Origin of the sequence: Novosphingobium sp. ST904, assembly GCF_001298105.1 — a bacterium.
Lineage (GTDB): Bacteria > Pseudomonadota > Alphaproteobacteria > Sphingomonadales > Sphingomonadaceae > Novosphingobium.
The window spans coordinates 55,564-113,234 of record NZ_LGJH01000154.1 but is presented as its reverse complement, the minus strand read 5'-3'; the positions used below and the strand labels follow the sequence as shown (position 1 = coordinate 113,234).

The 57,671-nt window shown below is 64.7% G+C and carries 42 protein-coding genes and 2 pseudogenes (2 of these 44 only partly in view); 13 read left to right on the top strand and 31 right to left on the bottom strand.

Annotated features, from left to right (window positions below; genetic code table 11):
• From ADT71_RS18370 to ADT71_RS18360, 4 genes and pseudogenes are all read right to left on the bottom strand, one after another.
• A pseudogene (locus tag ADT71_RS18370) lies at positions 1-1,010 on the bottom strand (MFS transporter) (it extends 198 nt beyond the left edge of the window).
• A gap of 273 nt (positions 1,011-1,283) precedes the next feature.
• Positions 1,284-2,594, bottom strand: a complete 1,311-nt coding sequence (locus ADT71_RS18365; RefSeq protein ID WP_054439079.1) for a methyl-accepting chemotaxis protein — start codon at positions 2,592-2,594, stop codon at positions 1,284-1,286.
• Between the two features lie 289 nt (positions 2,595-2,883).
• Entirely contained in the window at positions 2,884-3,696 is an 813-nt protein-coding gene (locus ADT71_RS32300) for a beta-galactosidase small subunit (protein WP_197283078.1), read from the bottom strand.
• On the bottom strand, positions 3,630-6,011 hold the full coding sequence (locus tag ADT71_RS18360) for a glycoside hydrolase family 2 TIM barrel-domain containing protein (protein ID WP_197283077.1): 2,382 nt from the start codon (positions 6,009-6,011) through the stop codon (positions 3,630-3,632). Before ADT71_RS18360 ends, ADT71_RS32300 begins: the two co-directional genes overlap by 67 nt.
• Positions 6,012-6,220: 209 nt before the next feature.
• On the opposite strand from ADT71_RS18360, the gene ADT71_RS18355 reads away from it, so the two are divergent.
• Complete coding sequence (locus tag ADT71_RS18355; RefSeq protein WP_231636021.1) at positions 6,221-9,178, top strand: TonB-dependent receptor domain-containing protein; 2,958 nt, start codon at positions 6,221-6,223, stop codon at positions 9,176-9,178.
• 57 nt (positions 9,179-9,235) lie between these two features.
• Here the strand turns inward: ADT71_RS18355 and ADT71_RS18350 are convergent, their stop codons facing one another.
• The gene (locus ADT71_RS18350; RefSeq protein ID WP_054439077.1) at positions 9,236-10,033 is read right to left on the bottom strand and encodes an anti-sigma factor; all 798 of its coding nucleotides are present in this window, start codon (positions 10,031-10,033) and stop codon (positions 9,236-9,238) included.
• Positions 10,030-10,527 carry an RNA polymerase sigma factor gene (locus ADT71_RS18345; protein WP_054439074.1) on the bottom strand — a complete coding sequence of 166 codons (498 nt, stop codon included), beginning with the start codon at positions 10,525-10,527 and terminating at the stop codon, positions 10,030-10,032. The genes ADT71_RS18350 and ADT71_RS18345 overlap by 4 nt, the downstream gene beginning before the upstream one ends.
• Before the next feature lie 384 nt (positions 10,528-10,911).
• Between ADT71_RS18345 and ADT71_RS18340 the strand changes: the two genes are divergently transcribed.
• On the top strand, positions 10,912-11,856 hold the full coding sequence (locus tag ADT71_RS18340; RefSeq protein WP_231636020.1) for a S8 family serine peptidase: 945 nt from the start codon (positions 10,912-10,914) through the stop codon (positions 11,854-11,856).
• A gap of 136 nt (positions 11,857-11,992) precedes the next feature.
• Positions 11,993-12,721, top strand: coding sequence for a hypothetical protein (locus ADT71_RS18335; protein WP_054439072.1), 729 nt, complete (start codon positions 11,993-11,995; stop codon positions 12,719-12,721).
• Between the two features lie 95 nt (positions 12,722-12,816).
• On the opposite strand, the gene ADT71_RS18330 is transcribed toward ADT71_RS18335, so the two are convergent.
• The 5 genes from ADT71_RS18330 to ADT71_RS18315 form a co-directional block, all read right to left on the bottom strand.
• A complete protein-coding gene (locus tag ADT71_RS18330; protein WP_054439071.1) occupies positions 12,817-13,989 on the bottom strand; it encodes an alpha-hydroxy acid oxidase in 1,173 nt (390 codons plus the stop codon).
• Positions 13,989-14,714 carry an LLM class flavin-dependent oxidoreductase gene (locus tag ADT71_RS35105; RefSeq protein ID WP_255351670.1) on the bottom strand — a complete coding sequence of 242 codons (726 nt, stop codon included), beginning with the start codon at positions 14,712-14,714 and terminating at the stop codon, positions 13,989-13,991. Before ADT71_RS35105 ends, ADT71_RS18330 begins: the two co-directional genes overlap by 1 nt.
• Positions 14,711-15,298 carry an LLM class flavin-dependent oxidoreductase gene (locus ADT71_RS35100; protein WP_255351669.1) on the bottom strand — a complete coding sequence of 196 codons (588 nt, stop codon included), beginning with the start codon at positions 15,296-15,298 and terminating at the stop codon, positions 14,711-14,713. Before ADT71_RS35100 ends, ADT71_RS35105 begins: the two co-directional genes overlap by 4 nt.
• A gap of 162 nt (positions 15,299-15,460) precedes the next feature.
• The gene (locus ADT71_RS18320) at positions 15,461-16,183 is read right to left on the bottom strand and encodes a 4-carboxy-4-hydroxy-2-oxoadipate aldolase/oxaloacetate decarboxylase (RefSeq protein WP_054439070.1); all 723 of its coding nucleotides are present in this window, start codon (positions 16,181-16,183) and stop codon (positions 15,461-15,463) included.
• Positions 16,180-17,136 carry a hydroxyacid dehydrogenase gene (locus tag ADT71_RS18315; protein WP_054439069.1) on the bottom strand — a complete coding sequence of 319 codons (957 nt, stop codon included), beginning with the start codon at positions 17,134-17,136 and terminating at the stop codon, positions 16,180-16,182. The genes ADT71_RS18320 and ADT71_RS18315 overlap by 4 nt, the downstream gene beginning before the upstream one ends.
• A 160-nt stretch (positions 17,137-17,296) precedes the next feature.
• On the opposite strand from ADT71_RS18315, the gene ADT71_RS18310 reads away from it, so the two are divergent.
• Entirely contained in the window at positions 17,297-18,220 is a 924-nt protein-coding gene (locus ADT71_RS18310; protein WP_054439068.1) for an SMP-30/gluconolactonase/LRE family protein, read from the top strand.
• 58 nt (positions 18,221-18,278) lie between these two features.
• Here the strand turns inward: ADT71_RS18310 and ADT71_RS18305 are convergent, their stop codons facing one another.
• The 4 genes from ADT71_RS18305 to ADT71_RS18290 form a co-directional block, all read right to left on the bottom strand.
• Entirely contained in the window at positions 18,279-19,130 is an 852-nt protein-coding gene (locus ADT71_RS18305) for a GntR family transcriptional regulator (protein ID WP_231636019.1), read from the bottom strand.
• Positions 19,037-20,335, bottom strand: coding sequence for a dicarboxylate/amino acid:cation symporter (locus ADT71_RS18300; protein ID WP_082370440.1), 1,299 nt, complete (start codon positions 20,333-20,335; stop codon positions 19,037-19,039). Before ADT71_RS18300 ends, ADT71_RS18305 begins: the two co-directional genes overlap by 94 nt.
• Before the next feature lie 87 nt (positions 20,336-20,422).
• Positions 20,423-21,883 carry an amidohydrolase gene (locus ADT71_RS18295; RefSeq protein WP_054439067.1) on the bottom strand — a complete coding sequence of 487 codons (1,461 nt, stop codon included), beginning with the start codon at positions 21,881-21,883 and terminating at the stop codon, positions 20,423-20,425.
• A gap of 74 nt (positions 21,884-21,957) precedes the next feature.
• Entirely contained in the window at positions 21,958-24,291 is a 2,334-nt protein-coding gene (locus ADT71_RS18290) for a TonB-dependent receptor (protein ID WP_082370439.1), read from the bottom strand.
• Positions 24,292-24,493: 202 nt separating this feature from the next.
• On the opposite strand from ADT71_RS18290, the gene ADT71_RS18285 reads away from it, so the two are divergent.
• A complete protein-coding gene (locus ADT71_RS18285) occupies positions 24,494-24,976 on the top strand; it encodes an RNA polymerase sigma factor (RefSeq protein WP_054439062.1) in 483 nt (160 codons plus the stop codon).
• Positions 24,973-26,016 (top strand): FecR domain-containing protein, encoded by a 1,044-nt coding sequence (locus tag ADT71_RS18280; protein ID WP_054439061.1) that lies wholly within the window; start codon positions 24,973-24,975, stop codon positions 26,014-26,016. Before ADT71_RS18285 ends, ADT71_RS18280 begins: the two co-directional genes overlap by 4 nt.
• Positions 26,017-26,036: 20 nt before the next feature.
• Here the strand turns inward: ADT71_RS18280 and ADT71_RS18275 are convergent, their stop codons facing one another.
• From ADT71_RS18275 to ADT71_RS31495, 5 genes are all read right to left on the bottom strand, one after another.
• Positions 26,037-28,565: a TonB-dependent receptor gene (locus ADT71_RS18275; protein WP_132469570.1), complete on the bottom strand. Its 2,529-nt coding sequence runs from the start codon at positions 28,563-28,565 to the stop codon at positions 26,037-26,039.
• Between the two features lie 135 nt (positions 28,566-28,700).
• Complete coding sequence (locus ADT71_RS35095; RefSeq protein ID WP_156336668.1) at positions 28,701-29,381, bottom strand: hypothetical protein; 681 nt, start codon at positions 29,379-29,381, stop codon at positions 28,701-28,703.
• The gene (locus tag ADT71_RS31505) at positions 29,381-30,283 is read right to left on the bottom strand and encodes a flavodoxin domain-containing protein (protein WP_197283076.1); all 903 of its coding nucleotides are present in this window, start codon (positions 30,281-30,283) and stop codon (positions 29,381-29,383) included. Before ADT71_RS31505 ends, ADT71_RS35095 begins: the two co-directional genes overlap by 1 nt.
• Entirely contained in the window at positions 30,280-31,260 is a 981-nt protein-coding gene (locus tag ADT71_RS31500; protein ID WP_304437747.1) for a molybdopterin oxidoreductase family protein, read from the bottom strand. Before ADT71_RS31500 ends, ADT71_RS31505 begins: the two co-directional genes overlap by 4 nt.
• On the bottom strand, positions 31,257-32,921 hold the full coding sequence (locus tag ADT71_RS31495; protein WP_197283075.1) for a molybdopterin-dependent oxidoreductase: 1,665 nt from the start codon (positions 32,919-32,921) through the stop codon (positions 31,257-31,259). Before ADT71_RS31495 ends, ADT71_RS31500 begins: the two co-directional genes overlap by 4 nt.
• Before the next feature lie 277 nt (positions 32,922-33,198).
• Between ADT71_RS31495 and ADT71_RS34070 the strand changes: the two are divergent.
• Positions 33,199-35,574, top strand: a pseudogene (locus ADT71_RS34070) (TonB-dependent receptor); the annotation flags it as partial.
• Positions 35,575-35,859: 285 nt separating this feature from the next.
• Here ADT71_RS34070 and ADT71_RS34065 read toward each other — a convergent pair.
• From ADT71_RS34065 to ADT71_RS18250, 4 genes are all read right to left on the bottom strand, one after another.
• Positions 35,860-37,143 carry a cystathionine gamma-synthase family protein gene (locus ADT71_RS34065; RefSeq protein WP_082370445.1) on the bottom strand — a complete coding sequence of 428 codons (1,284 nt, stop codon included), beginning with the start codon at positions 37,141-37,143 and terminating at the stop codon, positions 35,860-35,862.
• Positions 37,144-37,400: 257 nt separating this feature from the next.
• Entirely contained in the window at positions 37,401-38,252 is an 852-nt protein-coding gene (locus ADT71_RS18260) for a DUF4198 domain-containing protein (protein WP_054439053.1), read from the bottom strand.
• 69 nt (positions 38,253-38,321) lie between these two features.
• Positions 38,322-40,313 carry a TonB-dependent receptor domain-containing protein gene (locus ADT71_RS18255; protein WP_231636018.1) on the bottom strand — a complete coding sequence of 664 codons (1,992 nt, stop codon included), beginning with the start codon at positions 40,311-40,313 and terminating at the stop codon, positions 38,322-38,324.
• Positions 40,314-40,403: 90 nt separating this feature from the next.
• A complete protein-coding gene (locus ADT71_RS18250) occupies positions 40,404-41,327 on the bottom strand; it encodes a LysR family transcriptional regulator (protein WP_054439050.1) in 924 nt (307 codons plus the stop codon).
• Between the two features lie 359 nt (positions 41,328-41,686).
• On the opposite strand from ADT71_RS18250, the gene ADT71_RS18240 reads away from it, so the two are divergent.
• Positions 41,687-42,454, top strand: coding sequence for an energy transducer TonB (locus ADT71_RS18240; protein ID WP_054439048.1), 768 nt, complete (start codon positions 41,687-41,689; stop codon positions 42,452-42,454).
• Positions 42,455-42,475: 21 nt separating this feature from the next.
• Here ADT71_RS18240 and ADT71_RS18235 read toward each other — a convergent pair whose 3' ends face one another.
• On the bottom strand, positions 42,476-43,126 hold the full coding sequence (locus ADT71_RS18235) for a cysteine hydrolase family protein (protein WP_132469567.1): 651 nt from the start codon (positions 43,124-43,126) through the stop codon (positions 42,476-42,478).
• Positions 43,127-43,153: 27 nt separating this feature from the next.
• Between ADT71_RS18235 and pncB the strand changes: the two genes are divergently transcribed.
• The gene (gene pncB, locus ADT71_RS18230) at positions 43,154-44,542 is read left to right on the top strand and encodes a nicotinate phosphoribosyltransferase (RefSeq protein WP_082370436.1); all 1,389 of its coding nucleotides are present in this window, start codon (positions 43,154-43,156) and stop codon (positions 44,540-44,542) included.
• On the opposite strand, the gene ADT71_RS18225 is transcribed toward pncB, so the two are convergent.
• The 4 genes from ADT71_RS18225 to ADT71_RS34060 all read right to left on the bottom strand — a co-directional run bounded on the left by ADT71_RS18225 (position 44,473) and on the right by ADT71_RS34060 (position 49,403).
• Positions 44,473-46,281 (bottom strand): diguanylate cyclase, encoded by a 1,809-nt coding sequence (locus tag ADT71_RS18225; RefSeq protein WP_197283080.1) that lies wholly within the window; start codon positions 46,279-46,281, stop codon positions 44,473-44,475. The two genes, pncB and ADT71_RS18225, sit on opposite strands and share 70 nt — an antisense overlap.
• 142 nt (positions 46,282-46,423) lie before the next feature.
• Positions 46,424-47,185: an SDR family NAD(P)-dependent oxidoreductase gene (locus ADT71_RS18220; RefSeq protein ID WP_054439047.1), complete on the bottom strand. Its 762-nt coding sequence runs from the start codon at positions 47,183-47,185 to the stop codon at positions 46,424-46,426.
• A gap of 80 nt (positions 47,186-47,265) precedes the next feature.
• A complete protein-coding gene (locus ADT71_RS18215) occupies positions 47,266-49,143 on the bottom strand; it encodes a TonB-dependent receptor (protein WP_304437746.1) in 1,878 nt (625 codons plus the stop codon).
• On the bottom strand, positions 49,140-49,403 hold the full coding sequence (locus ADT71_RS34060; RefSeq protein WP_231636017.1) for a hypothetical protein: 264 nt from the start codon (positions 49,401-49,403) through the stop codon (positions 49,140-49,142). Before ADT71_RS34060 ends, ADT71_RS18215 begins: the two co-directional genes overlap by 4 nt.
• Before the next feature lie 638 nt (positions 49,404-50,041).
• Here ADT71_RS34060 and ADT71_RS34055 point away from each other — a divergent pair.
• The 4 genes from ADT71_RS34055 (at position 50,042) to ADT71_RS18205 (ending at position 54,033) form a co-directional block, all read left to right on the top strand.
• Entirely contained in the window at positions 50,042-51,475 is a 1,434-nt protein-coding gene (locus ADT71_RS34055; RefSeq protein ID WP_054439046.1) for a TonB-dependent siderophore receptor, read from the top strand.
• Complete coding sequence (locus tag ADT71_RS34050) at positions 51,358-52,365, top strand: TonB-dependent receptor (RefSeq protein WP_231636016.1); 1,008 nt, start codon at positions 51,358-51,360, stop codon at positions 52,363-52,365. The genes ADT71_RS34055 and ADT71_RS34050 overlap by 118 nt, the downstream gene beginning before the upstream one ends.
• Complete coding sequence (locus tag ADT71_RS34045) at positions 52,319-52,468, top strand: hypothetical protein (protein ID WP_231636015.1); 150 nt, start codon at positions 52,319-52,321, stop codon at positions 52,466-52,468. The genes ADT71_RS34050 and ADT71_RS34045 overlap by 47 nt, the downstream gene beginning before the upstream one ends.
• Before the next feature lie 80 nt (positions 52,469-52,548).
• The gene (locus ADT71_RS18205) at positions 52,549-54,033 is read left to right on the top strand and encodes an NAD(P)/FAD-dependent oxidoreductase (RefSeq protein WP_054439045.1); all 1,485 of its coding nucleotides are present in this window, start codon (positions 52,549-52,551) and stop codon (positions 54,031-54,033) included.
• 73 nt (positions 54,034-54,106) lie between these two features.
• Here ADT71_RS18205 and ADT71_RS18200 read toward each other — a convergent pair whose 3' ends face one another.
• Complete coding sequence (locus ADT71_RS18200; protein ID WP_082370434.1) at positions 54,107-56,461, bottom strand: TonB-dependent receptor; 2,355 nt, start codon at positions 56,459-56,461, stop codon at positions 54,107-54,109.
• A gap of 178 nt (positions 56,462-56,639) precedes the next feature.
• Positions 56,640-57,671, bottom strand: partial view of an MFS transporter gene (locus ADT71_RS18195; protein WP_054439042.1) — the 3' portion only. 345 nt of this gene lie beyond the right edge of the window; the window shows 1,032 of its 1,377 coding nt (coding positions 346-1,377); its start codon lies off the right edge, out of view — the gene reads right to left on this strand; its stop codon occupies positions 56,640-56,642.

Genomic DNA, 57,671 nt, shown 5'->3' with positions numbered 1-57,671 from the left:
GGCGGCCAGCCCGTAGATCAGCGTCTGCGTTCCGCTTGTGCCCACGCCCACGAGCGCGACGACGCACAGCAGTAGCCAAAGCGGCAGGGCAAGGGTCAATGCGAGAATGGCCAGCGCGCCCACGATGAAGCTTGCCGCCACGACCGGGCGCGGCCCCATCCGGTCCGCAAAGCGGGCAGCGAACATCGGACCGAGCACGGCGCCGCCGTTGAGCACCAGCAGGAAGGAAAGCGATCCCCTGGCGTCGAAGCCGGAGCGCATCATCAACTCGGGCAGCCAGGTGTTCAGCGAATAGACCAGCAGCAGCCCGGTCGCACTGACGAGACCGATGAGAACGGCGGGGACGAGGAATTCGCCGAAGAGGCCGCGATAACCGGTCGCCTCCGTTTCGGAACGGCGGGGCGCCGGTTCCTGATCGGGCAGCGCCACGCCGGTTCGTGCCGCGATTGCGCGTGCTTCCTCGACCCGGCCGCGCGAGACGAGCCACATGACCGATTCCGGCATCCTCAAGATCGCAAGCGGCAGCAGCGTTATCAGCGGCAGAGCCCCGATCGCGAACATGCCGCGCCATCCTATATGCTTGGCCAGCAGGATCGCGATACCTGCCGCTGCGAGGCTGCCCAGCGGCACGCCCGCGTAAGTCACGGCATTGTAGAGATTGCGCCGTCCCGGCGGAGCATATTCCGAAACCATGGCGGCCGTCGTCGCCAACAGTGCGCCGACCCCGAGCCCGGTGGTAAAACGCAGGATTCCGAACATGGCGGCGGAATGGGCGAGGCGGTGAACAGCATTCCCAGCGAAAACCACGCATAGGCTGCGATCATCATTCGCCGTCGGCCGATACGGTCGCCGATGCTCCCGGCAATAAGCGCGCCCACGAGTACGCCAAGCAGCGCATAGCTGCCGAGGGCGCCTGCCAGCGCCGGATCGACTGGACCGATCTGCGCCGGGTCACGAAGGAACGTGGAGACCACGGTCCCGTATACGACGAGGTCATAGCCATCGAACATGAGACCAGCCATTGCGATCCCGACAATCCACGCCAATGTCCTTCGGCGCAGTTTCTGCGCCGTGGCATCTGCAGCCATCCGCCTTTCCCTTCCCAATCCTGCTCGTTTCGAGCCAAGGTCTCTTGCGGCGACCTCTGGCGGGAACGTAGTACACGCAATATAGGAAGTATGCGACGTAAATTTGTCATGGAGCCGAAGCGAGGCCACAAAGCGGAAGGCCCGCTCGCCTTTTGAAGGCGAACGGGCCGGAAATTCCGCGAAATTTGGTTTGTTTCAGGTGCCGCTGCGAACCAGTGTCGGACGGAAGCCTGGGCTGGCAGGGCCAATGCGAAAGTGGTCCGCTTCGTTTGCCAGCGAAGCGATTTCGTTGGTCAGGTTCCTCGCCGCGGCGGATGTCTGTTCGACCATAGCGGCATTCTGCTGCGTCGAATGGTCCATGACGCCAACCGCCGTGTTGATCTCCCCGATGGCCGCCGCCTGCGCATCGTTGTCGGCTGCGATCTGGCCGGCAAGGCGGGCAACTTCCTCGCCGGAGGTAGAGATCACTTCGAACGCCGCGTCGACCTTGCGCACCGCTTCCACGGCGACCTCGATATCCGACTGGGTGACCCCGAGTTGGTCGCGGGCACGCTTGGCTTCCTCCTCCGCCCGCATGGCTAGGGCGGAAACCAGATCGGCCACGACCGCGAAACCGCGACCGGCATCGCCCGCGCGGCCTGCCTCCACGGCGGCATTCATGGCCAGGACTCGGGTCTGGAAGGCGATCTTGTCTAGCCCTTCGATCACGCCGTCGATGGCTTTCGCGCTGTCGCTGACACGGTTCATCGCCCCGACGGCGGCATCGGTGCGTGCGCGTCCTTCGTTGACCGCACCCATCGCCTGCCCCGATGTGGCCACGGAGAGCGAAGCGGCCTGGGCCGTGGCTTTCAGCCGTGTGTCGATCTGCTGGATCGCCGCTGCCGTCTGTTCGAGACTTGCTGCATTGCCCTCCGTTCGGCGGGCAAGATCTTCCGATGCCTGTGCGATCTCGCGCGAGCCGGTAAGGCTGTTCTGGGTGCTGGCCTTCACCGCTCCCAGCAATGACCGCAGGCTGGCGAGAGCCTCGTTGAAGCTTTCCTTGAGGACGGCATAGTCGGCAGGATAAGCCTCGGTAATGTCCGCGGTAAGATCGCCCTGCGACATGCGGCGGAAATTCTCGGCCATGCCTTGCACGATCAGGGAATTGTTCTGCGCCTCCTTGTCGGACTCGATCTGAGCCTGCGCAGTGGCGCGGAACTGGAACATCGCCGTGGTCATCCGGCCCACGCAGTCGCGAAAGTCGGTGAACTGGATCGGCGTGTCCAGATCGCCAGCAGCCAGGCCCTCCATCCTCACGACCGTGGTAACATAAGGTCCGGCGATGGCTTCGCGGTAAAGGAATGCCAGCACCATGGCGAGCACGACGGTGCCCGCGGCCATCCACCGGGCCACCGAAGCTGGCATGAGCATGCCGGAAAATCCGGCAAGCGCCGTCAGGGCAACAAAGCTGCCGAAAGCGATGAATAATTTGAGACGAATAGGCGCGTCGGCCTTGAACCAGTACATAAGATACCCCCCACCCCTGAGTTCGCCGCCCGGACCTGAAGAGATCCGATGCCGGCGAAGTATCATCAGGCATTATAGGTGCCGGGGTCCGGGAGCTGGACGTTCCGGGCAGCTCGCAAGGGGGCGTTTCCGGGAAATTTTAGAACCTGAATGGTTCTATTTGTTATGATGAGGGCGTGTGATTTGAAATAAATCTCAATATCGCGCTGAAAAGATTTGATATTGCGTCCCGTGGGGACGGCGTTCGCCCCGCCCGCCTCCGAGGGGGCTGGCAGGGCGAAGGTCGTTGTCAGTCTGCTCCGCCGATCGTGAAGGAATAGGTGAGCGGCTTCAGTTCGATGCGGTAGGGCATGTGCGCGCGGCCATCGAGGTTCCAGCCGGTGTCGCCGCCTACGCCCGCCTGCGCGGCATCGATCAGCAGCGTTCCGCTGCCATGCGGGCGGATGTCCGAGCTGTGCGCCTGACCAGGCGGCTTCATCGCGAGATCGGCATAGGGGAACGCGAGGGCATTGACCGAAAGCGGCTGCGCGCCAGTGATGCGCAGCCCGACCTTGTTGCCGGTCTTCGTTCCCGTTAGTTCGATCCAGCGAACGTCGGTCTTGTTGCCCGATTCCTGGGGACGGGCGTAGTCGTGGAACTGGTCCGCCAGCAAACCCTGCCACTGGGCGATCATGCCGCCGGTCTTGCGGTCGGCGTATGTTTCCTGCGGACCGCGCCCGAACCAGCGGACGTGATCGAGTTCGGCCGGGGTCTCGAACGCGAGACCGACGCGGAGCGGATCGGGCAGGGTGTCTCGCAGCGGCTCGAAATGGATTGTGACGCCCACCGATCCGTCGCTTGCCATCGTCCAGCGCGTTTCGGTCTTCACCGAGCCGACGCCCATGTCATGGCGGACGATCACGGCATTGCCTTCACGCGTGATCGTCTCGAGACGGCGATGCTCGGAAAAGTACTGCCACATGGCGTGGCTCTTTGGCACGCCCGCGCCGACGTCGTTATCGGTCGGCGAGCGCCAGAAGTTCGGCGCGCCGCCGGTCAGCAGCAGCTTGCCGCCGCGTTCGTAGCGGGTGACGAGGCCGGTTGCCTTGTCGATCTCCAGCACGGCACCGCCCGTTTCGAAGCGCAGCGCAGAGGCGGTCTCGCCGGGAGCGACCGTGCCCGCGGTGGCGGGTGCTGCGACCGGGCCGGATAGCTCGAACTGCTCCCAGCCGACGACATGCCCGGCCGCTGCGAGGGTACGGCGCCGGCCCTGGCACGGGCGCGCAGGACGAGGATGCGCTCTGCGGAGGCATTTCTCGCAGCCGGAACCGGAACGGTGAGCGCCGCTGAACTGCCGGCCGCGACCTGCGGTGTGGCCAGAGTGCCGCTGGCGACATCCTTGCCGTTTTCCATCATCGTCCAGTCCAGCGTGAAGCGCGAGAGGTCGATGTGGTCGTGGCGGTTGACTACGCGGTATCCGCCAGCGTCATGCGTGAAGGCAATCGGTGACTGCACCTTGGCCAGTTCGTAGTATTCCGGGTCCGGCGTCCGGTCCGACTGGATCACGCCGTCGCCCACCGGGCTGTCGTCGCCATGTACGCCGGGCGCTTTCGGGTCGGGATCGTAGTCGAGGCCCTGTCCCCAGAACGGACGACCATCCTTGTCCTTTAGCAGCATGGTCTGGTCCACCCAGTCCCAGATGAAGCCGCCCTGCAGCTTGGGATAGCTGCGCATGGTTCGCCAGTAGCCTTCGAGATCGCCGAGGCTGTTGCCCATCGAATGCGCATATTCGCACAGGATCAGCGGTTGGGTGAACGCCGGATCCTTGGCGTAATCGACCATCTTGGGAACATCGTCATACATTGGCGCAAAGATGTCGACGTAGCTGTTCGTCGGATGGCGCCAGTTGCTCATGCTCCAGCCAAGGAAGCTCACGAGGCGGGTGGGATCGTTCGCCTTCACCCACTTGGCGGCGGCTTCGAAGTTGCTGCCGATGCCGGTTTCGTTGCCGAGCGACCAGAAGATGATCGAGGGATGGTTGCGATCGCGCTCGACCATGCGCTCCACCCGGTCGAGATGGGCCGCGAGCCATTTCGGGTCGTTGCCAAGCAGATACTTCGGGTCGTTCCCGTGTTCCTGCGAAAGGCTGAGGTAGCCGTGGCTCTCTATGTTCGCTTCGTCCATGACATAGAGGCCGTATTCGTCGGCAAGGTCATACCAGCGCGGATCGTTGGGATAGTGCGAGGTGCGCACCGCGTTGACGTTGGCCGCCTTCATCAGTTCGATGTCGCGGCGCATCGTTTCCTCGGAAACGATGCGGAAGGTTTTGGGATCGTGTTCGTGGCGGTTGACGCCGCGGATCATGATGCGCTTGCCGTTCACGCGCACTTCGCCGCCCGCGATCTCCACCGTGCGGAAGCCGATGCGGCGGCTGGTCGCCTCGATCAGCTTGCCATCGGCGCCCAGCAGCTCGACCAGCAAGGTGTAAAGCTGCGGATCTTCGGCCGACCAGCTTCGCACGGCGGGAATGGTCGCCGAGAGGGAAACGGCGCTTCCGTCTGCCGCGCCTTCGCGCACCAGCACTTCGCGCCTGCCGTCAAGCAGCGTCGCGCGGATCCGCATCGCGGCGGCCTGTCCGGCCAGGTCGACCTTCACGGCCAGCTTGCCGTCACGATACCCGTTCTCCAGCCCCGCATCGACGGTCAGGTCGCGAATATGCGTAGCCGGTGCGGCGTAGAGCGTGACGCTGCGCTCAATCCCGTTGACGCGCCAGAAGTCCTGGTCTTCCAGATAGCTGCCATCGGCAAAGCGGTAGAGTTCGATGGCGACGGTGTTGTTGCCGGCATGAGCATAGCGCGTCACGTCGAACTCGGCGGGCAGCTTGGAGTCTTCCGAATAGCCTACGCGCTGGCCATTGACCCAGATGTAATAGGCCGCGCCCGCCGCGCCGACGGTCAGCAGCAGGCGTCGGCCAGACCAGGTGGCGGGAACGGTGAAGTTGCGGCGGTAGGACGCCACTTCGTTGAGGCTGTGGTCGATCCAGGGCTGGTTGCGCGGAAAGGGATAGCCGCTGCCCACGAACACCGGCCGTCCATGACCCTCGGCCTGGAGGATGCCGGGGACTTTCATGGTTCCCCAGCCGCTTGCGTCGAAATCCTCGGCGAAGAAATCGGTAGGGCGGGTTTCCGGTGTCCTGGAGAGTTGGAACTTCCAGTTACCGTCGAGCGAGAGATGGTAGCGTGACTTTGCGGTTTCTCGCGACAAGGCGGCGGCGCGCGTCTCGAACCCGTCGAAAGTCGCATGCATCGGTTCGGCGCCTTGCCGGATGACATCCGGCTGCTCCCATTCCGGGGTTGGAGCCTGTGCATGGGCGGCTCCGGAAACCAGCAGGCTCGCCATCAGGCTTCCGATCGCGCTCGAATGGATGATGGTACGCACTTGGCATTTCCCCTGACGGTAAGCTGTTCCGGCAACGGAAAACCGGATAAATATATCGTATACCAATATAGGAAAAGCGCAACCGGTCAGGGTCTTCGCATTGCAACCGATTGAATGCGCTGCACCCAACTTGACAACGCAGAAATGATAATATCGTATACGGTGTACCGTATGTGGGGATTCATGCGGTCAACAGGGAGCAAAAATCAATGAGATATAATGCCCTCGCCGCGGGGTCCGCCGTGGCGCGTTTCCGGTGCGTGCTGATGCTGAGTTGCCTGGGGCTTTCCGCTGGCGCCCTTTCAACCGCGGCCTTCGCCCAGACGCTGCCCGAGACCGCCCAGGACACGGCGGGCGAGAACAAGGCGGCCGATATCGTCGTTACCGGTTCCCGCATCCGCCGCGCCGCAGCCGACAGTCCTTCGCCGCTTTCGATCGTCGATGCAGACCAGATCAAGGCGACTGGCACGCAGAACATCGCCGATGTCGTCAACCAGCTTCCGGCACTGGCCGTCACCCAGACCAACCAGACCAGCAACCTTGCGGGCAACGCTGGCGTCAATGCGCTTGACCTGCGCGGCCTGGGCACGCAGCGCACGCTGGTACTGGTCGACGGTCGCCGTCAGGTGGCGGCGATTCCGGGTACTTCGGCGGTCGATCTCAGCAATATTCCCTCCAGCCTCGTCCAGCGCGTGGAGGTGATCACCGGCGGCGCCTCGGCGCTGTACGGCGCGGATGCGGTTGCGGGCGTGGCCAACTTCATCCTCAAGAAGGACTTCGAAGGGGTCGAGGCGAACACGCGCTACAGTGCGTCCACGCGCGGCGACATGGATACCTACGGGTTCGACCTGCTGGCCGGCGCCAACTTTGCCGACCATCGCGGCAACGTGACGCTTTACGGGTTCTTCGAGAACACGCCCGGAACCGTCAGCGGTGCGGACCGGCCATGGACGGCGGACGGTTATCCGATCTACGCCCGCACCAGCAGTTCAAGCCCCTATTACATCCAGGATCACGTTCGCAACATCAACACCGCCGATGCCGCGCAAGTGGTACTGGGCGGCAGGCTTTACGCGGTCAGCGGCAATGGCACGCTGCGCGATCCGATCCTCGGTCCGGGTGGTTTCGTCAACGCCGTTCCCGTCAATCTGGGCACGTCGACCGAACCGCTGGGCACTTTGCTGACCGATGGCGGCGAATATAATGGCCGCTATGACGGCTGGTTCCTCTCGGTTCCCTCGCAGCGTATCAACACCCGCGCATCGGCGAGCTTTGAGGTCAGCGATGCGCTGAAGCTGTTCGCCAACGCTACTTTCGCGCACAATACGTCCAAGGCCGGCTATCTCCAGATGACCGCCTTCGGCACCGACGTCGTTCCGGCGGACAGCCCCTACATCACGGACGAGATGCGCGCTGCCAATGGCGGTGCGGTGCCGGCGGGCGGCGTGCAGTTCGCGCGGCGTTTCATGGAACTGGCCGCTCCGCGCACCGAGTATGACCGCACGCTGTTCCAGGCCGTGACCGGTGCCGAGGGTGATTTCACGCTCTTCTCCAAGCCATGGAACTATTCGACCTATTACTCCTACGGCAAGACCACCGAACGCGTGCGCGACGTCAATTCGACTGCATACGATCGCTGGTATCTGGGCCTCGACAGCACGACGGGGCCGGACGGCAAGGCGATCTGCCGCAGCACGCTCGACGATCCCGGCAACGGCTGCGTGGCGATCAATCCCCTGGTGAAGCTCACGCCGGAGATGATCGACTACATCACCTATACCTCGCACTGGTCGAAATCGACGCTGACGCAGCAGGTCCTGTCCGGCTACGTTAGCGGCGGCCTGTTCGACCTTCCCGGCGGCGCGGTGCAGGTTGTGCTGGGCGGAGAGTACCGCAAGGAGCGCAACGATATCGGCGCGATCCCCGAGTACAATCCGGACAGCCCGCTTTACGATCCCACCATCGGCACGACCGCCGGAACGCTGGTAGGAAAGTATTCGGTCAAGGAAGTCTACGGCGAAGTCCACGTCCCGCTGCTGGCGAAGACGCCATTCTTCGAGACGCTTTCGCTGGACGGCGCGCTGCGCCTTTCGGACTACAGCACCGCCGGTTCGACCACGACCTGGAAGATCGGCGGCGAATGGGCGCCGATCCGTGACATCCGCTTCCGCGCGACTTATGGCCAGGCCGTGCGCGCGCCGAACATAGGCGAGCTTTACACAGCGGACAGCATTTCGGGTCTCTGGATCACGGACCCGTGCAACACCTACAACCTCGCCAACCGGGCTACCCGCACGCAGTACACGGCGGCGAACTGCGCGGCGATCAGCCCTGCGGATACCGCCAGCTACTGGCTCTACCGTGACATCATCTCGAGCGGCAATCTCGACCTGAAGCCGGAAACCGCCAAGACGCTGACGGTCGGCGCGGTGATGCAGCCGCGCTTCTTGCCGGGCCTGTCGCTGACGGTCGATTACTACAACATCGACCTGCGCAATGCGATCGATGCGTTCGGTGCGCAGACCCTGATCGACAAGTGCGTGGATCAGCCGACGCTCGACAATATCTTCTGCCCCCTCATCAAGCGCGACGCCAACGGCAATCTCGAAGCGGTGATGACGCAGAAGCTGAACCTTGCGCAGTATCTGACGCGGGGTATCGATTTCGGCCTGAACTATTCGGTTCCGCTGGCACGGCTCGGCCTGCCGGACGACGAGGGCAAGCTTTCGATCGACGCCAACTACACGCGCCTGCTCAATCGTCGCTACACGCTCGATCCGTCCGATCCCAATTCGATCACCGAATATGCCGGAATCTTCGGTTCTCCGAAGTGGAAGGGTGTTGTGCGCACGACCTATTCGCGTGACGGCTTGGGCTTCACCTGGAGCCTGCGCCACGTCTCGCCGATGAAGGCCAGCACCACGATCACCAAGGAGAAGTACAGCAAGATCTGGACGCCGAACGTATTCTACAACGATTTCTCGGCCTTCTTCGCGCTCACTGACAATATCGAACTGTCAGGCGGGCTCAACAACGCCTTCGACCGCAAGCCGCCGCGCATCCCCGGTGCCGAGGCGGGCGGCGCGAACTTCGAACTGAGCGAACAGTCCGGTGTCTACGATGTGATCGGACGCACCTTCTTCCTCAGCCTGAGGTTCCACCGATGATACAGGCGCGCCCGGTTTCCTTGGGAAGCCGGGCGCGCTCATTTGGTGGCTGTTCGTTCAGCGCCAGTTTCTCTCGCGAGCGGCACTTTCCTGTGCGGCGTCAAGTGGCTCGCCCGCGGCCATCTCCTGCGCGGCCGCCAGCAAAGCGGCACCGGCGGACCCGGCCTGCCGGTAAGTACCAGCTGCCCTGTCGCCCGGCTTCATCGTCCGCTCGAGAACCCAGTCGCGGTCATCCTTGCAGGCGATGCCCGCTGCCGCGCGGGCTTCGAACACGCGGCAATAGCCGCCGTCGCTGCGCCGGAAGCTGGTGAGGATACGCAAGTCGCCATCTCCTCCCGCCGATGCCAGCGTGCGGTCGAGCCCCTTTGCCAGCGTACCCGAGGCCACCAGCCTGTCGCCATTCGACGTGATCGGCCCTTCGCTGTGAAGCCGGGTGCCCAGCATCAGCCCGAGCACCAGTGAAGCGGCGATGGCGAAGGCCATGCGCCGATCCGCGAAGATCGGAGCGCGTGATCTTCTTTCGGCCTTGCGGCGCGCCTTTTCGGCTTCCTCGCGGCGGCTGCGTGCGCTCGCGAAGTCCAGCACCTGCGCCGGTGCGGCGTGGTTGCTGTCGGTCATCTGCTCTTCCGCCTCCTCGGCGGCGGCGCGGGCGATCATGTCGGTGAGCGCATCGGGCACGGGTTCCCTGGCCACCGGTGCGAAATGTCCGCGCAGGGTTTCGCGAAGGCCGCGCTCGGCATCGAGCCGCCGGGCCAGTTCCGGGTCCGCCGCAATGGCGGCTTCGACGCGCGCAGCATCTTCGGGCGAAAGCTCGCCGTCGACGAGCGCCATCAGTTCTTCCGCCGTCACGCTCATGCCACTTCTCCCAATTCCTTCATCAGTGCTTCCCGGCCGCGACCTAGCCGGGAGGTCAGTGTTCCCTGCGGAATGCCGATCATCTCGGCGGCCTCGCGGTAAGCGAAGCCTTCGACCAGCACCAGCACGACGGCCTCGCGCTGTTCTTCCGGCAGCCGCGCCAGCGCGCGGTCAACATTGCTCAGCTCGACGCGGTTCTCCGCGTCGCGGTCCCCGGCCATGCCGATGTTCGCGCCTTCGTCCTCGTGAGCGAAAGTCTGTGCCCGGCGCGCTCTTGCTCTGGTCTCGTCGATCCACTGGTTCCGCATGATCCTGTAAACCCACGCGTCAAGACGCGTCCCTTCCTGCCACTGCTGGCGGGCCCTGAGCGCACGCTCGACGGTCGACTGGCAAAGGTCGTCGGCATCGGCGGCATTCTGCGCAAGCCCGCGTGCGAACCGCCGCAAGCGTGGCAGCAGTGCCGTCAGTTCGTTGCAGAAGCCGTTGTTGCTCATCGAATTGCCATGTCCCGGGATGAAACGTCCCGATGCCACCGTTTCATCCCCTGACGCCATTTATTTTTGCTATCGGACCACTGATGATACCGCGCGGGAAGACACCATACGCATTGCTGGCCTCGCTGCTCCTGGCCCTGACGGGGCGGCGCAGGCACGGCTTTCGCTTCCCGGCGGGATTGATCCGCTCGGCACTTTGGGGCGGGTTGGCGATGCCGCGCAGGAATTGACGGATCGAGCACTGGCGCCAACCTCGACAATCGAGCGCAGCGCGCGCCAACTTGCGCAGGCGCGTATCGCGCGTCTGGAAGGCTTGGTCATGGCAAGCCGGGGAGCGGTGGACTGGGATGATCGCCATGAACGGCCCGCGCCGGAGAGGTACTGTTGCTCGATCCCGACCCTGCCAGCCTTGCCCTCGCGCGGGACCGGGGATTCCTGCCGATCGAGCAAGGTGTGATCGAGGATCTCGGCATCGCTTATGCGCGGCTTTCCGTCCCCGCCGGGCAATCGCTCGCCCGCGGGCTCAAGATCTTGCGCCGGGCGCTGCCAGGCCGCGAGATCACGGCTGACCAGATTCATTTCCCGTCAGGCGTGGGCGCCGGTGGGACCAATGCGAAGCCTGCTACGCCGGCGCTGCCACGAGGGGGAACGGTCGGCGTTATCGATGGTGCGATTGCGGGCTCGGATCGGCTTGTCGCTCAGCGCGGTTTCGCCAGCGGCGCCCCCAAAGGCAGTGAGCATGCTTCTGCGATCGCCTCGCTGCTCAAGAGTGCAGGATCGGCGCGGATCTATGGTGCCGATGTCTACGGTTCGGACCCGGCTGGCGGCAATGCCCTTGCTATCGCGCGCGCGCTTGGCTGGATGGCGGGGCAGGGGGTGCCGGTCGTGTCGATCAGCCTGGTCGGGCCTGTCAATCCGTTGCTGGCGCGGGCGGTGGCGGCTGCCCGCGCGAAAGGGATGGCGGTGGTCGCCGCCGTCGGCAATGACGGCGCCGCTGCGCCTCCTGCCTACCCGGCGTCCTATCCCGGTGTTGTCGCGGTGACCGGAGTGGACGGTCGGGGCCGGGTGCTGATCGAGGCCGGACGGGCATCCCACCTGGATTATGCTGCTCCCGGCGCGGACATGTCGGCAATCGTTCCTGCCAAGGGACGCATCGGTTTGCGGGGCACGTCCTTCGCCGCTCCTCTAGCGGCGTCCCGCATCGCGGCTCGCATGGCGCAGGGCAGGAGTGCCGCTTCGGCTCTTGAAGCCGCGAATTCCGAGGCATTCGGCGCATCGCGCCAGACTGGACGGGGCGTGCTCTGCATGATCTGCCGTTCGGGTACATAAGAGGCCGCGCGGAATTTTTTTATAAAAATCGCCTTCGTCACGGATGAAAGCGCAATGGCCATCCGTTCCTCTCACAGACACCCCGGCAAGGCGAGATGCCCTGGCGGCAGGTACGACAAGAGGAAGGAACGAAATCATGAAGAAGCTCTCTTTCGGTACGGCCATCACCGTTTTCGCCATCGTAGCCGTTAGCGGCACTGCCAATGCCCAATTGCTGGGCGGCGGCGGACTGGGCGGCTCGCTGGGTGGTTCCCTGGGCGGTTCGCTCGGAGGCAGCATTGGTTCGGTCGGGAGTTCGATCGGCGGCGCGGGTAGCGGCGCGGGCGACATCGGTGTGTCGCGAACCACGCGTTCGGTCACGTCTTCGGCCAGGGGCAGCGGCGAGGGACGAGCCCGCAAGTCGGTGAGCGCGCCATCGATCTCCGCGCCGGACACTTCGGCGGTCCGCGATACGGCATCGGGCGCGGCAGGCAATCTGGGCGGTTCGGCGGGATCGCTCGGCGCCACGGGAAGCGGCACCGCGAGCGGAACAGCAAGCCGCACCGCCTCGGGCGCCATGCTTTCCGGCAGTGGCGCGGCCGATGGCGTGCTGTCAGCGGGAACGCTGCCGGGTGATGCGGCATCGACGCTCGGCAATGCCCGAAGCGCAGCCGGACAACAGCTTTCTTCCGCCGCATCCGGCGCGCGTGACCGTGCCGGCGAAACTGCCTCCGCAGTTCAGAGTGCGCAGGCCCAGGGATCGGGCAATGGTTCCGCCAATGCCGGTGCGGCCGAACACAATGCTGCCGCCTCGGGTTCGGCAGGAGCCTCGCGCTCGGCCTCCGGCGCCTCGGTCAACCTTGGCGCGAGCGCCAGCGGCAATTGAACCTGACAATACCCCCCGCGGACCGACGGGGCCGATGATCGGCTCATGACGGTGCGAGCCCCCGGTTGGCAGAAATGCCGCCGGGGGTTTTCGTTTCAGCGCAGCAACCCGGCGGTTCCGGGCATCAGGAAGCTGCGGTCAAGCTGGTTCAGCCGGTTCACGCCCAGCATGGCCATGCCCACGTCTATCTCGTTCGCGAGCAACGCCAGCGCATGTCGGGCTCCTGCCTCGCCAGCGGCGGCGCAGCCATAGAGCGTCGCACGGCCTACCATCACCGCGTCCGCGCCGATCGCCATGGCTTTCAGCACGTCTGCGCCGCGCCGGATGCCACTGTCGAACAGGACTGCTGCGCGCCCTGCCACGGCATCGACGATATCGCCGAGTGCGGTGATAGCGGGCGGCGAGGAATCGAAATTGCGCCCGCCATGGTTGGATACGGCGATACCGTCCACGCCGTGATCCACTGCCATCCGCGCATCGTCGGGATGGAGCAGGCCCTTGAGCACGAGCTTCCCCGGCCAGCGGCGGCGCAGTTCGGCCACGTCCTTCCAGTCGACCGAGGCGGAATTGGCGACGCGTGAGACCTTGCCGGTGATCCGTCCGCCGACTTCCGCCGGATAATTGGCGAACTGCGGCAAGCCGCCCTCCAGCATGTAGCGGCCCATGACCGAGGCGAGCCAGCGCGGTCGGCGCAGGAAATCGCCGACGAGGCGGGCGTTCGGGCGCACCGGGTTCGACATGCCGGCCCTGCGGTTGAATTCGCGCAGCGGCCAGAGCGGCGTATCCACTGTCAGCACCAGGACTTCCGCGCCGTTTTCCCGTGCGGCATCGACGACCTGCCATGACAGGTCGCGCCTTTCCCAGAGGTACATCTGCATCCAGTGCCCGCACGAGGCCACTTTGGCGATCTCGGCGAAGCTGGTGGTGGAACTAGTGGTCTGCGTGAAGGGAATGCCCGCTGTTGCCGCGGCTTTCGCGATGGCGCGTTCGCCGCGGTGCCACATGAGATCCGCAACCCCGGTGGGTGCGATCACCAGCGGGAGCGGCTGGCGGCGCCCGAACAGCGTAATTTCTGCGGAACGCGCGGAGACGTCGCGCAGGGTGCGCGGCAGGAGTTGCACGGCGCGCAGGGCATCGGGGTTCCGCCCGATCAGGAGATCGTCTTCGGTTCCCCGCTCCACGAACTCCCATATCGCGCGTGGCAGGCGGCGGCGGGCGAGGTCGCGAAGCTGGGGTATATTGTGCGCGCGTTCGGCGATGGCGGCCATCAGTTCAGCCCGAGATTTCTGGCGAACGTCGTGCCTTCGTATTCCGTGCGATAGATCCCGCGCTTCTGCAGGATCGGCACCACCTCGTCGACAAAACCTTCCACTGAGGAAGCCATGACCGTTGGCGTGAGGTTGAAGCCGTGGCAGCCGGTTTCGCGCCAGATGCTTTCCAGTTTGTCGGCGACTTGCTCGGGCGTGCCCACGAGCTGCGGCATACCGACGGCAAGACCCCACTTGATGGCCACTTCGCGCAAGGTGAAGGGCCTGTCGCCCAGAACCGAGGTAAAGGCCTTCATCAGTCCCTGCGAAGCCTGGGTCGCCTGTTCCTGCATCGGCTGGTCCAGTTCGATGCCGGAGAAGTCCACGCCCATCGTGCCGGAAAGGCGGGCAAGGCAACCGTCGAGTGGCAAGCGTTCGATCAGGTCGTCGAGATGGCGCTGGGCTTCCTCCTCGGTGCCGCCGAGGATCGGCTGCACGCCAAACAGCACGCCCGGGGTTTTGCGGCCAAGACCGGAAGCGGCTTCTTCGAGTTGCCGCATGTAGCGCTGCATTCCCGGCAGATTCGGCTGGATCGCGAACACCACGTCGCCGTGCTCGATGCCGAAGCGCAGCCCCCGCCCGGAGGTTCCGGCCTGGAACAGCACCGGGCGACGCTGCGGCGAAGGCAGGACCGGGCCGACCGTGTGGCACTTGTGGAATTCACCGTTGAAGTCGACGAACTTCACCTTGTCGGGATCGGCATAGATGCGCGTTCGCGGTCGGCCAGGATCGCGCCTTCGCCGATGGAATCCCAGAGCCGGTAGCAGATCTCCATATATTCGTCGGCAGCATCGTATCGGCGGTCATGTTCGAGCTGTTCGAGGCCCAGCGCGCGATGTTCGCCGCGCAAGTGGCCGGTGACGATATTCCAGCCGACACGTCCGCCGGACAGGTAGTCCAGCGTCGAGAGCTGGCGCACGATCGACCAGGGGCGATAGGAACTTGTCGACATCGTGGTTGCCAGGCCGAGATGTTCGGTGGCGGCGGCAAGGGCGGAAAGCAGTACGACAGGATCGTGGCTGGGCCAGCACACGCCGTACTTCACCGCGTCCTCGTGGCTGTCTCTATAGCGGTCGAACACGCCGGGCGTGTCGGCGAAGAACAGCCCGTCGAACTTCCCGCGCTCAAGCGTGCGAACGAGGCTTTGCCAGGCCTTGAGGTCGCTCATCGCGGAGAGCCGGGTATCGCCGGGCGCGGCCCAGCTCAGCACGGTATGATTGATCGGCGAATGGATCTGGAAGCTGACCAGATGAATCTGCTTGCTCGTCATGGCGCCGGTTCCCTCTCTCGCAATCTGAAGTGCAGGTCCGGCGGGCCGAAAGGCATGTCTGGACCTTTTTTAATGTATACAAGTTTTCGCGCCTGTATCCCGTAGGCGGGGGATGCGGCCGGAACCGGCGCAAGCCGGCCCCGGCCGCCCCTGCCGGACCTCCTAGAGGTCCCCTCCCCAGGTGCAGTCGTGAATTTCGATGCCGAGATCGGCGATGACCTTGTCCATGCCGAGCACCTCGAACAGCACTTCGCCCTCGCCGATGCGGCGGCGGAACTCGACTTCGGCAGCCGCGCGTTTCTCCGCGCTTTCAACCGTTTGCAGAAGGTGGGCGCGCGGGATGACGAGCACTCCGTCGGAATCGCCGACCACGACGTCGCCCGGTTCGACCAGTACGCCGTCCGCCACCAGCGGCACGTTGACCGCAACCGGGCCGCGTTTCTTCGGATGCTCGACGGAAACGGCCGTGGACCAGACCGGGTAGTCGAGCTCGCGAATGGCATCGACGTCGCGCATGGCGCCATGGACGACAGTGCCGGCAAGGCCTTTGCGGCGAGCGTAAGTGCAGGCCACGTCACCCCAAAGCGCCCCTTGATGGCCGCCGCCATTCGTCAGCACCAGCACGTCGCCGGCTTCCGCCACGTAGAGAGCTGCGTGAATGGCAAGATTGTCGCCGGGAAAATTCCACGCCGTGACGGCGGGGCCGCAGAGCTTCTGGCCGGGGGAGATGGGCGCCATCGCAGGGCTCATCAGGCACATGCGGCCGGCGATCTCGCCAAGGCCTTCGTGAAGATCGGCCACGCCGAACCGGGCTGCGCGGGCCACAAGCTCGGGATCGGGCCGGGGGATACGCTTGTAGATCACGGACTTGAGCGGAGCGGTCATTCGGAAATCTCCGGATTGAGGAGGGTCGCGGGTCGTTCTCCGCGGCTTACGCAGTCGACGACGCGGGCGACGTGGAGCGCCATGTCCTTCATGCCCGCCTCGGTGACGCCGGCGACATGCGGTGAGAGCATGCAGTTGGTCAGGCCGAACAAGGGGTTGTCCGGGGACGGCGGTTCGGCTTCGAAAACGTCGATCCCGGCTCCCGCGATCTGGCCGGATCTGAGCGCCTCGGCGAGCGCGGCCTCATTGACGATGCCCCCGCGCGAGCAGTTCACCAGGATCGCATGCGGTGCCATCAGGCCGAGTTCGACAGTGTCGATCAGGTTGCGCGTGCCTTCGCTGAGCGGAGTGTGGATCGAGACGATGTCGCGCTGGAGAATCCGTTCGAGGGGCAGAGGTTCGACCCCGGCGGCGCGCATGTCCTCATCCGGCACCATCGGATCGAACGCCGCTACTTCGGCTCCGAAACCGGCGCTGCATATGCGTGCGACGCAGCGGGCGATGCGGCCGAAGCCGATCAGTCCGACTTTCGCGCCGGTCAGGTCCCCGAGGCGGATCTGCCAGCGCTCGTCCCAGCGATTGCCGCGCACCAGTGCGTCCATCTCGCGGGACTGGCGCAGCAACGAGAGCATCATCGAGACCGCGCCTTCGGCCACGGCGGTGGAGTTGTTGCCGCCCGGCGTGTTGGCCACCATCACGCCCTGCGCGCTGGCTGCCGGAATGGCGATGTTGTCTACGCCCGCACCGTGTTTCACGATGGCCTTGAGGCGGGGCATCGCACCGAAGATATCCGGCCCCAACGGGCTGGTACGGATGACGATCACGCTGGTCTCGCGAAGCCTTGCGTCCTCGCGCCAGTTCGCCGGAGCGATAATGTCATGGCGGGCGCTCAGCCTTTCCACGCCGATAGGGTGGATAGGATCGATAATGCATACGAGTTCGCGGGAACTCACGGCTGAATCTCCTCTCCACGACGATTATGTATACGTTTGTGGCTTCAGTGTGTCGTGAAAGCTCTTTCCCGCGCGGTCAACTCCTATTAGGTCTTTCCGCAAAGAGATGTATCCGATCTGTCCGTTTTTCGTCCGGGCGATCGGCTGAGAGGAGAATGCGATGTTCGCTGCCCCGCCCGCCGTCATGGCGGAACCCTTCTGCCGTATTCCCGAGAAATTCCGCCGGCACGGCGAGACGACCGAATGGGCCAGGGTCCAGCTTCACGGTGCGGCAGCGCCGGTGTTTCTCGAAGGACCGGTGTTCGATGCGCAGGGGAACCTGTGGGTTACCGATATTCCCTGGGGACGGCTGTTCCGGATCGCGCCCGACGGAACCTGCGAACTGGGTTTCGAATACGATGGGCAGCCGAACGGCATGAAGTTCCTCGCCGATGGACGGCTGCTGGTGGCGGACCATCACAAGGGCATGGTCGTTTGCGACTTGCAGAGTGGAAAGGCGGAAACATGGTTCGACCGCTACCTGCTCGAACCTTTCCTTGGCTGCAACGACCTGACGATCGCGCGCAATGGCGATATCTACTTCACCGACCAGGGCCAGTCGGGCTGGCAGAACCCCAATGGCCGGTTGTTCCGCGTGCGCGCCGGGACGGCGCAGCCCGAATTGCTGCTGGACCGGATTCCCAGTCCCAACGGGCTCGTGCTGAACAAGGCCGAGACGGCGCTGTTCCTGGCGGTTACCCGCGCCAATGCCGTATGGCGGTGCCCACTCGTCAACGACGGTGCGGTGATCAGCAAGGTGGGGACCTATATCCAGATGTCCGGCGGCTCCGGGCCGGACGGACTGACGATCGACGAGGATGACAATCTCGTCGTCTGCCATGTCGGTTTCGGCGCGGTCTGGCTGTTCAGCAACCGGGGCGAGCCGATGCTGCGGATCGATGTGCCGGAAGGGCGCTATACCACCAATGCGGCATATGGCGGACCGGGCAACAAATGGCTCTACTTCACGGAATCGAGCACCGGCACCGTTTACCGGGTGGAGATGCCGGTGCCGGGACGTCCGAACTGTTCGGCTAGCATCTGAGGAGTTTTTATCCCCTTCGCGCGCGCGAAAAATGCGTCCCGCGCCAATCCGATTGGCGTCAGGCGCGGGGGGGCTTGGTCTTTGCGTCGGACTGGCTCAACAGGTGGGCGTAGCGCTCCAGCCCGATCCGCGTGCGGCCGATATGCATGACGAGGACGGCCTGTGCGGTTTCCACTTCGCGGCGGCTTATCGCGTCATAGAGCAGCCGGTGTTCCACGTCGTGCGTGCGATTGCCGCTGCCGAGCGAGAGCTTCATGTAGGCCCGGCGATAGCTCTGCGTTGTATCCCAGACGCGCTCGACGATCTGCGCGAGCAGCGGCGTATCGTGGCGGCGATAGGTGATCCAGTGAAACTCGCGGCCCAGCGCGATCGTCTCGTCAAGGTCGGAAACCTGCTCGATCCGCTCCATCACCTCCTTGAGGTCGGCCAGGTCCTGTTCTGTCAGGTTGGGCACGCTTTCCGCCAGCAGCAGCGGCTCCACCCTGGCGCGTATCTCGAACGAGACTTCGAGATCGCGCATCGTCAGGCTCGTCACCCGGGCCCCGGTGTTGGGGCGCATGGTGACGAGGCCGCGTGCTTCCAGCATCCGCAGGGCATCGCGCACCGGGATGCGGCTGGTTTCCAGCTCCGCCGCCAGTTCGTCCTGCTTGATCCGGGTTCCCGGCGCAGATCGCCCGAGAGGATGCGCTCTGCGAGGATATCGGCGATGCGCTGGCTGGCAACGGAGGATGGTTGGGAACTCATGATGTTCCTCTGATAGGCGATTCTGCCCGTGGGTCGAGGTGTGAACGCGGCTCCGGCGGTTTGCGAGGCAGGTTACGGCAGGGCGATCTTCGCCGCAATGTCCGCTTCGGCCACGGCGGGAACAGGTCGCTCGCCCTCGCTCTCGGGCGCCAGCAGACCTTCCCATTGGGTGATGACCGAGGTGGCGATGGCGTTGCCCAGGACGTTGGTGGCGGTGCGGCCCATGTCCATGAAGTGATCGACAGCAAGGATGAAGGCCACGCCTTCGACCGGCAAGTCGAACTGCGCCAGCGTGGCGGCGACCACCACCAGCGAGGCGCGGGGGACCGCCGCGATGCCCTTGCTCGTCACCATCAGCACCAGCAGGATCGTGATCTGCGTCATGAGCGGCAGGTCTATGCCGTAAGCTTGCGCGATGAACATCGTCGCGAAAGTGGCGTACATCATCGAGCCGTCTAGGTTGAAGCTGTAGCCCAGCGGCAGGATGAAGCTGTAGATGCGCCGGGGCACGCCGAAGCGGTCCAGTTGTTCCAGCATCTTGGGATAGGCCGCCTCGGAAGAGGCGGTCGAAAAGGCGAGCAGCACCGGTTCGCGCACATGGCGGATCAGCGAGAAGATGCGCTTGCCGAGGAATAGCGCGCCCGCGGCCAGCAGGAGAACCCAGAGCGCCATGAGCGCAAGGTAGAATTCGCCCACCAGCGTGCCTAAGGTCCTGAGCACGCCGAGCCCCTCGGTCGTCACGGCCGCCGCCAGCGCGCCGAACACGGCCAGCGGCGCGACCCGCATGACGTAGCCGGTCACTTTCAGCATGAGTTGGGCCATGGTCTCTATCAGCACCACCACCGGCTTGCCGGCCTCGCCCAGCGCCGTGAGGCCCACCCCGATGAAGAGCGAGAAGACCACGATCTGGAGCACCGAATTGTCTGCCATCGCGCCGACCATCGATGTCGGGAACACGTGCAGCACGAAGTCACGCAAATTCAGGGCACTGCCATTGACGGCCGCGTCGACGTTCGTGGCAGAGCGCACGAGGTCCAGCCCCTCGCCGGGGGCGAAGAGGTTCACGAATACCAGGCCCAGCGTCAGCGAGATCAGGCTTGCGATCACGAACCAGGCCATGGCCCGCCCGCCGATCCGGCCCAATGCGCCGCTGTCTCCCATATGCGCAACCCCCGCGACCAGCGTGGAAAACACCAGCGGCGCGATGATCATCTTTATGAGGTGCAGGAAAATGTCGGCAAGGAGGTGGAAGTAGCCCGCCACTTGCCCGGCGGTTTCGGCCGATCCGCCGACGATCTGGTTGGCGGCAAATCCGGCGCAGACGCCGGATACCATCCCGGCGACGATCAGGGTCGTCAGGCGACGTGACATAGGCAGTACTCTTTGGAAGAGGGGCGGGGCCCAAAAAAGGACCCGGTTCCGCCGGGATGGGCGGAACCGGGGTCAGGATGGGTCCGGTCAATCCTTGGTGGCAGACCCCTTGCGGTAATCCAGCGAAGGGGCCTTGTCGCCGAGCAGCGAGCGATAGACGAAGTTCGGACCGTGGCGCTCGTCGAGTTCGGCCTTGGCGGCGGCCAGCGTATCGGGGCTCTGGAACAGTTGCGCGGCGGTGAGGGCAAGCGCCTTGGCGGCCACTTCGGCGCCCTTGGTGCCGACGCTGTTGCCGCTGGCCGCAACCGCCTGCCAGCTGTGCGGCGGGGTGCCCGGCGCCCAGGTGCCCGCGGACAGCCCGGCGGTGGGGGTCGTGTAGCTGACGTCGCCGACGTCGGTGGAGGCCGACATGATCTCGCCGCTGCTATAGGGGGCGACGCCCGGTGTGCTCTTGCGGCCGCCCTTGGGCAGGGTGGCGCTGATCTTGTCGATGAAGGCCTGTTCCTGCGCCGTGTAGGCGGGCAGCGGCACCTGCTTGAGGTTCTCGTACATGACATGGCCGAGCGTGTCGTTCGGCAGCAGGTCGAAAGTGCCGCCGATCTGGTTGTACTCCACCGTTGTGCCGGTGCCGAGCGCGGCGCCTTCTGCGGCCTTCTTCACGCGCTCCATGATCTCGGCCACCTGCTGCTGGTCGGGGTGGCGGACGTAGTAGTAGACTTCGGCCGTGTCGGGCACGACGTTGGGTGCCTTGCCGCCATCGGTGATGACGTAATGAATGCGGGTTTCCTGCGGGACGTGCTCGCGCATCATGTTGACCATGTTGTCCATCGCCTCGACCGCATCCAGCGCGGAGCGGCCGCGTTCGGGCGCGGCGGCCGCGTGCGAGGCGATCCCGTGGAAGCGGAACTTGGCGCTGACATTGGCAAGGGCATGGCCCTGCATGGCGCTGTAGCCGTCACCCGCATGCCAGTGCAGCATGGCGGAGACGTCCTTGGTCAGGCCCGAGCGGACGAGGAAGACCTTGCCCGAACCGCCCTCTTCGGCAGGCGCGCCATAGACACGCAGTTCGCCCTTGATGCCGTGAGCGACCATCCAATTCTTGGTGGCGATGGCAGCGGCGATGGAGGCGGCGCCGAACAGGTTGTGGCCGCAGGCATGGCCGGCAATGCCGTCAAGCGCATGGCGCTCCGGCTCGGCGGCCTGGGCGAGGCCGGGCAGGGCATCGAATTCGGCAAGGATGCCGATGACGGGGCCGTCGCCGGTCCTGAAGCTGGCGACGAAGGCGGTGGGCATTCCGGCGGCGCCGGGCGTGACCTGGAAGCCGGCGGTCTTCAGCTCCTTCTGAAGCAGCCCGGAACTTTTGGTTTCCTGGAAGCCGACTTCGGCCCAGGACCAGATCTGAAGCGCATTGCGTGACATGGCGGCAGAGCCGCGATTGACGTCGGCCAGGATCGCGGTGCGGTCGGCATCGGCAAGCGGCCCGGCCAGAGCGGGAACGCTGGCGCTGGCGGCGAGCAGGAACAGGGCGGTACGAACGAGGGATTTCATGAGCACATCCTCATTGAAGGTCGTATCGAAATTGTCCCGCGCGGATCGGCGAACCGCGCGGGACAGGCAGTAAATCAGCGCTTCCCGAACGAGACGCGAAGCTGGGCGCCGAACACGCGCGGTTCGTTGTAGACCAGCGTGGTCGAAGTGATCGAGGGGGTCACCACGCCGCCGGCCGCCGCGTAAGTCACGTCGAACAGGTTGCGGATGAAGAAGCCGATATCGATGCCCCGGCCCTCGATGTCGTTGAGGTCAAGCTTCAGGTTGACGGTGTCGTAGGCCTTCTGGATGCCGTTGGTATCCAGCGGGCGCTCGACGTACCAGACCTTGGTGCTGTGGAACCAGTTGGCGTTGAACACCAGTTCCGCGAACTCGCCCAGGTCATGCGCGTAACGCGCGCCGCCGCCCACGGTCCACTTGGGGGTGTAGGAGAACTTGTTGTTGACCGGATTGTTGCCCAGCAGCGGGATGAAGGCGGCCGGGGCATCGTACTCGTCGTACTTGGCGTCGGTATAGGCGCCGAAGCCCGAGAGGGTGAAGCCGTGAACCGGCGTGACCGAGAAGTCGAACTCGGTGCCCTGGATCGTCGCCTTGGCGGCGTTGATGATCAGGCTGCTGGGGTCGTTGGCGGAGTTGCCGTCGCCGTCGAAATCCGCGCCGGGGAAGATCGAGCGCTGGATGTTGTTGTACTTGCTGGTGTAGGCGGCGATGTTGAAGCGGCCCTTCACGTCGCCGAGCTGCCAGCTCGACTTGATGCCGGCTTCATAGTCGGTGACCTTCTCGGGCTTGAAGGTCTCGAAACCGTCGAAGTAGGAGGACAGCCCGCTCTGGTTGTAACCAGCCGAACGGTAGCCCCGGCGGTTGGTGACGTAGAGGAACAGGTCGTCGTTGACCTTGTAGTCGAAGCCCAGTGTCCAGGTCGGCGCCTTGGAGCTTTCCGAGCCGGTCTTGCCGCCGCGATCCTCGCAGGCGTCCGGCCCGATACGTGCCGCCGTATCCAGCGCCGCCACCGAGCAGCCCGAGGACTTGTCCCAGGTGTAGCGGAACCCGCCGTTGAAGCGCAGGCCTTCCGCAAATCCGCCGAAGGCATAGCCGATCTGGCCGAACAGCGCCTTGCTGGTCGAGGTGTTGTAGTTCTCGTTATAGGTGAAGGTCTTGCCCGGGATCACGGCAGAATAGGTGACGCTGCCGTTCACGCCGTTCGGGTCGCTCTTCAGGTAGAATGCACCGACGATCCAGTCGAGCTTGTCTCCGAACAGCTTGCCCATGGCCTGGAACTCGTTCGAGTACTGCTGGACATTGGTGTTCGACACGCCGTCGTAGAGGGCAAGGTAAGTGCCGTCCATGTCGCGAGCACCGTCTACCTTGCTGCTGCGGTAGCCGAAGATGTTCTTGAAGGTGACCGTGCCGACATCGAGCGTGGTGGTATTGGCAAGGCCCCAGAATGTGCGGTTCGAATAAGGATCGATGCTGGTCGAAACGTCGCGCACGCCGGCGGCCTGCTGCTCGGACAGGGCGATGTCGATGTCGCAGCCGTCAACGCCGCAGTCGAAGTAAGGCGCGTTGGCCGCCGTGCGCGCGGTGCCGCCACCGGAGACGGCGGGGTTCGGGTAGACGCCGTTGAGCACGAGGCCGGTGCCGTTCTCCCGTGCGCGGTACCAGTCGAACACCGTCACGTTCTTGAGGCCCTCGACCGGTTCCACCAGCAGCGAGGCACGGAAGGCGTTGTTGTTGCGGTCGTCAAGGTTGCCGCCGATGCCGTGGTTCTTGGTGTAGCCGTCGCGGCGCGCGACCTGTCCGGCCAGACGCAGGGCGACGTGTTCGTCCATGATCGGCACATTGACGGCGCCTTCGAAGGTCCGCTCGTTGTAGGAGCCGAGCGTGACCTGCCCGTAGCCGCCGAAGTCGTAATCCGGCGCGGTAGGATAGAGCAGCAGCGCGCCGCCGGTGGTGTTGCGGCCGAACAGCGTGCCCTGCGGGCCCTTGAGGACCTGGATCGAACCGACGTCGAACGTCGGCACAATGGAGCCTTCATTGGGCAGCGGCACATCGGCGAAGTAGGTGACGACGGAAGGCGCGGCCGCGCCTGCCGTCGCGCGGCGCTGGCCGCGGATGACGATGCTGGGCGTATCGCGCGAGGTCTGCGGGGCGACGTTGAGGCCCGGCGTCGTGTAAGTGAGGTCCTGCGTGCTGACGATCGCCTTCTCGCGCAGCATTTCCTCGTTGAAGGCGGTCACCGAGACGGGAACGGTCTGGGCGCTTTCCTCGCGGCGGCGGGCGGTGACGAAGATTTCGCCGCCGGGCTCGTCGGACACGCGCGAGGCGGTTTCCTGGGCCTGGGCGACCGGGGCCGAAATGGCCAGGAACGAAGAGGCAAGCAGCAATGCGGAAAGGCTACGACAGGACATATTGTTCTATTTCCTTATCTATCCGGCCTGTCCCTGATCGCAGGCCGATAGTCGCAAGACGCAGCCGAACGCGGATCATTCGCTTTCGATGAAAAAATATTCCGGGTGACGTTTCGCCGGCTGCGCGGCTAAGGAGAGGCGGTTTCCGGATCGAAGGATCGACGTCATTTTCTCGCTGCGCAGGACATCGCCGAACGAACGCGTGGAGGCGCCGGATCTCTCGGCGCACGTCCCGGCCTTGCGGCGGTACATCGCCAAGCGGGCGGTGCCCGGCGATGTGGACGATCTCGTGCAGGACGTGCTGGTGCGCATGCACGTGCGCGGGCAGACCGATCCGATCGCCAATGTCGAGGGTTACCTGTTCCAGGTCGCGGCCAGTGTGCTGACCGACCGCGCGCGCCGCGATCAGGTCCGCCACCGTAGCGCGCATTTCGAACTGACCGAGACGTTCCACCCGGTAGAGGAACTGACGCCCGAGCGTGTCTTGCGTGGGCGCGAGGACGTGGACCGGCTGGTCAATGCGCTTGAGGAAATGCCCGGACTGACGCGCGACGTCTTCGTCCTCCACCGCTTCGAGGAGATGTCCTACGATGCGATCGGAGAGCATCTCGGCCTTTCTAACAGTGCAGTCGGGCGGCACCTGATGAAGGCCGTGCGCTTCCTGGCTGCGAGGGATCTGCCATGAGCAAGTCCATAGATCCCCGGCCCTTCGATGCCCGCGCTCTGGAACAGATCGATTCCCCCGAAGCGACGGCGGCCGCCTATTTCAGCCTGTTCCGTTCGCCTCGGGCGACCGCGCAGGATTACGATGATTTCGAGCGCTGGCACGCCCGTGACGAGGGCAATCGCGTGGCCTGGGCGCGCGTCGAGCGCGCATGGGAAGAGACCGCCGCGATGCGAACGGATGCACGCATCCTGGCGATCCGCGAACGGGCGCTGGCCAACCGCCGCTCACGTGGCCGGTGGCAGCGTCCGCTGGCGGCCGCGGTTGCAGCTGTCGCGGTGCTGACCGCCGGTGTCGTCTACCAGCGGCAACAAAGCGCCGAAGTTGCGGCGACGGCCACGGCGATTGCGGGGGCGGACAGCCGGATCATTTCAACCGGCATCGGCCAGCAGTTGACCTTCCGCATGACGGACGGTTCGACGATCACGGCGAATACCTCTTCCACCCTTGCGGTCAACGAAACCGATACGCGGCGCAGCACCTCCATCAGGAATGGCGAAGCCTTCTTCGAGGTGGCGAAGAACCCGCGCAAGCCGTTCGTGGTCGAGGCGGGCGCGGTGAAGGTCACTGCGCTGGGCACCGCTTTTGCGGTTCGGGACTTCGGCGGTACCATCGGCGTTACGCTTGCGCACGGAAAGGTCCGTGTCGATATGCCCGCGAGCGCTGGACAGCCTGCGCAATCGGCGATCCTTGCCCCCGGGCAGGAGCTTGTCTGGAGTTCCGGCAGGTTCCGCACCGGCAGCATCGATGTCGACCGGCAGCTTGCCTGGCGCAAGGGTGTTGTCAGTTTCGACCAGGTTCCACTGAAGGACGCAGTGGCGGAGATCAACCGCTACAGTCCGCAGGAAATCATCGTCGCCAGCCCGGCACTGGCCCGCCATCCGATCAGCGGCACGTTCCGCATCGGGGTGACGCGCGGTTTCCTCCAGAGCCTGGAACTGGCCGGCATTGCCCGCGTCGAGAATGAAAGCGCGACCCGGGCCGAACTCGTCCAGCCCTGAGCGGCGCGCCTTGGGCGGCGCTATTCGAAAGTGTAGCGCAGCCGCAGGCCCATGGTCCTGGGCGGACCGGGAATGATGGTCGCGGCGGCATAGGCTGGATTGAGCGTGCCGCCGCCGCTGGCGTAGAAACGGTCGGTCAGGTTGCGGCCCCATATCTCCAGGTCCAACGGCATCCCGCCGATCCGCTGCCATGTGATCGATGCGCCAAGCAGGCCGTAAGCCGGCTGGGTTCCGAAAGTCTCGCTCGGCCGCTCGGTGAAGCGGACGGCGCTGACGTAGCTGTAATCCGCAGCGAGGCTCAATTCGCCCAGCCGATGAGGCAGGGGCACCTCGCGGGAGAGCGAAACGGTTCCGCTGAAGCTGGGCGTATAAGTGAAGCGGTTGTTGAGCGGGTCTGTTCCCAGCAGCGAGATCAGGGCTGCCGGAGCGACCACTTCCGTATAGCGTGCGTGAATCCAGGAGGCGCTGAGCGTTACATGGGTCCGCGTGTCCAGGTTGGCCGAAAATTCGCCATCGAAACCGGCAACGCGGGCTTTTGCGCTGTTGATGTAAAGTGTGATCGGGTCCGTCGTGATATCGCCATCGCCGTCAAAGTCGAGATCGGGGAAAAGCGCGCGCTGGACATTGGTGTAAAGCCCGGCATAGGCCGCCGCCGAATAATATCCTCCAAGATTTCCGGCCGACCAGCGCCCCTTGGCGCCAATTTCAAGATCGGTCAGGGTTTCCGGCTTGAAGGTCTGGTAGGGGGCCAGCGTGCCGGCAAGGCGCGGTGTATTGTATCCACCGGACCGGAACGCCCGTCTGCTGGTGAGATAGAAACTGTGATCGCCGAGCTTGCGGGTCAGGGCGAAAGTCCATGTCAGTCGCTGCGAGGCGGCTTTCGCGGCGGAACCGCCGTCATCGAGGCAGGCCTCGCGGGTCGCGGGCCGGGCCGTCAGCGAGCGCAAGGCGCAGCCGCTGACCTGCTCGGCGGTATAGCGCAGGCCGAGGTCGGCGGTCAGTTCATCGCCGATCGGGACAGTCGCCTGCCCGAAAACGGCGGCGCTGCGGAAGGTCTGGTAGTTGGCGACGTGAAAGGGCGGATTGTCCGGGCGGACGAACCGGGAGACGTCCTGCAGCACCGCGCCGGACGGTGCGCTGTCCAGATAGAACAGGCCCGCGATGTAGCGGACCTTTCCCAGCCGGCCCTGAAGCTGGAATTCTTCCGTCCACTGATGATGGGCGGAACGGGTGGTGGAATCGTTGATTTCCAGCGGGGTGCCGTCCCCGTCGAGCGCATAGAAAACACGGGTGGATCGCCAGCCGACAATATTGCGGACCATCAGGTCTTCGTCACCGTACTCGGTGATGTTGCCGAGCCCCCGGAACCGCCGCCGATAGATCGGCGCGATTCCGGATTGCGAGGTGCGCCGGCCGAGCGATTGCTGGATCGAGAAGTAGCTGTCGATGTCGCATGCGCCGCTTCCGCAGTCGAAATAGGGCACGTTTTCAGGATTGCGGGCGCTGCCGGTTTCATAGACCCCGGCAAGGATCAGCGCTGCGCCCATCTCTTCGGCGTCCAGCATGTCGAAGCTGAGGGTCGATCGCAGTGGACTTTCGGGTTCGAAGCGGACCATCGCGCGCATGGCATCGCTGTGGGCCGTGTCTGCCCGTCCGCCCGAGGCCATGTGCGTATAGCCGTTTCGCCGCATCCGCTGGCCGGATACGCGCAAGGACCACGGCCCCTCCCGCGGCAGTTCGAGGGCGCCTTCGAGCCGGCTCAGGCCATATGTGCCAGTCTCCGCTTCGAAATAGCCGGGCACCCCGCTTCCCGGCAGGACCGAATGGAGCTGCACGGCGCCACTGGTGGTGTTGCGGCCGAACAGGGTGCCTTGCGGCCCGCGCAGTACCTCGATCGAGGCCATGTCGTAAAGCGGTGCGACGGCGGCCTGGTTGGGAAGCGGTACCTCGTCCTGATAGACGACCAGCGGCAGGCGGTTTTCATCGCTGATCGAGCGGCGCTGGCCGCGCATGACGAGGAGCGGCGTGGCGCTAGACGTCTGTCCCGTCGCGACGAAACCGGGCGTGATGCGGGCGAGATCGGCCAGAGTTCGGATGGAGGCCCGGTCGAGCGTTTCGGCGTTCCGCTGGACCACCTGCAGTGGCACTTCGATTTCCCGTTCCGGCCTGCGCCGTGCCGAGACCAGGATATCGGGCGAGGGATCGGGTGTGGGTGGGCGGGGTTCGGCCTTGCGGCGTTCGGCGCGGGGCGAAGCCAGCACGAGGTATACGCCCGGTGAGACGTGCCTCGTTTCCAGATCCATGCCGCGGATCATGCGCTGTAGCGCTTCCCGCGCTGAAAGGTGCCCTTTCACGGTTCTGGAAAGGCGGCGCTCCTGACCGGGCGTGTTGAGCAGGATCTCCACGCCGGCCTGCTGCCCCAGTTGCGCGATGGCGCGGGAGAGTGGCTGGGAGGGAACATTCACTTCGGCGGATTGCGCCAGAACGCCGGTTGCGGGCCACAGGATTGCGGCCAGAGTGCAAACGGAATGAGCGACGCGAAAACGCAATCCGACGGTTCCCGGCCCTGCGGTCCTGTTGCGGGGCACCCAGTGAGAGGAGGAACGAACCGGCTATCGATTGCGCCGCGCAAGTTCAACAAAATGGCGCGTGGGCGGGGATGTTATGAACAATTCTTACGCCACTTAATAGACATCGCGGGCGTAGCGCTTGTCCTCCCGCATCTGGGCGACGTAATCGTCCGCCGCCTCGGCCGTCATGCCTCCGTGTACCGCGATCACCCGTCTGAGCGCCTTGTCCACGTCCCTGGCCATGCGGCTGGCATCGCCGCAGACGTAGAAATGCGCGCCCCCGTCGATCCAGCGCCACAGTTCTGCGCCTTCCTCGATCATGCGGTTTTGCACATAGACCTTCTCCGCCTGATCGCGGGAAAAGGCGAGGCTGAGCCGGTCGAGGTGGCCTGAACGGCGCCACTGGTCGATCTCTTCGCGGTAGTAGAAGTCGGTGGCCTCGTGCTGCTCGCCGAAGAACAGCCAGTTGCTTCCCGCCGCGCCGCTGGCCTCGCGGTCATGGAGGAAACCCCGGAAAGGTGCGATGCCGGTGCCCGGGCCTACCATGATCGCGGCGCGGGCCGGATCGGCAGGCGGCCGGAAATGCGAGGATGGTTGCAGGAACAGGCCGGTTCCGCGCCCGGCCTCGTACTCGGCTGCGCGGTCCGCCATGAAGGCCGAGCAGACCCCCGAGCGTCGCCGCCCCCGGTTGCTGTAGCGCAGGACCGAGACGGTAAGTTGCACCTCGTTCGCCTGCGCAAGCGGGCTGGAGGCGATCGAGTAGAAGCGCGGTTGCAATGGCCGCATGACCTGCATCAGGTCTGCCGTGTCGAGCTGGGCGCCGGTTTCGTGCAGGATATCGGCGATCTGGTTTTCGCGCAGGAGCCGTCATACTCCGGCTTGCGGTCCGGATCGAGCAGCGGGATGAACGCGGCTTGCGGCATGCGCTCGGCAATGAGTTCGAGAATGTTGCGCGTGGGTTTGGCAATGTCCCAGTGGCGGAGCAGCGCTTCGTGGAGCGGCACTTCGCCAAGGCCCTTGATAGTTACGGGAGCATCGGGATCGAGCGCAAGCAGGTCCACGATCTCCGCCACGAGCGCCGGGCAGTTGATCGGCCATACCCCCAGCGCATCGCCGGCGCGGTAGGCGAAATCTTGCCCGGCGAGATCGAAACCGAACTGGCGCACTTCCTTCTGTGCGCCCAGCCCGCTGAGCAGGGTGTTTCGAACCAGCGCCGTCCTGAGCGGGGCCTTGCGGGTGTAGGAGACTTGCGCCGGGGCCTGGGCGGAGCGCAGTGCGGGGGATACCGGAGCGACGGTGAGCACGGCGGCGGCACCTTCCATTGCCGCTTCGGCGGGCACATCCATCGTGCCGGGGAGCAGGGCCGCCGATACCGCATCCAACCATCGCGCGGCTTCCACTTCGAAGTCGGGTTCGCAATCGGCGCGGGGCGCGAGGCGGTTGGCGCCGAGTTCCTCCAGCCGGGCGTCGAGTTTTCGCCCGAAACCGCAGAACTGGTCGTAGCTGGAATCGCCAAACGCCAGCACCGAATAGCGCAGGGCCTCGATCCCTGAAGGCGCTTCCGATGCCAGCGCGGACCAGAATGCGCCCGCGTCGTCGGGGGCATCGCCGTCGCCGAAGGTGCTGGCGATGAACAGCGCCCGGCCTGCCGCGGCCAGGTCCGCAGGTTTCACGCTGCCCAGCGGCGCAAGCCTCACTTTGCAGGACTGTTCTGCAGCCGGCTGGCGCATTGTTCGGCGAAACTTTCCGCCGTTCCGGTCTGCGACGCCCAGAGCACCAGCACTTCGGGCAGGCTTTCCCTGGACGTCGCGGCGGCGGGCAGGGATACCGCCTCTCTCCGATCGCCGTCCGGAATTGCGGGCGAGCGGGAGAAGAGGCCGGCCAGGAGGCCGTTCATGTAGGTCCGCTTGTCTTCATCGACCGGTGATCCGCCGGGCAGCACGGGCACACCGGCGTCTTCAGGCAGGTTGCCCGAACGCAGGCCGGTCATGAAGCCCGAAAGGTAGCGTTCCTCGCTTCCGGATAGCGCCGGCGGCGTGCCGGGGCTCAGGCCCATGACCTGCAGGAATGCGTCGATCGCGGCCGTCTGGAACGGGAGCAGTCCGGCCGGGCCGGGCAGGGGGTCTGCGAATGGCGGTGTCATGTCTTCCGGCGCGGCTGTGATGGGATCGTCCTCCGCCGGCCCTGACAGCCGGGCGAGGGCAATGGCGGAGAACTTGAATTCGGGTTGCAGCGAAAGCGGATCGACCGCGTCGCTGGTGAGCGCATTGACGGCCAGATCCTCTCCGAACACGTCGTTCCAGTGGAACGGGGCGAAACAGTTGCCGGGACGGACCCGCTCTGTGAGCATCGCGGGGAGGACAGCCCGGCCCCGCCGCGAGCGGACTTCCACCCTGTCACCCTCGCCGATGCCTAGCGCCGCGGCGTCCTCGGGGTGGATTTCCACGAACGGTCCCGGATTGAGCTTGTTGAGCTTGCCCACTTTCCCCGTCTTCGTCAGCGTGTGCCACTGGTGCTGGAGGCGGCCGGTATTGAGCACGAGCGGATAATCGGCATCCGGCATCTCGGCGGGGGACAGGTGCGGCCGGGGCAGGAAGTGCGCCTTTCCGCTTTCGGTGGGAAAGGAGATCGCCGGACGGCTGCCGTCCTCGTTAATCCGTCCCGTCTGGCTCACGCCGTCGTTGAGGTATCGGATGGGGTTCCGGCCATGATCGTCACCCGGCGGGCAGGGCCATTGCAGCGGAGCCTCGCGGAGCCGGTCATGGCTGGCGCGCGGATGTCATATCCGGTGCGCGGGTTCCAGAATCCGCGGATTTCCTCGAAGACTTCCGCGGCCGACGCATAAGTGAACGCATGACCATAACCCATTTCGCAGGCGACGCGGGCGATGATCTGCCAGTCCGCCATCGCCTCTCCCGGCGGATCGACGGCTTTCTGCATCAACGTGAGGTTGCGTTCGGAATTTATCATGACGCCTTCCGCCTCGGCCCACAGGGCGCCGGGCAGGATCAGGTCGGCGTAGCGGTTGGTTTCGGTATCGATGTAGACGTCCTGCGCGATCACCAGTTCGGCGGCTTCCAGCCCTGCAATCACGGTCTTGCGGTTCGCCACGCTGGCCACCGGGTTGGTGCAGATGATCCAGCAGGCCTTGATCCGTCCTGCGGCCATCTCCTCGAACAGCGATATCGTCCCCGCCCCGGCATCCACGCGAAGGCTGCCAGGCGCAATGCCCCAGGCGTCCTCCACGAAACGGCGGTCCTCATCGCTGGGCGTCGCGCGCTGGCCCGGCAGGCCCGGACCCATGTAGCCCATTTCGCGGCCGCCCATGGCGTTGGGCTGGCCGGTAAGCGAGAAGGGGCCGCTTCCCGGTCGGCAGATCGCCCCCGTGGCGAGGTGCAGGTTGCAGATCGCGTTCGTGTTCCAGGTGCCGTGCGTGCTCTGGTTCAGCCCCATGGTCCAGCATGACATCCACTCGCCCGCCTCGCCGATCCATCGGGCGGCCTGCCTGATGTCGGCCTCGGGAATGCCGGTCAGTTCGGCCACGCGGGCGGGGGTGTAATCCGCCAGGAACTCGTGCATCGCGTCCCAGCCCTCGGTGTGGGCGGCGATGAAATCCTCGTCGATCCGGCTTTCCTGCGCCAGCAGGTGGAGCAGGCCGTTCAGCAGCGCGAGATCGGTGCCGGGGCGGATCTGGAGGAACAGGTCGGCCTTGTCCGCCGTGCCGTTGCGGCGCGGATCGACGACGATCAGCCGTGCCCCGGCCTTCACCCGGTCCATCATCCGCAGGAACAGGATGGGGTGGCAATCGGCCATGTTGGCGCCGATCACGAAGAACAGGTCCGCCTTGTCGAAATCCTGATAGGAGCCGGGCGGGCCGTCTGCCCCGATCGACAGTTTGTAGCCGCTTGCCGCGCTCGCCATGCAAAGGCGCGAATTGCTCTCTATGTTGTTCGTGCCGATGAAGCCCTTGCAGAGCTTGTTGGCCAGATATTGCGCCTCCAGCGACATCTGGCCCGACACATAGAGCGAGACGGCATCCGGCCCGTCGCGATCGATGATCGCGCGCAGGCCCCGTGCAGTGCGGCCGATCGCCTCTTCCATGGGGATAGCGCCCTGGTCATTGCCCCCGGCGATCCGGGCATAGGCCGTGACGGCACGGCCCGCCGCCGCCACCGGTTCGTGGCAGGTGTTGCCCTTGGTGCAGAGCCGGCCGAAATTGGTGGGATGGCTCTTGTCGCCGGAGACCTTGACGATCCGGTTGTCCGCCACTTCCATGACGATACCGCAGCCAACGCCGCAGTAGGGACATACGCTCTTGACCGTCCTGTTGCTCACATGGTCCCCAAAACGAAAAAACGCCACGACCGGGCCTCTTGCAGGGCCGGTCGATGGCGTCGTTGCCTCTATATGCGGTTCCGAAGGACCGCTGGATCACGCCTGCGTCATTGCAGGCAGAATCCGAATTCGTGGCTCTATCTTGCCTAATCGAGGGACCCGCTGCAAGAATTTGTTTCGCGCTGCAGCATCCGGCGGGGGCTTTCGTTCCGCCGATCTCCCCCGGCGTGAACTCCCGGGCGGCAATGATCGAGGTTCGAGGCAAAAACGGCCCGCCATGAGAACGGAACGCGCAGGAGAACTATGTTCCCTTGATGTAAAATCCGCCAATTTCTTATGCTTGTGGCGGAAATTTGCGGCCTTGGCGGTTCCTGGTCGATTGACCCTCCTATTCGTGCCGATCACCCTTAGGAGCGATCCGGGGCGGCAATTTCAAATACAATCGGGCGCCTCGGCAGGACAGGCGAAGCATGGCTTCGCAATGGGAGGAGCGCCGGGACCGGCGCCCATGCACGAATCTGGAGGGTGTGCAATGTCAGGAAATCGTCGGTTTTCCAGTTCTTTACCTGCGTATTGGGGCTGCGCCGCCATCGCCGTCATGGCCTTGTGCGAGGTGCGGCCTGCAAGGGCGCAGGATGAGGCGCACGGCCTTCAGGAAATCATCGTGACCGCGCAGCGCCGGGCGGAGAACCTCCAGGAAGTGCCGATCGCGATCACCGCAGTCGGATCGGAAGCGCTTCAGTCCTCCGGCATTTCCGAGACCAATACGCTGACCCAGGCCGTTCCGGCGGTGCAGTTCTCCCGTTCGGGTGCCAGCGGCCTGTTCTTCGTGCGGGGGGTGGGCACCACCAATGCCTCGATCGGGGACGAAGGCTCGAATGCCTTCTACGTCGATGGGGTCTATATGCCGGACTTGTCCAGCACCGTCATGCAATTCAATAACATAGAGCGTATAGAGGTGCTGAAGGGGCCGCAGGGTACGCTGTTCGGCCGCAATGCATTCGGCGGGCTCATCCATGTCATCACCCGGGAGCCGGGGGACCATCTCGAAGCGTCCGGGCAGGTGGGCTATGCGAACTACGACACGATACAGGGGCAGGCCTATCTGGGCGGGCCGATCACGGACCGGATCAGCGCGGACATCGCCCTGACCGGCTACGACCAGCGCGACGGTTGGGGCCGAAACGTCACGCTGGACCGCGATATCAAGAAGATGCGGTACTGGGGCGCCCGATCCAAGATCGTGCTTCGCGCCAGCGACGATGTGAAATTCGTGCTGTCAGGCGATTACTACGACACGGATGACAATACCGCGGTCGGCTGGAGCGTGGATGAGGACTATCTCGTAGTCGGGGGCATCCGTTCGATCGGCAGCATGGACACGGCATCGAACGATTATTCGCTCACCCAGCTGACCAACTGGGGAGTTAGCCTGACGGGCGAGGCGGATCTCGGCTTTGCGACGTTGACCAGCATCAGTTCCCTGCGCGACAGCAAGAACAGATCGGACTTCGACGTTGATGCCACGCAGGTTCCCTACATGCGGATCGCGTTCACATCGGGCTCGCGCGCCTATCAGCAGGAATTGCGTCTGGCATCAAGCGATACAGAACCGCTCAGCTGGCAAATCGGGGCGTTCTACCTGCGTTCAGAGGTTTTCAACCGGGCCAGGTTCACCGGATTGGCGCTGGGCGGGCTCACCAGCGGCCAGTACATCGATGCCACGCTCGATACCGATTCCTACGCGGCGTTCGGCGAAGTGACCTATGCGCTGACATCCACGACCAAGCTGACCGGCGGCGTCCGTTATACAAAGGACCAGCGCCGCCTCGGCGGTGGCTATGCCGCGCTCGCCAACGATGTCGTGGGTGTTCTCATCCCGACCGACGACAAGATAAGCTATGGCAAGTTCACCTGGCGCGCCGCGATCCGGCAGGAGCTTTCCGACGACGTGAGCGTCTATGCCTCCTATAACCGCGGCTTCAAGGCAGGCACCTATTCGTTGCAGAACCCGCAGCTTCCGCCCGTCCAGCCGCAGTATATCAACGCCTACGAAATCGGCGTGAAGTCGGAACTGTTCGACCGTGCGTTGCGCCTGAATGCCTCGGTATTCCACTATGACATCACCAACTATCAGGTGCGCTCGGCGGCGGTGGGCACGATCGGAACGGCGGCCCTGCTGAATGCGGCTTCGGTCAAGGTGGATGGTCTCGACGTGGATTTCGAGGCTGCGCCGACCGACGGTCTGCGCATCTTCGGGGGCTTTACCTGGCTCGATTCCCGCTTCCACTACTTCGGCCCGACCGACACGCTGGCAGGCGCTCCGTTCATCTACCCCAACCCGGCGATCTGCGACGCCACCGGAACCCGCGCGCCGGGGATGACCACCGGGCCGCAGGCCGGCGGGTTCAAGACCTGCTTCGGCGATGCTTCAGGGTTCCAGACCCCGACGGCGCCGGACTTTTCCGCCAGTCTCGGCGCCAGCGCGACCATCCCGCTGGGTGAGGTGCAGCAACTGCGCGTAAACATGATGGGCAGCTACAACAGCGGCTTTCCTTTCGAGACGGACGGGGTCCTGAAGCAGGACGAATACATGCTGCTTAACGGCTCGATCGAATACCGTCCGACGGAGAAATGGGGGTTGGAGTTCTGGATGAAGAACATCTCGGACACGAAGTATTTCCAGCAAAAGATATCGACCGGGCTCGGTGCCACCACGGCGCGCGCAGCGCGCGCACTTATGGCGCGACGCTTCGATTTACCTATTGATCCGGCGTTTTTACGAAATCCTAAACAGGCATTCTCAAAGAAACATCTTACGGTGCGGACGTTGGCGTGCCCGATATCCAGCACCGGTGGATGGAGAATGGCAGCGCGACGCTGCTTGTCGGCAGACCGACCTTGCGCTTTCGAAAGGTCGGTCTGCCGCGGCGCAAGGTCAGGCGAGATCGAGCGCTTGCGCGAGATCGGCGACAATATCCTCGGCATGTTCGATGCCAATGGAAAGCCGCACAGTCGTTTCCAGTACGCCGATACGATCGCGCACTTCCAGAGGGACGCCCGAATGGGTCGTGGTGGCCGGGTGGCTCGCCAGCGATTCCGTGCCTCCGAGGCTGACCGCCAGTTTGAAGATCTGCAATGCGTTCAGGAACCGGAACGCGGCGGGCTGGCCTCCGGCGATATCGAAGGCGAAGGTCGAGCCTGCGCCGCTGCACTGGGCGGCGAAGACTTCGGCCTGCCGGGAACCTGCGGGATAGAACGGGGGATAGGCCACGCCGATAACCTTCGGATGATCCTTCAGGAATGTGGCCGCCACGGCAGCGTTGGCATTCGCGCGCTCCATGCGAAGGCCCAGCGTTTCCAGAGACCGGCTCAGCATCCAGCAGCTGTGAGGGTCCAACTGGGTCCCGATTGCGCTGCGCAGGAGGCGAACTTCGCGCATGAGTGCCGCCGAGCCGAGCGCAGCGCCTGCCACGAGGTCGGAATGCCCGCCCACATACTTGGTCAGGGAATAGAGCGAAATGTCGGCGCCATGTGCCAGGGGATGCTGGAACACCGGGCCAAGAAGAGTATTGTCGCATACCAGTAGCGGGCGGTGCCCCTGCAGGTCGCCCAGTCTGGCACAAACGCGTTCGAGCAGCGATATGTCGACGAGACTGTTGGTCGGGTTGGCCGGGGTCTCGATCAGCACCATCGAAATCCGTCCCAGTGCTGCCGCCTCACTTGCGGCTGCCATCACGGCGGCTTCGTCCAGTCCATCTGCAAAGCCGAGCGCCTTGATGCCCAGATTGGCGAAAGTCTTCGCCAAAAGCGTCTCTGTTCCGCCGTAAAGCGGCTGCGAATGGAGGATCACGTCACCGGGCCGGGCAAACGCCAATACAGTGGTCGTGATCGCGCCCATGCCGGAGGAGAACACGACGCCTGCTTCGGCGCCTTCATAGACCGCCAGCCGGTCCTCGACGATTTCGCTGTTGGGGTGGTTGAAGCGGGAATAGACCAGCCCGCGCCCCTGACCTGCAGGCGGCTCCTTCCGGCCGGCAACATAATCGAAGAAGTCCCGGCCTTCCTCGGCTGTCGGGAAAACGAACGTCGATGTCAGGAAAACCGGAGGCTTGACCGCCCCTTCCGAGAGAGACGGATCGTAGCCATAGTTCAGCATCAGAGTGTCCGGGTGAAGCTTGTGTCCACCGATGGCTGTCTTGCTTTCGCGAGGTGCGGTCATCTCATCCTCCTTGCTGATGGCCCGGGCGACGGGCCGGCGCAACATAGCATCCAATGCGTGTTCTGTGTTCGCACATTGAAAGTGCCAAGTGTCACCCCCGTCCGCACGGACGGATACCGCTCTGGGTGGGCGGGCATACCGAGCCCGCCTAAGGACGGGATGCTGGGATCGTCGATCGGTTCATCTCGCGGCGCCCGGTGGAAACCCGGCCGCCCCGACGCGGAGTTGCCGAACGAGGTCCGGCAACTCCGGCACGATCAGGGGGCAAGCACTTCCAGCGTGGTGGTGAAGCTCATGCGCCGTTCGCTGGCCCGGCGTTCGTCGGGCCTGGCATCGGCGGTAGCGGCGTTGAGCCAGTAAACCCCGGCGACCGGCCACTTCACCGTGAGCACGCCTTGCGCGTCGGTCACGAGTTCCTGCGCCATTTCGGCTTCGCGGAACTTCTTGGCGCCGGGAACCACGTTGACTTTCACGCCTGCGGCGGGCCTGCCGTCGACCAGGAACCGGAACCGGGCTTCCTCGTCCGAAACTAGCGCGGAGGGATGAGTGACGGGATCGAACTCCAGCCCCTTGCCGGTGACGAAGACGGTCTTGGTGGGGGCATCGGCGGTTACGAATATCGCATTGGTTGCGATGACTTCGGCCAGCTTGATGTCGGTTGCCTCGGCGGGAATATCCGCCAGACCCGCGACGCGGCGCACCGGGGCGGGAGCAGCGCCCGGCGCAACCGGACGCGGCGGACGGCCGCCGACGCGCCATTCCTCGCCGTTCAGCTTGAAACTTCCGGCATAGGCCGTGCGCTGGGTGCCGATCCTCCAGGTTCCGGGCTTGTCGATCTTCACCTCGAAGGTCGAACGGTGGCGGCCCTTGGCGGCGTTCTCAACCAGGCCGTCGCTGCCGTCGGGAGCATTGACCGTGATCTGGTCGGTGTTCAGTGCGACGTGATCGGGGTGGAACAGGTCGTTCGATACGGCGGCGTCCACCGAGACGACTTGCCCGGTGCCGGACAGGGAGGCGGTTGACGGCAGCAGCCAGGCACGGTGTGCGTGAGCGGGGGCGGCAAATGCGGCGGCCGCGAAACCGGCGAGAAGCAGGGAGCGGAAAAGCATGGTATGTCCTCGATTTAAAAGCCGAAAGGCGCTCCGGGAATGATGCCCCGAAGCGCTAGTTCGTGGTCGTCAGAAGCGGGCGGTGGCGCCCATCCAGATGCGGGCCGGATCGATGACATAGCCGTAGTTGTCGTAGTCGATCCGCTTGTCGAGCAGGTTCTGTACGCCGGCATGGAAAGTGAAGGCCGGCGAGACCTTGTACGAACCGCCGAGGTCCACGGTCGTATAGGACGAGGCGACGATGTTGTTGCCGCTGATCTGGGCTTCCGTCACGGCTTCCTCGCCGCGGAACACGGCGCGTGCATAAACGGTCAGGCGGTCGTCGGGCCGCCAGTTGAGCGAACCGCTGGCCTGCTGCTTGGGCGTGTCGTTCAGCGCGGAGCCGATGTTGGCGCCGGTCAGCTGTTCCGAATCCGTCAGCGTGCCGGTGGCGTTCAGGCGCAGCGTGCCGGTGAGGGCGATATCGATGGTGGCCTCGATGCCGCGCACTTTCGCCTTGTCGACATTCACGTACGTTGTTGGCGGGCGGCCGATCGAGCTTAGCGGCTCGTCGATGCACCACGCGCCGGCCACTTCGCAGGTCACGCGGGTGATCTTGTCGTTGAAGCGGGTGTCGTAGACGGTGAGGCTGGCTTCGAAGCCCTTGCCTTCGTACATCGCCACCGCCTCTACGGTGCGCGAGGTCTCGGCTTCGAGGTCAGGGTTGCCATAGATCGTGCCGCCGCGGCTGCTCTGTCCCCAGTCCGGCAATGTCTGGCGCAGGTTGGGCGCGCGGAAACCTTGTGAATAGCCGCCTTTCAGCGTGAAGTTGCTGGCCGCATTCCACACCGCGTAGATGCGCGGCGTCCAGTGCGAGCCGTACTGCTCGTCCTTGTCGAGGCGGATGCCGCCGGTGAGGCGCAGGTTGTCGAGGATGGTGAGCTCGTTCTCGGCGAACAGCGCCCAGTTGGTGCGCGAGGCACCTGCGCGGGTGGAGCCGGAGAGCAAGTTGCCGGTGGTGTCGCTCAGGTCCTCGTTGCGGAAGAACCCGCCGAGACTGAGCATGTTCGACGGCAGCGGCACCGACCAGATCGACTGTGCGACCGTGTTCTTGATCCGCTTGTCGCTCTCGATGTTCCTGGCGTCCTCGTACTGGACGTAGCTTTCGGAACTGGCGAAGCCCCAGCGTCCCTGGTGGCTGAGCGCCGCGACGTAGCGTTCCTGGGTCTGCGAATCCACGGTGCCTTCAGGCACGGTGGCGGTCACTTCCATGGTCTTTCCTGCGGTCGATACGGTCTTCTGGCGGTAGTACCCGCCCTCGATCAGGAGGTCGTGGTCCGGCCCGGCCGAGAAGCCCAGCTTGCCCGAGAGGCTCTCGTCCTTGCGGTCGGGGGTGCCGCCGATCACGTTGTCCTCGGTGCGGCGGTTGATCGAGCCCTGCACCTGGAGGCCGATGCCCTTGGTGACCGGCCCGGAAAGATAGAAGCTGCCGTCCGCGAAATTGCCATAATCGCTGCCGAGTTGCATCGTGCCGTTCACTCGGACGCTGCCGCGCCAGCTGTCGGCGATGCGGCGGGTGATGACGTTGACGACGCCGCCCATCGCGTCCGAGCCGTAGAGCGATGACATCGGGCCGCGCACCACTTCGATTCGTTCGATGGCCTCCAGCGGCGGCAACATGCCGCCTTCGGAGATGCTGCCCCCGTTCGTGCGGGATTCGCGCGAACTGAGGCGTTTTCCGTCAACCAGGATCAGCGTGTACTGCGGAGACATGCCGCGGATCGAGATGTCGCGGCTGTTACCTTCGCCCGGGGTTACGGTGACGCCCGGAATCTCCATCAGCGCATCGGTTATTTCGCGATAGGGCAGGCGTTCCAGATCCGCGCGGGTGAGAACGCTGATCGAGGCGGGCGCGTCCTTCACTTCCTGCTCGCGGCTGGTCGCGGTGACGACGATCGTCGAGCCGTTGGTCGTGCCGTCTGCCTCGTCAGCGAGCGCCGGAACGGCGCTGATCGACACGGCAGGTGCCACGACAAGCGCCAGGGTGGCCGCGCTCGCGCGCAGCCCGGATTTTTTGAACACGGAAACCCCCATTGTGCTAATGCGAATAGATTGCAGTAGCGCCATTGGGACGGAAGCCGGCCAAGGCCAACAATCAAGATCGGATATCGACTATTCAGGTTTGCCGGTCAGGCTTGCGGAGCAGATCTCCTGAAGCCGGTCCCGCAGCCATTCGGCTGCTCGGTCGCGGTGGCTGCGCTCGTGCCAGAGCAGCCAGTATTCCAGTTCTCCCAGTTGCTCCGGCGCCGGGCGCGAAGCCAGTTCGTGAGTCTGGCTGAAATGGTTTGCCGCCCGTGCGGGCAGCACCATCACGAGATCGCCGGCCGCCAGCATGTCCGGCGCGAGGCCGAAGTAAGGCAGGCTGGCGGCGACCTTGCGCGTGGCGGCGAGCGGGCCGAGCGTCATTGTCACCCGGTCCAGTTCCGCTTCGCTTACAGTGAGGCCGAGATGGGGGTGCTTCAGGAAGGTTTCCACCGTGATCGGCGTGTCATCGCTTACGGCCAGGGGATGATCGCGTCGCGTGACGCAGCGGAAGCTGTCCCTGAAGAGCAACATTCGATGAAGCTGCGCCGGGTCATGGTCGAGCCCGGAAATCGCGAAGTCGATATCGCCCTCCGCCAGCGAGCGGTGCGTGGCATGGCTGAGCTGCACGATGTCGATCGAGATAGCGGGCGCGAGTTCTCGAAGCATTGCGATGGCAGGCAGCAGCACCGACATCACCCCGAAATCGGTTGAGGCGATGCGAAAGCGCCGTTCCACTTCGGCGGGCGCGAAGCTGTCCTCCACGAGCAGGGAGGACGTCGTCGTCACCCAGTCCGCCAGTTTGCCGACAAGTTCCTCACCCCGGCGCGTCCTTGCCATGCCCGCGCCGGAGCGGACCAGCAGCGGGTCCTTCAGTGCGGTCCGAAGCTGCGAGAGCGCTCGGCTTACGCTGGGCTGGCTTACGCCCAGGGCGAGTGCCGTCCCGCTCACGCTTTTAGTCTTGAGCAGGAGCGCGAGGATCAGCAGCAGGTTGGGTGCGATCGGGAGCGACATTTCCGGCGATTATTGCAATTCCTTCGCAGTCGCAATTTTTCCGCCTAACGATGGAATCAGAAAAAATCATTCTAATACAAATTTTTAAGTGATTGGCTGACGAAAGTTGCAAGGAATGCTTCGCATCTTGCAATTGCGGATATTGCTTTATCGCGTTTCATTCGCAATAGCGAAATACATGGCAATCGAGTGGCAATGCATCGTGGAAGGCAAGGCTGCGAATCGTCCGGCCTTACGCGCGGTTGTGGCGGGAACCGCCCATGCGGTGCGGATTGTGTCTCGACTGCAAATCAAGGTTCAGCTATGCGAATGACTCGCATTAGCCAGGCCAAAATGGCTTTTGGCGGGGGTTCGGTAACTTGACGAAATACGCCACAATTCAGCAGACGGACGACGTCGTCCTGCCGGAGCGTCCGAGGGCCCAGCCCCAGGGCGAGGTCGTCGCTCTTCCCGGAGCCTGGGCGGTTTCGCGTTATGGCGAACAACGCCGCCCGAACATCGGCGCGATGCTGGGCGCCACCGCGATCGTCGGCGGGATGATCGCCTCGATGCTGGCACTCAATATCGTCAACGGCCATCAGGAAGCACGCAAGCGGCTGGTGGTCGCCGATCTAGAACAGCCCACGCCGCCGCCTCCGCCGCCGCCCAAATCCCAGCCGCAACCCGTGAAGCAGGTGGTGCAGCCGGTCTCCCCGGTCGTGGCGCCGCCGCCGCCGATCGTGCTGACCTCGGCGCCCGCCACGATCTCCACCTCGCCGGAGCCGCCGGTCGTGCAGGTGGCGATTCCGGGCCCGCCAGCGCCCCAGACGCAGACAGTGGCTGTGGCCCCGGCGCCTCGGATCGAGAACGCAGGGGACCTTTCTTCCAAGATGATCGCTGCGGATCCGCCACGCTATCCGGTGGAATCGCGCCGCAAGCGAGAGCAGGGCACGGTCGTGCTCATGGTCATCCTGGGCGCGGACGGTTCGGTCGCGGATATCTCGGTGTCGAAAAGCAGTGGGTTCGAGCGTCTCGACAAGGCCGCGCTGTCCGCGGTGAGGCGCTGGAAGTGGTCTCCCACGCGGCGCGATGGTGCCGCGGTCATGGTGCGCGGGCTGGTCGAGATTCCCTTCGTCCTCCAGACCTGACCCGCGCGGCGGGGGCAGGGCTTACGGAGCCAGCGCAGCCGGGCGGTGTTCTTCGCCCAGTTCGGCGATGACTTCCCCGGCATTCTTGCCGATGCCGCGCGTCAGGGATGCGGGTAGATCAACCCTGAAGCCGCGAGCGAGCAGGCCTTCCATGGCCCAGCGCACGCAGTAGTCCGCCGCCACGCCGACTACCGTCATGGCCTCCACGCCCGACCCGGCCAGATCGGCGAAGAAGCTGTCGCGGCCTGTCGGCTCACCTTGCGCGCCGCGTGCAGGTTCCATCGCCAGTCCGGGTTCGGCCCACATATCGAACACGCCCTTTTCCAGCGTATAGATCGGAATGAGGGAATCGATGGTGCTTGCATCGAGCACGCTTTCCCAGCCCGCCGTTCCCTTCATGCAATGAATGGGGAACTTCTCGCTTTCCGGAGATCCGGAATAGATTTCAGGCTGATGCGTGTCGAAAGTAAGCAGGACACCGGCGGTCAGCGCGGGATCGAGCGCGTTGAGCCAATCCTGCATCGGCGCCACGATGGCTTGCGCGCCGGGGACGGGCAGGGCGCCGTCGGCATGTACGAAGTCCCCCTGCATGTCCACGACGATGACGAACCGGCGGCTGCCGGAATGCGAAACCGGAGTTGCCGTAAGGTTGAGTGCCCCAGGGTTTGTCATTGCGGGATATCGTCCTAAGAGTTTGTCATGGTCTACACCGATATCGCAACGCGTACATACAATCACAACTGGCGCCTCGACCCGATCGTGCGCAGCCTGCTGGATACGGACTTCTACAAGCTGCTGATGCTTCAGATGGTCCGGCATCTCTACCCGGATGTGCAGGCGACGTTCGAGCTCATCAATCGCACGAAGTCGGTCCGTCTGGCCGATGTGATCGACGAGGCCGAACTGCGCGCCCAGCTCGACCATGCGCGTTCGCTGCGGTTCGGCAAGAAGGAGCTGATCTGGCTGGCGGGCAACAGCTTCTACGGCAAGGCGCAGATGTTCAGCCCGGATTTCATCGCCTGGCTCGCCGATTTCCGCTTGCCGGAGTATGAGCTTCGCAAAATGGACGGCCAGTACGAACTGCGGTTCGAAGGACCGTGGACGCATACCATGATGTGGGAAATTCCCGCGCTCGCCATCGTGAACGAGCTGCGTTCGCGCACGGCGATGAAGGATCGCGGCCGCTTTGAGCTCGACGTGCTCTATGCGCGCGCCAAGGAGAAGGTCGAGCGGCTCGCCCAGCTTCCCGACCTCGTGCTTTCGGATTTCGGCACGCGGCGGCGGCACGGCTTCCTCTGGCAGCGCTGGTGCGTCGAAGCGTTGAAGGAAGGGCTGGGCAAGCGCTTCATCGGGTCATCCAACGTCCTGCTGGCGATGGATGCGGACCTTGAGGCGATCGGCACCAATGCGCACGAATTGCCGATGGTGCTGGCCGCGCTGGCAGACGGCGACGAGGAGCTGCGGCAGGCCCCCTATCGCGTGCTCAAGGACTGGAGCGATCATTATGCCGGCAACCTGCTGGTAGCGCTGCCGGATGCCTTCGGTACGACGTCGTTCCTCGAACGCGCGCCTGACTGGGTGGCCGATTGGACCGGCTTCCGCCCTGACAGCGCGCCGCCGATCGAGGGCGGTGAGCAGATCATCCGCTGGTGGCGTGAAAAGGGCCGGGATCCCCGGACCAAGCTGCTGATCTTTTCCGACGGCATGGATATCGACAGCATCGAGGCGACCTATCGCCATTTCCACGGCCGGGTGCGGATGAGCTTCGGCTGGGGTACCAACCTCACGAATGACTTCCGGGGCTGCGCGCCTTTCGAAACCGATGGGCTCGATCCGATCTCGCTGGTCTGCAAGGTGGTTTCGGCCAATGGGCGGCCCGCCGTGAAGCTGTCGGACAATCCGGCCAAGGCGACCGGCAGGCCCGCCGAGATCGAACGTTACCTGCGCGTATTCGGCGACGGCGGGCGGTTGCGGCAAAGGTCAGCGTCTAGCGCCGCAACCCTGCGTTCGGGACAGGATCAGGCCGCCAGTGCTTCCGCCCGGGCATCCAGCACGACCCGGTTTCGCCCGTCGCGCTTGGCGCGATAGAGCGCGGCGTCGGCGGACTTGATCAGGGTGGAGCCGTCACGCTCCATGTTCTCTTCCCAGGTGGCGATGCCGAAGGACATGGTGGTGGAGCCGAGCGTGCGGCCGCCCTGGTTGACCATCAGTTCGCTGATCGCCTGACGCACGATTTCCACGCGGCCCGCCAGCACGGCGGCCGAAGTGCCGGGCGCGATGATCGTGAATTCCTCGCCGCCGAAGCGGCAGACCACGTCGCCGTCGCGGAAACGGCTGCGCATCTCGGCCGCAACGGCCTGGAGCACGGCATCGCCTGCCTCGTGGCCGAATTCGTCGTTGAAGCGCTTGAAGTGGTCGACATCGCACATGACGAGGCTGAGCGGGCTGCCGGTGCGCGAGGCGCGGGCGATTTCCAGCGCCAGCGTCTCTTCCATGTAGCGGCGGTTGAACAGGCTGGTGAGCGGGTCGCGGATCGTTTGTTCGCGCAGGCCGCGCTGCAGCCTGTGGTTGACGAGGGCAGAGGCGATGTTCTCGGTCAGCACGGTCAGGCGGAAGCGGTTCTCGGCCCCGACCACGCCCTTGAGATAAAGCACGCCGATGACTTCGCCGCCGGCCAGCAGCGGCTCGCAGTGATAGTGGTCGGTTTCGGCCCCGACATGGGCGCAGACGATATCGGAGCCGGGTTCGACCACGAAATGGCTCTGGCCGCGCCGCAGCGCCCAGCACTGGTCCGGTGCGAACCCGGCGGTCTCGACTTCGAGCCCCGCCCACGCCGCGATCGGCACGAGCAGGTTGCGCGAATTGTTGTGGGCATAGAGCGCGCCGGGGATTTCGGGCAGGACGCGCGGCACGAAGACGCGGATGATCGAGGCCAGTTCCTCGTCCGTGCGGGCAGCCTGCATCCGGTGCGCCATGCCGCCCAGCAGTTCGATGACCTCGCCGCGTTCGCGCAGGACATCGGCGTTTCCGCTCAGTTCGAGATTGGCGACGCGCAGCCTTTCCTCGCTGTCCACCTGATCGGCGACGGCGGCCTCAAGCTCCTCGGCCATGGCGTTGTAGCCGCTGGCGAGGCGTTCGAATTCGCTCGAATCCATGGTCGCGTCGATGCGGGCACTGCGATCGCCCGCGCCAAGTTGGCCCATCACGGTCATCATGGCGTCGACCGGGCGGCGGATGCGGCGGATCAGTGCGGTGCCCATCAGGGCGATGATGACGATGGCAAGCGGCGTGCCGATGAGCACCAGCCAGCGGATGTAGTTGAGCCTGTGCTCCACCGCGCCCATCCGCGAGATCGAAAGGGCGCGCTCCTCGCTGAGCAGGTCGCCGACGCGGGCGTCCACCAGCAGCATGATGTAGCGCCCGCGCCCGGTGGCGGCCAGGGCCTGCGCGGCGGCGAAATCGCCGTTGCGGGTAAGTTCGGCGGACTTTTCCAGGTTTGCTGAGCGTTCCTCGATCAGCGAGCGGATCTGGCGGGCGCGTTCGTTCTGCGACGGGTTGTCGGAGGTGAGGGTGACAAGCGCCGCCGCGTCCCGCTTGGAGGCCGCGATTTCCGTGGCGACGGTCTGGCCGAATTCGGGATTATGCGTGAGCACGAACCCGCGCTGGCCAGATTCGGCCTGCTGGAGATGGCTGAGAGCACGATTAGCGGTCTTGAGAACCTGCGAGGAATGCGTCACCCACGTGAGGCTGCCGTGCATCTGCGAAGAACCGTCGAGCAGGAGCCCCGCCAGGACGGCCAACATCAGGCACAGGATGCTGCACAGCATCACGATGCGATTGGACAATGATCCGACCAAGGGGAAACTCCGTAGATCCGCAATGTTTCGCCTTTGGTCAATCGGGGCGACGATGCAACAGAAATCGATTGTCTTGATGAGGTTGTGGCAGGTTAGCGTAGGTTTGCTTAAGTCAGGCGCCGGGGATGTTCCCGCCGTCCACCGGGACGTGGATGCCGGAAATGGCGCGGTTGGCGGGATCTGCGAGGAACAGCACGGCGCGGGCGATATCCTCGGGGGTGGCAAGCAGGCCGAGCGGGCTGAAACTCTCCATGCGGGCGAGGAATTCGCTCTCGGTCTCGCCGCCGTGCATGTTGCCCATGAGCATCGGGGTGGGGACGGCGCCGGGCAGCACGGCGTTGACCCTGATACCGTGGCGGCCTGCCGCCCGCGCCGCCGCCCTGGTGGTCATGAGCGCAGCGGCCTTGGAGGCGCAGTAGGCCGCGCCGTTCGGGTTGGCGGTGATCGACATGCCCGACCCCAGGTTGACCACGGAGCCGCCGCCACGCCCCTTCATATGCCGGATCGCATGTTTGCAGCCGAGGAAAGTGCCGTCGGAATTGATGGCGAAATGGCGCTGCCACAGGTCCAGCGGCATGTCCTCGAAAGCGATGTCGGGCAGATAGAACCCGGCGTTGTTCACCAGGACATCCAGTCCGCCGAGGTGGGTATCCACGAAATCGAGCAGGCCGGACCAGGACGCTTCGCTGGTGACGTCCAGGCGGCGTTCGAGGACAAGGGCCTTGCCGGTGCCGCCATCCTCATCCTCGCAGGCGAGATCCGCGCTCACCACGCGGGCTCCTTCGGCGGCAAAGGCCGAGACGATGGCAGCGCCGATGCCGCCGCGTCCCCCGGTGACGACGACGTTGAGGCCGGAAAACCGCGCGCTGTTCATTTCCTTTGCACTCCATGACGCCTGCGGCCGCCGATCGCGGGAGGCGGGCTCCCGGCCGAGGGGAGCCCGCCGGGACGTTGCTAGAAGCTGTACTTCACCGTGCCCAGCATCGTGCGCGGATTGGCCATGATGCGCGGGTTGATCACCGAAAAGCCGAAGCCGGTCGTCCAGTAGGTCTGGTTGAACAGGTTCTTGCCGGCGATCTGGAAGTTCCATGGGCCCACGTCGTATCCGGCATAGGCGTTGAACAGCTGGGTCGCCTTGACGTGGCCGACCTCCAGATTGTCCGGCGTCGAGAAGTACTGGTCGCGGAAGGCGGCGTCGGCGCCGAGCTTGGCCGTGCCCGGACCCACCGGCAGCGAGTAGTCCACGCCGATGGTGCCCTGGTACTTGGGCAACGAGGGCGGGTTCTTGCCGATCAGCGAACCGACGGCGGAGTCGGTGGAGAGGTATTTGCCCCGGTTGATCGAGCCGTTGCCCCAGATCTGGAGCCCGGTGAGCGGGCGCCAGGCCAGCTCTGCCTCGATGCCGGAAATCCTCACGTTGTAGTTCTCGACAAGGAAGCCGCCGTCATTGAGGTTCACGGTTTCCTGGCGGTCCGTGATCTTGTTGACGAAGCCGGCAATGGAGCCGCGAACGGTCCGGCCGATATCGGCCTTCACGCCTGCCTCCCAGGCTTTCGTGGTCTCCGGGCGATAGGCGGTGGCCAGTTGCGCGGCGGTGGAGGCGAGGCCGTTGTAGCCGCCTGACTTGAAGCCGACCGTGTAGGATGCATAGAGCAGCATGTCGCGCGAGGGCTTGAAGTTGACGCCGAGCTTGGGCGTGAACTTCTCGTAGTGGTCCCGGCTGATCGCGGGCGTGCCGGCCAGCGTGGCGTCCAGGCTCTTGTCTTCCAGCGTGTACCGGCCGCCCGCCACGAGTGCGAGCTTGTCGGTCACGTTGAAGGTGAACTGGCCGTAGCCCGCCCAGGCATTCGTCTCGGCATGGAACCGGGTGGTAGAGGGGGCGAAGAAGATCGTGGAGTTCATGTCCTGATCGCCCTGCTCGTGGAAGTAGTAGAGCCCGACGACATAGTTCACCAAATCGTCCGCCAGCGACCCGGCGAACTGGGTCTCCTGGCTGGCCTGCCATGACTTCGAGCGGCTTTCGCGTTCGAACAGCGAGATCGGCGTATCGCCGGTGCTTTCGATCATCGAGGGGTAGACGCCGCCGGAGAAGTCTTCGCCCCAGCGGTCCTTCAGGCGCGAATAGGCGGTGATCGAAGTAATGGTGCCGCCCGGATAATCGGCGGAAAGGCGCAGCGATCCGCCCTTCTGCGTGACGGTGGTATAGGACGGGAAGGGCGAGAGCACGGTGCGGTAGGAGCCGGAGAGCGGCACGATCCTGCCGTCGTCGCCAGTGACGGTGTTGCTGGCCCACTGGCCGTCGCTGTTGAGATGGACATAGAACAGGTTGAGCCGCCCCTTAACGGCGTCGCCCTTGTAGGCGAGATCGAACTGGCCGCCCTGGAAGTCTTCCTTGCCGACCTTCCGGTCCAGCGTGGCATTGTACTGGCGGCCGCCGTCTCGCGCGCGGACGATGCCGTTGAGCGAGAAGGCCCACTTGCCGTCCTTGCTGAGCGGAACCGAAAGGTAGCCCTTCACGCGGCGTTCGTTCCACGTGCCGTAGCCGACCTGCACGTTGCCGGTCAGCGTGTCGGCAGGCTGCTTGGTGATGATGTTGATCGCACCCGCCGCCGCGTTACGGCCGTAGAGCACGCCTTGCGGGCCGCGCAGCACCTCGATCCGCTCGATCTCGGCAAAGTCCAGCAGGGCGGCCTGCATGCGGGCGTTGTAGACGTCGTTCACGTAAAGCGCGACTTCCGGCTCCGACATGATGTAGCCGCCGTCCGTCACGCCGCCGCCGCGGATATAGGCGGTGAGGCCGGCGCTGCCGCCGGTCACCGAACTCAGGTTCACGTTGGGGGCGAGGCGGCGATATCGGTGGGGGAGAGCACCTGGCGGGTCTCGATCTCCTCGGCGGTGATGGCGGTTACCGAGACCGGAACGTCCTGGAGCCGCTGGTCGATGCGCTGGGCGCTGACCACGATGTCTCCGAAGCCCTGTTGCGGGGCGTCCTGTTCCGACCCTGCTTGCGGTGTTTCCTGGGCCATGGCGACGGCAGGAAGCGCGGTGAGTGCCGTTGCGACCAGCAGCACCCGCATGACAGACTTCTTCATTTGAAAAACTCCGATTTTGAACCTGAACCTTGCTTTTTTTCGTCACCGGACCGCTCTGCGTCGGCTTGGTGCGGCACCTGTCTTCCCGGGCTGCGGGCGGGGGTTTCCCCTGCCTGCCATGTCTTCCTGCACGTCCCGACGGGGCGGAGATGCAGCAGGCGCGCCCTGCGGCGATCGTGATCCACGCGGATCACCGATGGTCGGACATGAAGCGGTGCGGAACCTGAATGTCGCGATTGATCGCCAAGGTCCATGACGATCCGCGCACGGGTTCATGGCGGGACAGATTTTTTCCGCTCCCTCATCCGACAGGCGAACAGGGCCCAGATTCAGCGCCGATCCGGCGGCGGGAAAGTAAATCTCATGGGCATGGACAAGCGCTCGATCGTCATGACGAAGCAGCTTGCGACGCGGTTCACCCCGCAACCGGATGCGCAAGTATTCCGACCTTTAAAGACTGGGACATGCCAAGGAGGGGTGCCTCCCAGCGGTTCTGTTCATTTTTCGATGGAAGCTCGTCTGGAACGAAACTTCTGACCTGTTCGGGTCAGCCCTTCCCGCATGTCGATGTTCGACAGGGAACTTCTCCGGGTACGCGCCGTGAAAGCGCGCGGTCCGGACAACATCGAGGGGCTACCATGATCAGAAACAGTCACATTCTACGTTTCACCACCGCACTTTCAACGGCGCTCGCATGCTGGGCCGCTCCGGCTTTCGCACAGGGACAGTCCGCACCGGCGCAGGCGACTGAAATGGCGCCGGGCGATATCGTCGTCACCGCCCGCAAACGGGAGGAGAGCCTGCTGAAGACGCCGGTCACGGTGACCGCGATGACTTCGGAAACGCTGGAGGCCAAGGGCATCGTCTCGATGCAGTCGCTGGCGAGTTCGACGCCGGGCATCAACATCAACAACAGCTCTTCCGGCCATGCCGACCGTTCCTTCCAGCAGATCTCGCTGCGCGGTTTCACGCCGGTGACGACCAATGCGACGACGACCTCGATGTTCATCGACGGGGTTCCGGTCGCCTCGCCTTCGCCGTTCACCTCGATCAGCGATCCCGAGCGGATCGAGATCCTCAAGGGGCCGCAGAGCGCCTATTTCGGCCGCAATACTTTTGCCGGTGCGATCAACTTCGTGAACAAGGAGCCGGGCGGCGAGTGGCACGGCCAACTGACGGGCATGATCGGCACGCGTGACAACTGGCGCCTGCGCGGCTCGGTCGAAGGCCCTATCATCGGCGACATGCTGACGTTCCGGATTACCGGCGATGCGTTCGACAAGGGCGGATCGTGGAAGAACAGCTATGACGGCGGCACGCTGGGCGATGAATCGACGCGCAGCGCCAGCCTCCTGCTCGTCGCCAAGCCGAGCGACCGGCTCACCGTCAAGGCGTTCGGCATGTGGACGCGTGACGAGGACGGCCCCTCGGCGCAGACGCGGCTCGTGGCCACGGATATCAAGACGCCGGGCGGCACCGTGATCCAGAGCAGCCAGAGCAATTGCACGACGCCGGGCGGCTATGCCGTCATCTGCGGCACCGCGCCGGGCCTCGTCAATCGGGTGAGCGCCAACACCAGCTTTACCAGCCAGCTCAAGAACTGGCTCGACAATCCTGCCGGCCGCCTGCTTTCAAGCGACGAGACGGTCGATCACTATGGTCTGCTGCGCAATTCCATCCACGCGCACCTTACCGCCGACTACGAGATCGATGACAATTTCTCGCTCTCGCTGCTGGCCGGGCACAACGAGGAGAAATGGAGCACCCTGGTCGACCTAGACGGGTTCGACAGTTCGGCCTTCACCGGCACGAGTTACTGGAACACCGCCTATTACGACTTCCCCTACCTGATCGAGCGGGAGATGCACGATTACTCGGCGGAGGGCCGGGTGAACTACGATTTCGGCGCGTCCACGGCGTGGCCGGGGCCAGCTATCTCGAAGCGTGGAACCGGGTGGGCAGCGGCACGCCGATCTACGGCGGCCGCCCCGGCACCACCGGGCGCAACGAGAGCAAGACCCTGGGCATCTTCGCGGGCCTCACTTACGACATCACCGATCGCTTCTCGGTAAGCGCGGAAGGCCGCTACCAGATCGACCGGATCGCCACTTACGCCAACAGCAACCTGACCATCGCCGATTCCATCTATGTCCCGGCGGGCACTTATGCGGCGGGTAGCAAGCTGGCTTCGGACAAGTTCCGCAACTTCACGCCGCGCGTGATCGCCAACTTCCAGATCGACCCGGACCTTATGGTCTACGCTTCCTATTCGCGCGGGGTGAACCCGTCGCAGTTCAACGCCTTCCTGCTGGCCTCGACGACGGATTCGGGCGATCGGGAACTGGCGGCGCAGCAGGGCGTACCGCTTACGGTGCAGCCGGAGAAGCTGACCAACTACGAACTGGGGGTAAAGGGCAAGGCGCTGAACGGCCGGCTGACGTATACGGCGGCCGGATATTACGCGAAGTGGCGCAAGCAGATCACGTCCTATTCGTTCCTGCTGGATGACGGCACCCTGTTCACCGGCGTTGCCAACTCCGGCTCCACCGATCTCTACGGGCTTGAGGCGGAAACGCACCTGCGGCTGGGCGATCTCGTCACCATCGATGCGGCGGGCGCCTATACGGGCACGGACATCAACAGCTTCGTCAATCCTTCCGTAACCGCCTATTCCGGGATCACCGACTTCAGCGGCAAGGAAATGGCGCGTACTTCCAAGTGGTCTGCGAACCTGGGCGTGCAACTCGGCGAGGACTTTGCGCGGGATCGACGATGCCGGCTGGTTCGCGCGGGCGGATTACAGCTTCAAGTCGGGCGTCTGGTCCGACCAGGCGAACCTCATCAAGACGCAGGACCGCCACCTGGTGAACCTGCGCACCGGCCTTTCGCGCGGGAAGGCCTCGATAGAGCTGTTCGTGAACAACGTCTTCAACAACAAGGCCTATACCAGCATCGACGATAACTGGGCGATTGCGCCCGGCTATTCGCTGGCGCGCTACAACGCCGTGCTCGTCGGCCTGCCCGACCTGCGCACCGCAGGCGTGCAGCTTAAGCTGGGCTTCTGATGACAGGCGGCCGTTCCCGGATGGCTGGCCCGTCCGGGAACGGCGTTCCAAACTTCCCTTTCAGACTGGAGACAGTTCTCATGTTCACTCGACGCAAGATTCTGGGCGCGGGCGCGCTTGGCGCCGCCACCTTCGCGCTGCCGCGCATGGCCTTCGCCGCGGAGAAGGCCGATGTCGTCATCATCGGCGCGGGCCTTTCCGGCCTGCATTCGGCCGAGCTCCTGCGCGATCTCGGGATGCGCGTGCTCATCCTCGAAGCGTCCGACCGGGTTGGCGGGCGCGTGCAGACCGTTCAGACCGTGGACGGCCCCATCGACGTCGGCGCCAGCCAGATCGGCCGCAGCTATGCCCGCGTGCTGGACGCCTGCCAGCGCTACGGGCTCAAGCTCGTTTCGGAAGACCGCGACCTGCTTTCGTTCGGCGGTCATATCAAGGACACCTGGATCGACCCGAAGACGTGGGAATCGAACCCGCTCAACCGCACCGTCGGCGATGAACGCAAGATCAACCCGATCCTGATGGGGCAGGCCGTCACCGCGAAATTCAACCCGCTCAAGGAAGTGGACGACTGGCTGGACCCGCGCTTTTCCGGGTACGACACCTCCCTGCGCGAACTGATGAAGCGCAACGGCTACAGCGAGGCGGCGATCGAACTCGCGGCGTTCTCGGCGCCCGGTATCGGCATCGACGAAACCTCGATGCTGCGCATGTGGCAGGAGGAGACGCGCGGAGGCGTCGATCGCCGGACGGGCCAGTCGCCGGTCCAGCACGCGCGGGACCATCCTTTCGGCGAGGCCAACGACCACAACATGATCGACGGCCTCGCCTCCACCAACAACATCGTCGGCGGCTGCCAGCAGCTGCCGCTGGCCATGGCGGCGAAGCTGGGTGACGCCATCCGCCTCGGACGCAAGGTGGCGCGGATCGAGATGACGGACAGCGGCGCCACCGTGACTTGTGCGGACGGCAGCGCGGTTTCGGCAAGGTTCGTGATTTCCGCCGTTCCCTTCTCGGTGCTGCGCCGTGTCGAAATCGTCGCGGGCAGGGACAATCCCCTGCAAAGGCAGGCGATTTCGGCGATGCCCTATGCCAACACCGCCCGCATGTATCTGACGGCCGAGAAGCCGTTCTGGAAGGAAGACGGACTGCCGCCCTCGTTCTCCACCGATGGTCCGATCGGGATGTTCTGGGCGATCGACAATCATACCGGCGAGGGCCGGCACCGGGCGATGGTGGTCATGGTCGGCCTTGTCGCGCAGGCCATCGCGAAAATGGAACATGCCGAGGCGGAAGCCTTCATCCAGAACGAGATCGTCCGCCTCCGCCCCGCTGCGAAAGGACTTCTGCGGCTGGCCACCTACAAGGACTGGATGCGCGATCCCAACCAGCTCGGCTGCGGGTTCAGCCTGGCACCGGGCCAGGTCAACGGCTTTGCCCGGACGATGACCGATCCCTGGCAGGTCATGCACTTTGCGGGCGAGCATACGCGGCGGCTCGATTTCGGTATGGAATCGGCGATGGAAAGCGGTGAACGCGTTGCCGTGGAGATCGGTGCGCGGGCCTGATTTTTGCGGGTAACGAAACAGCAAAAGGCCCGGCAGGCGGAGTGCCTGCCGGGCCTTTTGCTTGCCAGCGGGATCAGAAGCGCAGGGTGGCTTCCATGCCCCATTCGGCCGGACGGGGGACCGAGGCGTAGAGGCACTGCTGGTTGGAGCCATAGGTGGCGGTGTCGCGTTCCACGAAGATGCAGGTCGCGGTGGCGCCGGCGAGGCCTGAGCCGGTCGGGCGCTGGTTGTTGAGGATGTTGCGGCCGAAGAGCGAGAAGTCGATGGCATCGCTGGCGAAGTTGATCCGCGCGTCCACGGTCCAGGCCGAGCGGCCCTTCACGGTGTTGGCGAGATTGGCGTACCAGCTGCCGCGATAGGCGCCGTCCAGACGGAAGCTGGGCGAAAAACCGCCCATTTCCGGCAACTTGTATTCGCCGCCGATGAAGCCGTTCCAGTCCGGCACATTGGCCTGGGTGAGCCCGTCGAGCACGATCGAATTGTCCGCGCTGGCGGGGAACCCGTAAGTCGAGCTGGTGCTGATGATGAGCGGGGTCTTGGTCGTGAACTCCTGGTGGGCATAGCCGACCGAGCCGCGCAGCGTCAGGCGCGGGGTTATCCGGAGGTTCGCCTCGCCTTCGAAACCAAGGATTTTCGAGGCGCCGACGTTGCCCACCGTGGCGATGTTGACGATGTTGCCGTTGACCGTGCGCTCCTGCGTGGAGACGAGCTGCTGGTCCTTCACTTCGTCATAGAACGCGGCGAGGTTGAGGGTCAGGCGGCCGCCGAAGAAGGTGTTCTTGCTGCCGATCTCGTAGTTGAACAGCTTCTCCGGGTCCGCGGCGAGCCCGACATAGTTTCCGCCGACATTCACGAAGCTGTACCGTGCGCTTTTCACGCCCTTGGAAAACAGTGCATAGATCATGCTCTCACCCGTCACCTTGTAGCTCAGGGTGATACGCGGGCTGAAGTCCTCAGAGACGTTGTTGTAATCGACAGAGGTCGGGTAGAACACGCAAGTGGGGCAGGCGGGGGAGGACACCTTCTCGCGGGCGTAGCGCCCTTCGCCGCTCAGCGTCAGCGCGTCGGTGACGTCCCAGTCGAACCCGCCCAGCACCGCCATGTTGGTGAGGTGGTCGTTGCGCGTCACGCCCTTGGGATTGGCGGTGGTGCCGTAGCCGGAGAAGGCGGAGAGATCGTTCTCCCAGAAATAATAGAGCCCCGCCCGCCAGCGGAACGGTTTGCTTCCGGGGGATAGCAGCATGAGCTGGTGGCTGGTGTTCTCGAAAGTCTCTGTCGAGGGGAAGGTGCCCAGCACCGAACTGCGCACCGTTACCGTGCCATCGGTTATCAGGTCGCCGAACACCGGGTCCTTTCCGCGCTGCACCGCGCGGGGAACGGTGGCGACATTGGCCCAGCGCGATTCCCGGAAATAGCCGCCGCGGTAGCTCAGTTCATAATCGCCGAAGGTCTTGGTGACGACGGCGCTGGCGAAGTAGCGGTCGCGTCCGTAGCCGGTGGCGCCCTGCGTGCCGATGGTGTCGAGGTCGCCGTCCGGCAGGTAGGCGGGGAAGAACGCGCCGTTGCCGCGCGCGAAAGGCGCCACCGCGACGCCGGCTGCCAGCCATTCGCGCGGGTGCTGAACCACTTGTGCGGGCGGGGAATCGCGGTCGTGCTGGTACATGCCGCGCAGCTTGATCGAGAAGCTTTCGTCCGGCTTGAAGAACAGCGTGCCCGAGACGACCTGCGTGCGTTCGCGCCCGATCGCGGTGCCATCGTCAACCGACTTCGCGAAGGCGCCGTTCTGCATCAGCGAGCCGGAAACCGAGAACCACAGCGCATCCTTCACGATTGGCGCGGTAATGGTTCCGCCGAAGTAGTAGCTGGCGTCCGGCGCCTTGTTGGTGAGGCTGCCGCGCGCCTTGACGAAGCCGGTCACGGCATCGCCCGAGGGATCGGCGGTGACGTAGTTGATCGCGCCGCTGTAGGTGGCGCGGCCGAAGGTGGCGCTTTGCGGGCCCTTGATGATCTCCACGCGCTGGAGGTTCTCCAGATCGAGCGAGGCGAGCTGCCCGGACAGGGCCACGCCGTCGATGAAGATCGAGATGCCCTGGTAGCGTTCGTCCGAAGTATTGGGGGCCAGGCCGCGCAGCGAGTAGGCCGAGGGATCGTTGCGGCCCGAGCCGGCGAAAAGGCTGAGGTTCGGCGTGATCTTCTGGAGGTCTCGCGCGTCGCGGATCTGGGCACCGGCGAGATCCTGGTCGCTCAGCGCGGTGATCGCCAGCGGCACGTCCTGAAGGCTTTCCTTGCGGTTCTTGGCGGTGACGACGATGGTATTGCCGCCTTCCGCGTCGCCGGCCTGCTGGGCCTGCGCCGGGGCCGTCGCCAGCATGGCGGCGGTGGCGATCAGGCTGGTCGTCAATGCTGTTCTTTTCAACTTACCGGTCATGGACGCTTTCCCTCATGTTATTTGTTCTTGAGGGGACATGCTGTCGCAGTCGGGTGAGTATTTTTCTGAAGTATTTCCCCTATCCGATGGACGGATAAAGAAAATATCGCGAAGATGGCTGCGGGGCGAGACGCTGGAAGCGCCCGCCCTGCAGGGGGTTGGAACTGGCTTTTTCCGGTCAGGCGGCAGTGGCGTTCAGGGCATTTCCTTCGGCTGTTTCAGAAGCCTGCGCAGCGTGTTCTGGCGCGGCCTGGCCCGGAAGCCGGTAGCGCAGCATGATGAGGCCCGCGGCCACCGCGGCGAGCGAGGGCACGACGGAGAGCGCCACGATGATCCCGAGCCGCACGCTGGGAGGCTGCGCATCCGCGCCGTTGCCGGTGGAGGACACGAACCCGACCCAGGCCATGGTCATGCTGAACACGAAGGTTCCGAAGGCGGCCGTGCCCTTCTCCACCATGACGAAGACGCCTGCGAGCATCCCGGCGCGGCTGTCTCCCTGTACCTGGCGCGAATAGTCCATCGTGTCGGTCAGCACGGTGTAGAGACCGAGGAAGATGCCGCCGGTGGCGATGCCGGAAACCAGCGCGCAGAGATGGACGAAGGGTTCGGGCCGGGCGGCGGGAACGAAGAGCCAGCTGAAATAGGCGAGCGCGCAGAGCGCACTGGCGCCCAGCAGCGCGTTGCGGCGGCCGTGGCGCGCGGCAAGCCTTACCCAGAAGTACTGCGAGCCCATCATCGCCAGCGTCTGCACGAGGAAGATCGAGCCCAGCGTGCTGTCGGCCACGCCCAGCACGTGGCGCGTGTAGAAGGGGATCGCCGCCATGTGGACGGTAAGGCCCGAGAACAGCACGAGCTTGAAGCCGATCAGGCAGAGGAACGGCCGGTTGCGGCGCAGGGCACCCACCGCCTCGCGCAGGGAGCCATCGCCGGATGGCGCGCTTTCCGCCGCTTCGCCTTCGCGCAGCAGTGCGAAGGAAGCCGCCCCGCCAAGGGCGATGAGCACGCCCAGCACGATCGCCACCATGCCGTGCCCGGCACGGTCGCTGCCGATGCGCGAAAGCAGGAACGGCGCGGCGGCGGTCGCGGCCATGTTGCCGAGTGAGGAGCCGTAGACGCTGAAGGTCATCAGCTTGGAGCGTTCCTGAAAGTTCGACGTGATCGCCCGCCCCAGCGCCAGATAGGGAATGCGGAACAAGGTATAGGCGGTGGA

Coding starts and splice junctions, on each gene's coding strand:
- ADT71_RS18365 (WP_054439079.1), bottom strand. CDS start 2,594: ATGTACTGGTTCAAGGCCGACGCGCCTATTCGTCTCAAATTATTCATC.
- ADT71_RS18355 (WP_231636021.1), top strand. CDS start 6,221: ATGAGATATAATGCCCTCGCCGCGGGGTCCGCCGTGGCGCGTTTCCGG.
- ADT71_RS18350 (WP_054439077.1), bottom strand. CDS start 10,033: ATGAGCGTGACGGCGGAAGAACTGATGGCGCTCGTCGACGGCGAGCTT.
- ADT71_RS18345 (WP_054439074.1), bottom strand. CDS start 10,527: ATGAGCAACAACGGCTTCTGCAACGAACTGACGGCACTGCTGCCACGC.
- ADT71_RS18335 (WP_054439072.1), top strand. CDS start 11,993: ATGAAGAAGCTCTCTTTCGGTACGGCCATCACCGTTTTCGCCATCGTA.
- ADT71_RS18330 (WP_054439071.1), bottom strand. CDS start 13,989: ATGGCCGCCATCGCCGAACGCGCGCACAATATACCCCAGCTTCGCGAC.
- ADT71_RS35100 (WP_255351669.1), bottom strand. CDS start 15,298: ATGACGAGCAAGCAGATTCATCTGGTCAGCTTCCAGATCCATTCGCCG.
- ADT71_RS18320 (WP_054439070.1), bottom strand. CDS start 16,183: ATGACCGCTCCGCTCAAGTCCGTGATCTACAAGCGTATCCCCCGGCCC.
- ADT71_RS18310 (WP_054439068.1), top strand. CDS start 17,297: ATGTTCGCTGCCCCGCCCGCCGTCATGGCGGAACCCTTCTGCCGTATT.
- ADT71_RS18305 (WP_231636019.1), bottom strand. CDS start 19,130: ATGGGAAGGTCTGCTGGCGCCCGAGAGCGAGGGCGAGCGACCTGTTCC.
- ADT71_RS18300 (WP_082370440.1), bottom strand. CDS start 20,335: ATGTCACGTCGCCTGACGACCCTGATCGTCGCCGGGATGGTATCCGGC.
- ADT71_RS18295 (WP_054439067.1), bottom strand. CDS start 21,883: ATGAAATCCCTCGTTCGTACCGCCCTGTTCCTGCTCGCCGCCAGCGCC.
- ADT71_RS18290 (WP_082370439.1), bottom strand. CDS start 24,291: ATGTCCTGTCGTAGCCTTTCCGCATTGCTGCTTGCCTCTTCGTTCCTG.
- ADT71_RS18280 (WP_054439061.1), top strand. CDS start 24,973: ATGAGCAAGTCCATAGATCCCCGGCCCTTCGATGCCCGCGCTCTGGAA.
- ADT71_RS35095 (WP_156336668.1), bottom strand. CDS start 29,381: ATGCAGGTCATGCGGCCATTGCAACCGCGCTTCTACTCGATCGCCTCC.
- ADT71_RS34065 (WP_082370445.1), bottom strand. CDS start 37,143: ATGACCGCACCTCGCGAAAGCAAGACAGCCATCGGTGGACACAAGCTT.
- ADT71_RS18260 (WP_054439053.1), bottom strand. CDS start 38,252: ATGCTTTTCCGCTCCCTGCTTCTCGCCGGTTTCGCGGCCGCCGCATTT.
- ADT71_RS18250 (WP_054439050.1), bottom strand. CDS start 41,327: ATGTCGCTCCCGATCGCACCCAACCTGCTGCTGATCCTCGCGCTCCTG.
- ADT71_RS18235 (WP_132469567.1), bottom strand. CDS start 43,126: ATGACAAACCCTGGGGCACTCAACCTTACGGCAACTCCGGTTTCGCAT.
- pncB (WP_082370436.1), top strand. CDS start 43,154: ATGGTCTACACCGATATCGCAACGCGTACATACAATCACAACTGGCGC.
- ADT71_RS18225 (WP_197283080.1), bottom strand. CDS start 46,281: ATGCTGTGCAGCATCCTGTGCCTGATGTTGGCCGTCCTGGCGGGGCTC.
- ADT71_RS18220 (WP_054439047.1), bottom strand. CDS start 47,185: ATGAACAGCGCGCGGTTTTCCGGCCTCAACGTCGTCGTCACCGGGGGA.
- ADT71_RS34060 (WP_231636017.1), bottom strand. CDS start 49,403: ATGAAGAAGTCTGTCATGCGGGTGCTGCTGGTCGCAACGGCACTCACC.
- ADT71_RS34055 (WP_054439046.1), top strand. CDS start 50,042: ATGATCAGAAACAGTCACATTCTACGTTTCACCACCGCACTTTCAACG.
- ADT71_RS18205 (WP_054439045.1), top strand. CDS start 52,549: ATGTTCACTCGACGCAAGATTCTGGGCGCGGGCGCGCTTGGCGCCGCC.
- ADT71_RS18200 (WP_082370434.1), bottom strand. CDS start 56,461: ATGACCGGTAAGTTGAAAAGAACAGCATTGACGACCAGCCTGATCGCC.